This window comes from Nitrosococcus wardiae (assembly GCF_004421105.1).
Lineage (GTDB): Bacteria > Pseudomonadota > Gammaproteobacteria > Nitrosococcales > Nitrosococcaceae > Nitrosococcus > Nitrosococcus wardiae.
This window is the reverse complement of the sequence record NZ_CP038033.1, coordinates 3,327,359-3,385,029: the sequence shown is the minus strand read 5'-3', so window position 1 is coordinate 3,385,029 and position 57,671 is coordinate 3,327,359. Positions and strand designations below refer to the sequence as shown.

At 51.4% G+C, this 57,671-nt stretch carries 50 protein-coding genes (1 of these 50 cut by a window edge); 31 read left to right on the top strand and 19 right to left on the bottom strand.

The window, feature by feature from the left end:
- The first annotated feature begins 73 nt into the window (after positions 1–73).
- The 5 genes from E3U44_RS15990 to E3U44_RS15970 all read left to right on the top strand — a co-directional run bounded on the left by E3U44_RS15990 (position 74) and on the right by E3U44_RS15970 (position 4,513).
- Positions 74–559: a DUF5658 family protein gene (locus E3U44_RS15990; RefSeq protein ID WP_134359101.1), complete on the top strand. Its 486-nt coding sequence runs from the start codon at positions 74–76 to the stop codon at positions 557–559.
- A gap of 41 nt (positions 560–600) precedes the next feature.
- Positions 601–1,122, top strand: a complete 522-nt coding sequence (locus E3U44_RS15985; protein ID WP_134359100.1) for a Slp family lipoprotein — start codon at positions 601–603, stop codon at positions 1,120–1,122.
- A gap of 67 nt (positions 1,123–1,189) precedes the next feature.
- The gene (locus tag E3U44_RS15980; protein WP_134359099.1) at positions 1,190–1,765 is read left to right on the top strand and encodes a DUF1134 domain-containing protein; all 576 of its coding nucleotides are present in this window, start codon (positions 1,190–1,192) and stop codon (positions 1,763–1,765) included.
- Positions 1,766–1,872: 107 nt separating this feature from the next.
- Complete coding sequence (gene ettA / locus E3U44_RS15975) at positions 1,873–3,546, top strand: energy-dependent translational throttle protein EttA (RefSeq protein WP_134359098.1); 1,674 nt, start codon at positions 1,873–1,875, stop codon at positions 3,544–3,546.
- A gap of 148 nt (positions 3,547–3,694) precedes the next feature.
- Positions 3,695–4,513: a glycerophosphodiester phosphodiesterase family protein gene (locus E3U44_RS15970; protein WP_134359097.1), complete on the top strand. Its 819-nt coding sequence runs from the start codon at positions 3,695–3,697 to the stop codon at positions 4,511–4,513.
- A gap of 72 nt (positions 4,514–4,585) precedes the next feature.
- On the opposite strand, the gene E3U44_RS15965 is transcribed toward E3U44_RS15970, so the two are convergent.
- Positions 4,586–6,124, bottom strand: a complete 1,539-nt coding sequence (locus E3U44_RS15965; RefSeq protein ID WP_134359096.1) for a sensor histidine kinase — start codon at positions 6,122–6,124, stop codon at positions 4,586–4,588.
- Positions 6,125–6,270: 146 nt separating this feature from the next.
- Between E3U44_RS15965 and E3U44_RS15960 the strand changes: the two genes are divergently transcribed.
- The 11 genes from E3U44_RS15960 (at position 6,271) to E3U44_RS15910 (ending at position 19,254) form a co-directional block, all read left to right on the top strand.
- Positions 6,271–6,474: a hypothetical protein gene (locus E3U44_RS15960; protein WP_134359095.1), complete on the top strand. Its 204-nt coding sequence runs from the start codon at positions 6,271–6,273 to the stop codon at positions 6,472–6,474.
- Between the two features lie 12 nt (positions 6,475–6,486).
- Complete coding sequence (locus tag E3U44_RS15955; protein WP_134359094.1) at positions 6,487–6,741, top strand: DUF5395 domain-containing protein; 255 nt, start codon at positions 6,487–6,489, stop codon at positions 6,739–6,741.
- Between the two features lie 94 nt (positions 6,742–6,835).
- Positions 6,836–8,299 (top strand): putative sulfate exporter family transporter, encoded by a 1,464-nt coding sequence (locus tag E3U44_RS15950; RefSeq protein WP_134359093.1) that lies wholly within the window; start codon positions 6,836–6,838, stop codon positions 8,297–8,299.
- A 355-nt stretch (positions 8,300–8,654) separates the two neighbouring features.
- Positions 8,655–9,539, top strand: coding sequence for a hypothetical protein (locus E3U44_RS15945; protein WP_134359092.1), 885 nt, complete (start codon positions 8,655–8,657; stop codon positions 9,537–9,539).
- Positions 9,540–9,550: 11 nt separating this feature from the next.
- Entirely contained in the window at positions 9,551–11,617 is a 2,067-nt protein-coding gene (locus E3U44_RS15940) for an ATP-binding protein (protein ID WP_134359091.1), read from the top strand.
- Positions 11,610–13,421 (top strand): AAA family ATPase, encoded by a 1,812-nt coding sequence (locus tag E3U44_RS15935; RefSeq protein ID WP_134359090.1) that lies wholly within the window; start codon positions 11,610–11,612, stop codon positions 13,419–13,421. The genes E3U44_RS15940 and E3U44_RS15935 overlap by 8 nt, the downstream gene beginning before the upstream one ends.
- A gap of 92 nt (positions 13,422–13,513) precedes the next feature.
- Positions 13,514–13,921 (top strand): hypothetical protein, encoded by a 408-nt coding sequence (locus E3U44_RS15930; RefSeq protein WP_134359089.1) that lies wholly within the window; start codon positions 13,514–13,516, stop codon positions 13,919–13,921.
- An 80-nt stretch (positions 13,922–14,001) separates the two neighbouring features.
- On the top strand, positions 14,002–15,153 hold the full coding sequence (locus tag E3U44_RS15925; RefSeq protein WP_134359883.1) for an IS4 family transposase: 1,152 nt from the start codon (positions 14,002–14,004) through the stop codon (positions 15,151–15,153).
- Positions 15,150–15,356, top strand: a complete 207-nt coding sequence (locus E3U44_RS15920) for a hypothetical protein (protein ID WP_134359088.1) — start codon at positions 15,150–15,152, stop codon at positions 15,354–15,356. The genes E3U44_RS15925 and E3U44_RS15920 overlap by 4 nt, the downstream gene beginning before the upstream one ends.
- Before the next feature lie 256 nt (positions 15,357–15,612).
- The gene (locus E3U44_RS15915; protein ID WP_134359087.1) at positions 15,613–17,256 is read left to right on the top strand and encodes a trypsin-like peptidase domain-containing protein; all 1,644 of its coding nucleotides are present in this window, start codon (positions 15,613–15,615) and stop codon (positions 17,254–17,256) included.
- A 267-nt stretch (positions 17,257–17,523) separates the two neighbouring features.
- The gene (locus tag E3U44_RS15910) at positions 17,524–19,254 is read left to right on the top strand and encodes an ATP-dependent nuclease (RefSeq protein ID WP_134359086.1); all 1,731 of its coding nucleotides are present in this window, start codon (positions 17,524–17,526) and stop codon (positions 19,252–19,254) included.
- Between the two features lie 117 nt (positions 19,255–19,371).
- Here E3U44_RS15910 and E3U44_RS15905 read toward each other — a convergent pair whose 3' ends face one another.
- A complete protein-coding gene (locus tag E3U44_RS15905; RefSeq protein ID WP_134359085.1) occupies positions 19,372–20,079 on the bottom strand; it encodes a group II intron maturase-specific domain-containing protein in 708 nt (235 codons plus the stop codon).
- Between the two features lie 410 nt (positions 20,080–20,489).
- On the opposite strand from E3U44_RS15905, the gene arfB reads away from it, so the two are divergent.
- Positions 20,490–20,915, top strand: coding sequence for an alternative ribosome rescue aminoacyl-tRNA hydrolase ArfB (arfB, locus tag E3U44_RS15900; RefSeq protein WP_134359882.1), 426 nt, complete (start codon positions 20,490–20,492; stop codon positions 20,913–20,915).
- A complete protein-coding gene (locus E3U44_RS15895; RefSeq protein ID WP_134359084.1) occupies positions 20,915–21,673 on the top strand; it encodes an NRDE family protein in 759 nt (252 codons plus the stop codon). Before arfB ends, E3U44_RS15895 begins: the two co-directional genes overlap by 1 nt.
- 595 nt (positions 21,674–22,268) lie before the next feature.
- Here the strand turns inward: E3U44_RS15895 and E3U44_RS15890 are convergent.
- Positions 22,269–25,592 carry an ATP-binding protein gene (locus tag E3U44_RS15890; protein WP_134359083.1) on the bottom strand — a complete coding sequence of 1,108 codons (3,324 nt, stop codon included), beginning with the start codon at positions 25,590–25,592 and terminating at the stop codon, positions 22,269–22,271.
- A gap of 4 nt (positions 25,593–25,596) precedes the next feature.
- A complete protein-coding gene (locus E3U44_RS15885) occupies positions 25,597–26,226 on the bottom strand; it encodes a helix-turn-helix domain-containing protein (RefSeq protein ID WP_134359082.1) in 630 nt (209 codons plus the stop codon).
- A 388-nt stretch (positions 26,227–26,614) separates the two neighbouring features.
- On the opposite strand from E3U44_RS15885, the gene arcC reads away from it, so the two are divergent.
- The gene (arcC, locus tag E3U44_RS15880; RefSeq protein WP_134359081.1) at positions 26,615–27,523 is read left to right on the top strand and encodes a carbamate kinase; all 909 of its coding nucleotides are present in this window, start codon (positions 26,615–26,617) and stop codon (positions 27,521–27,523) included.
- On the opposite strand, the gene E3U44_RS15875 is transcribed toward arcC, so the two are convergent.
- Positions 27,520–28,875: a cyclic 2,3-diphosphoglycerate synthase gene (locus E3U44_RS15875; RefSeq protein ID WP_206054817.1), complete on the bottom strand. Its 1,356-nt coding sequence runs from the start codon at positions 28,873–28,875 to the stop codon at positions 27,520–27,522. The two genes, arcC and E3U44_RS15875, sit on opposite strands and share 4 nt — an antisense overlap.
- A 6-nt stretch (positions 28,876–28,881) precedes the next feature.
- Positions 28,882–30,816: an aconitate hydratase gene (locus tag E3U44_RS15870; RefSeq protein WP_134359080.1), complete on the bottom strand. Its 1,935-nt coding sequence runs from the start codon at positions 30,814–30,816 to the stop codon at positions 28,882–28,884.
- 64 nt (positions 30,817–30,880) lie between these two features.
- Between E3U44_RS15870 and E3U44_RS19425 the strand changes: the two genes are divergently transcribed.
- The 3 genes from E3U44_RS19425 (at position 30,881) to E3U44_RS15860 (ending at position 32,160) form a co-directional block, all read left to right on the top strand.
- Positions 30,881–31,054 carry a hypothetical protein gene (locus tag E3U44_RS19425; RefSeq protein WP_166805105.1) on the top strand — a complete coding sequence of 58 codons (174 nt, stop codon included), beginning with the start codon at positions 30,881–30,883 and terminating at the stop codon, positions 31,052–31,054.
- A complete protein-coding gene (locus tag E3U44_RS15865) occupies positions 31,038–31,337 on the top strand; it encodes a hypothetical protein (protein ID WP_134359079.1) in 300 nt (99 codons plus the stop codon). Before E3U44_RS19425 ends, E3U44_RS15865 begins: the two co-directional genes overlap by 17 nt.
- Positions 31,338–31,548: 211 nt before the next feature.
- Entirely contained in the window at positions 31,549–32,160 is a 612-nt protein-coding gene (locus E3U44_RS15860; protein WP_134359078.1) for a flavin reductase family protein, read from the top strand.
- A gap of 295 nt (positions 32,161–32,455) precedes the next feature.
- Here E3U44_RS15860 and E3U44_RS15855 read toward each other — a convergent pair whose 3' ends face one another.
- Positions 32,456–32,854, bottom strand: a complete 399-nt coding sequence (locus E3U44_RS15855; protein WP_134359077.1) for a hypothetical protein — start codon at positions 32,852–32,854, stop codon at positions 32,456–32,458.
- 200 nt (positions 32,855–33,054) lie between these two features.
- On the opposite strand from E3U44_RS15855, the gene E3U44_RS19420 reads away from it, so the two are divergent.
- Entirely contained in the window at positions 33,055–33,213 is a 159-nt protein-coding gene (locus tag E3U44_RS19420; protein WP_166805104.1) for a hypothetical protein, read from the top strand.
- A gap of 19 nt (positions 33,214–33,232) precedes the next feature.
- On the opposite strand, the gene E3U44_RS15850 is transcribed toward E3U44_RS19420, so the two are convergent.
- Complete coding sequence (locus E3U44_RS15850; RefSeq protein ID WP_206054815.1) at positions 33,233–34,102, bottom strand: EcsC family protein; 870 nt, start codon at positions 34,100–34,102, stop codon at positions 33,233–33,235.
- A 139-nt stretch (positions 34,103–34,241) separates the two neighbouring features.
- Here E3U44_RS15850 and E3U44_RS15845 point away from each other — a divergent pair, with 139 nt between their 5' ends.
- From E3U44_RS15845 to E3U44_RS15830, 4 genes are all read left to right on the top strand, one after another.
- A complete protein-coding gene (locus tag E3U44_RS15845) occupies positions 34,242–36,443 on the top strand; it encodes a tRNA(Met) cytidine acetyltransferase TmcA (RefSeq protein WP_240761577.1) in 2,202 nt (733 codons plus the stop codon).
- A 185-nt stretch (positions 36,444–36,628) separates the two neighbouring features.
- The gene (locus E3U44_RS15840; protein WP_134359075.1) at positions 36,629–37,897 is read left to right on the top strand and encodes a glucose-1-phosphate adenylyltransferase; all 1,269 of its coding nucleotides are present in this window, start codon (positions 36,629–36,631) and stop codon (positions 37,895–37,897) included.
- 104 nt (positions 37,898–38,001) lie between these two features.
- Positions 38,002–38,217: a hypothetical protein gene (locus E3U44_RS15835; RefSeq protein WP_134359074.1), complete on the top strand. Its 216-nt coding sequence runs from the start codon at positions 38,002–38,004 to the stop codon at positions 38,215–38,217.
- Between the two features lie 221 nt (positions 38,218–38,438).
- Positions 38,439–39,578: a CapA family protein gene (locus tag E3U44_RS15830; RefSeq protein ID WP_134359073.1), complete on the top strand. Its 1,140-nt coding sequence runs from the start codon at positions 38,439–38,441 to the stop codon at positions 39,576–39,578.
- A gap of 76 nt (positions 39,579–39,654) precedes the next feature.
- Here the strand turns inward: E3U44_RS15830 and E3U44_RS15825 are convergent, their stop codons facing one another.
- On the bottom strand, positions 39,655–40,053 hold the full coding sequence (locus E3U44_RS15825) for a hypothetical protein (protein ID WP_134359072.1): 399 nt from the start codon (positions 40,051–40,053) through the stop codon (positions 39,655–39,657).
- Positions 40,054–40,265: 212 nt separating this feature from the next.
- Here E3U44_RS15825 and E3U44_RS15820 point away from each other — a divergent pair, with 212 nt between their 5' ends.
- Genes E3U44_RS15820 through E3U44_RS15810 form a run of 3 tightly spaced genes read left to right on the top strand, consistent with a single transcriptional unit; the run spans position 40,266 to position 42,308 of the window.
- The gene (locus tag E3U44_RS15820; protein WP_134359071.1) at positions 40,266–40,595 is read left to right on the top strand and encodes a hypothetical protein; all 330 of its coding nucleotides are present in this window, start codon (positions 40,266–40,268) and stop codon (positions 40,593–40,595) included.
- Positions 40,596–40,626: 31 nt separating this feature from the next.
- A complete protein-coding gene (locus tag E3U44_RS15815; RefSeq protein ID WP_134359070.1) occupies positions 40,627–41,352 on the top strand; it encodes a tetratricopeptide repeat protein in 726 nt (241 codons plus the stop codon).
- 8 nt (positions 41,353–41,360) lie between these two features.
- Complete coding sequence (locus E3U44_RS15810; RefSeq protein ID WP_134359069.1) at positions 41,361–42,308, top strand: MBL fold metallo-hydrolase; 948 nt, start codon at positions 41,361–41,363, stop codon at positions 42,306–42,308.
- A 95-nt stretch (positions 42,309–42,403) separates the two neighbouring features.
- Here the strand turns inward: E3U44_RS15810 and E3U44_RS15805 are convergent, their stop codons facing one another.
- The 6 genes from E3U44_RS15805 to E3U44_RS15780 all read right to left on the bottom strand — a co-directional run bounded on the left by E3U44_RS15805 (position 42,404) and on the right by E3U44_RS15780 (position 51,742).
- Complete coding sequence (locus E3U44_RS15805; protein WP_134359068.1) at positions 42,404–43,183, bottom strand: PEP-CTERM sorting domain-containing protein; 780 nt, start codon at positions 43,181–43,183, stop codon at positions 42,404–42,406.
- Positions 43,184–43,493: 310 nt separating this feature from the next.
- A complete protein-coding gene (locus E3U44_RS15800; protein WP_134359067.1) occupies positions 43,494–47,543 on the bottom strand; it encodes a chemotaxis protein CheB in 4,050 nt (1,349 codons plus the stop codon).
- A 381-nt stretch (positions 47,544–47,924) separates the two neighbouring features.
- Positions 47,925–49,001: a homoserine O-succinyltransferase MetA gene (metA, locus tag E3U44_RS15795; RefSeq protein WP_134359066.1), complete on the bottom strand. Its 1,077-nt coding sequence runs from the start codon at positions 48,999–49,001 to the stop codon at positions 47,925–47,927.
- A gap of 37 nt (positions 49,002–49,038) precedes the next feature.
- Positions 49,039–49,884, bottom strand: a complete 846-nt coding sequence (locus E3U44_RS15790; RefSeq protein ID WP_134359065.1) for an ATPase — start codon at positions 49,882–49,884, stop codon at positions 49,039–49,041.
- A 438-nt stretch (positions 49,885–50,322) separates the two neighbouring features.
- Positions 50,323–50,793, bottom strand: coding sequence for a VOC family protein (locus E3U44_RS15785; RefSeq protein ID WP_134359064.1), 471 nt, complete (start codon positions 50,791–50,793; stop codon positions 50,323–50,325).
- 97 nt (positions 50,794–50,890) lie between these two features.
- A complete protein-coding gene (locus E3U44_RS15780; protein ID WP_240761575.1) occupies positions 50,891–51,742 on the bottom strand; it encodes an NAD-dependent protein deacetylase in 852 nt (283 codons plus the stop codon).
- Positions 51,743–51,830: 88 nt separating this feature from the next.
- Between E3U44_RS15780 and E3U44_RS15775 the strand changes: the two genes are divergently transcribed.
- Positions 51,831–53,231, top strand: a complete 1,401-nt coding sequence (locus tag E3U44_RS15775) for a high affinity choline transporter 1 (protein WP_206054813.1) — start codon at positions 51,831–51,833, stop codon at positions 53,229–53,231.
- 75 nt (positions 53,232–53,306) lie between these two features.
- Here E3U44_RS15775 and E3U44_RS15770 read toward each other — a convergent pair whose 3' ends face one another.
- The 4 genes from E3U44_RS15770 to E3U44_RS15755 form a co-directional block, all read right to left on the bottom strand.
- Positions 53,307–54,395: a glycosyltransferase family 2 protein gene (locus E3U44_RS15770; RefSeq protein WP_166805103.1), complete on the bottom strand. Its 1,089-nt coding sequence runs from the start codon at positions 54,393–54,395 to the stop codon at positions 53,307–53,309.
- 76 nt (positions 54,396–54,471) lie between these two features.
- Complete coding sequence (locus E3U44_RS15765) at positions 54,472–55,227, bottom strand: MlaA family lipoprotein (RefSeq protein WP_134359062.1); 756 nt, start codon at positions 55,225–55,227, stop codon at positions 54,472–54,474.
- A 16-nt stretch (positions 55,228–55,243) separates the two neighbouring features.
- Positions 55,244–56,521, bottom strand: a complete 1,278-nt coding sequence (locus E3U44_RS15760) for an alpha/beta fold hydrolase (RefSeq protein WP_134359061.1) — start codon at positions 56,519–56,521, stop codon at positions 55,244–55,246.
- 174 nt (positions 56,522–56,695) lie between these two features.
- Positions 56,696–57,671 carry the 3' portion of a hypothetical protein gene (locus E3U44_RS15755; RefSeq protein ID WP_134359060.1) on the bottom strand. Its footprint extends 695 nt past the window's final position, so only the last 976 of its 1,671 coding nucleotides appear in the window; its start codon lies off the right edge, out of view; the stop codon is at positions 56,696–56,698.

The window sequence follows — 57,671 nt, the reverse complement described above, 5'->3', positions numbered from 1 at the left end:
TTTCATATTTTGGCTTATTGTTTGCTATGAGCAGGATCTAGAGGCTTACTGATTGTCTACTGGAGCAAAGCCAATGAGTTATGTCATTGCTAAAAAAACTAATATCCATTTCAATCGCCGCAGTAGCCAGGAGCGTCGTTCCACTTCGCTCCCCCACTTTAATTACTGGGGATGCCGGGGGCGCCGTGGTCAGATTAGGCGGCAAGAGGATCTCATTGGGGTTTATCTGGACAAATATCCAGCCCAGCTGTTATGGCTCACCGTGGTGATCTTAGGCTTGTGTTTTATGGATGCGATTCTCACCTTATCTTTGCTCCAGCGAGGTGCGGTGGAGATCAATCCGTTTATGGCTATGTTGATGAACATGAGCACTCACCTCTTTGCGGGAGTGAAAATGGCGATTACCACGCTCAGTCTAGTATGGTTGGTAATACATCACAATTTTATGGTGTTAGGTCTCTTTCGCGTGCAATCGCTTATTTATGCTTTTCTGCTGCTCTATTTAGGGCTGGTGGCTTATGAAAGCTTTTTATTGCTGATCGAACCTTTATTTGGCTGATAAGTCCAAACAGGGAGGTTAAGTGCGGGAGAGGGACCACCATGCTGTGGAGAATAAGTCTTGCCTTTATTTTCCTAGCCCTTGGGGCTTGCGCTAGCCAAGTCCCTGTGATGATTCGGCAACCACCTCCGGAAAGCCCGAGCCTCAACGCAGTTCAAGAAGATATTGCCCATTACCAAGGAAGCATTGTACGCTGGGGGGGAACCATTGCCAGTATTCAGAACAAAGCAGAAACCACGATAATAGAAATTGTCGCCCGGGAATTGGGCAATGACGGGCGGCCAAAAGAGACAGATTTTAGCCCTGGACGGTTTTGGGCCCAGGTAGAGGGTTTCTTAGAACCGGTGATTTATCAGAAAGGGCGAGGGATGACAGTTTATGGTTCTGTGGAGAAGCTTGTCGAAGGTCAAATTGGAGAATACCCTTATTTGTTTCCCCTGGTGCAAGTGAGAACCTATCATTTGTGGGAGCCTAGAGAGGCGAGATATTATTATCCTTATCCTTATTATTATCCCTATTCTTACTATCCCTATCATTTTTATCCTTTCTGGTATTATTGGTAGTGATTTTCCCCTTACCCGAAGGGGCGAAGGTTTACGGCGCGTATCACGTATTCAATCACTAGAGAAAATGGTCAAATTTTGGCGTTTAATTTTATTAGCAGTATTTTTAGTGGCTTGCGGGACAGTGGGCGCAACTGAAAAGCAAGACGAGGCAGAGGATGAGACTTATTCAGAAGAGACAATTATTGATGCGGCCTCGGAATTTTTTGGTAAAACCACGAAGGCCCTTGCCCAAGCTATAGAGAAAGTATTCAAAGAACAGGGTCGTCCCAATGGCTATATTACGGGGACGGAGGGTAGCGGCGCTATTGGTATAGGGCTGCGTTATGGTGAAGGGATTTTGCATACCAAAAGAAAGGGGACAAAAAAAGTCTATTGGCAAGGTCCCTCGGTGGGGTTTGATTTTGGCGGCAACCTTTCCAAGGTTTTTACCTTGGTTTATCATCTCAAAGATACTGATGATCTTTTTCAACGGATTCCCGGGGTAGACGGAAGCCTTTATCTGGTGGGAGGGGTTAGCGTCAATTACCAACAAACCGGCGATCTTATTCTCGCCCCAATTCGTACGGGCTTAGGTTGGCGTGCCGGTGCTAGCATAGGTTATGTCCACTACACCCGCAAGAAGTCCTGGATTCCTTTTTAAGCACTAACCGTTATTTTCAGTTTCTATAAAAAATGCCGGCAAAATGCCGGCATTTTTTATAGAAACTGAAAACTCTCATTTGATTTAACCATTAACGAGGCAATTTGATGGCTCAGTATGTTTACAGTATGAAGCGAGTGGGCAAGGTAGTACCACCGAAGCGGGTTATTCTGCGTGATATCTCCCTGTCTTTTTTCCCGGGGGCGAAGATTGGGGTGTTAGGTCTCAATGGCGCAGGAAAATCCACCTTGCTTAAAATTATGGCGGGAATTGACAAGGATATCGAGGGTGAGGCAATTCCCCAAAAAGGTCTCAAGATTGGCTACCTTTCTCAAGAACCTCAATTGGATCCGGAGAAAAATGTCCGGGGTAATGTAGAAGAGGGCGTTGCCGAGATAAAAGCCGCGTTGGATCGTTTCAACGAGATCAGCATGCTATTTGCCGAGCCGATGAGCGAAGAGGAAATGAATTTTCTCCTTGAGGAACAGGCCCAACTCCAAGATACCATTGAGGCGGCGGATGCTTGGAAGCTCGAGCATAAGCTTGATGTCGCCGCTGAAGCGCTCCGTCTCCCGCCGTGGGAGGCAGAGGTGACCTATCTTTCGGGAGGGGAACAACGGCGTGTGGCCCTTTGTCGATTGCTTCTTTCGAAACCGGATATGCTGCTGCTAGACGAACCGACCAACCACCTGGATGCGGAATCGGTGGCTTGGTTGGAGCGCTATTTGGAGAACTATCCGGGGACGGTGGTGGCGGTGACTCACGATCGTTACTTTCTAGATAACGTGGCAGGTTGGATCTTAGAACTGGATCGTGGCCATGGCATACCCTGGGAAGGGAACTACTCCTCCTGGCTAGAGCAAAAGGAAAAACGCTTGGAACTGGAAGAAAAGCAGCAAGAAGCGCGGGTTAAAGCAATTAAGGCCGAGTTGGAGTGGGTTTCTGCGAATCCAAAGGGGCGGCATGCTAAAAGTAAAGCCCGCCTTGCCCGCTTTGAAGAGCTCACCTCCCAGGAATACCAGAAGCGTAATGAGACCAATGAGATCTATATCCCGCCCGGCCCCCGTCTTGGGGATGTGGTGGTGGAGGCCCAGGGGCTGCGCAAGGGCTTTGGGGATCGTTTACTCATTGATGATCTCAGTTTTAGCCTTCCCCCCGGGGGGATTGTGGGAATCATCGGCGCTAACGGCACAGGTAAAACCACCTTATTTAGAATGGTTGTGGGTCAAGAGCAGCCGGATGCCGGTGAAATCCGGCTGGGGGAGACGGTTGATTTGGCTTATGTGGATCAGAGCCGGGAAGCTTTGGATGCCAGTAAAACCGTGTGGGAAGAAATTTCGGAAGGTCAAGATATTATCAAAGTAGGGACCTATGAGACTCCCTCCCGTGCCTATGTAGGGCGATTTAACTTTAAGGGCTCGGATCAGCAAAAACGTATCGGAGATCTTTCCGGGGGGGAACGCAATCGCGTGCATCTAGCAAAACTGCTTCGCACCGGGGGGAATGTTCTCCTTCTCGATGAACCGACCAATGACTTGGATGTGGAAACCTTGCGAGCCCTGGAACAGGCCCTCTTAAACTTTCCTGGTTGTGCCGTTGTGATTTCCCATGATCGCTGGTTTCTCGATCGTACTGCCACCCATATGCTCGCCTTCGAAGGTGACAGCCGGGTGGTTTGGTTCGAGGGTAACTATGCCGATTATGAAGCGGACCGCCGTCGGCGTTTGGGGGAGGCCGCGGATCAGCCCCACCGTATCCGCTACAAGCCTTTGTCTTCATAGGGCTTGACGCGGAGGGTAAAGGAGGCCGCGAGCTAGTGTTAAATTTTAGGGGCCTAGCTCGAACATTTTTTCTGCTCTATTATCCATGGAGATAAAAGGGGAATATGAGTAGCAGGATGGTCCAGCCATCTCCAAAGGACGACTATTCATGAAAATACCTCAATTGATTGCCCATCGGGGTTATGCCAAAGCGTTTCCGGAGAATACCCTGCTAAGTCTAGATGCTGCTGTCAGTGCTGGCGCACGCTGGGTGGAGTTTGATGTGCAGTTGACTGCTGATGAGATCCCCGTGGTGCTCCACGACGATACCCTCCTGCGTACTGCAGGGCATGAAGGATCTATCTTCGAGATGAATTCGGCCGATCTTGAGCATATTTGTGTCAACGAAGCCGCCCGCTTTGGTCCCTCTTTTCCGGAGGTGCAGCTGTCCACCTTGGAAAATATTGTCCTTTGGCTAAAAGGGTTTCCCCAGGTGACTGCCTTTGTGGAGATTAAGACCCAGAGCCTACAACGTTTTGGAATTCAAAAGGCAGTATCCCAGGTGTTGAGTGTTTTGGAGCCTGTGAAGGCCCAATGCGTCCTGATCTCATTCGAAGCTCAGGCCATTTCCCTTGCCAGGGAAGGGGGAATGGCGGCTACTGGTTGGGTTCTCTCTTCCTGGGATCTGGCGGCCGCCCTTAGGCTTAACCCGGAATATGTATTTTGCAATTGGACCCGCATTCCTCCAGGATGGAAAGATTTTGCCCAATACCCCTGGAGCTGGGCTATTTATGAGATTACCGAGGCGGAGAAGGCATTGGAATATGCCGCTTGGGGGGTGGAGTTTATCGAGACCATGGCTATTGGGGAGATGTTGCAGCACCCCCTATTCCATACCACCAGTGGCCCACAGCCACAAACTTCGGTGACAACGCCTGCGGTAGAGCCGGGATTGGCGGGTGTGTTTAACCCCCAGCCCTGGGGATAGTTGGTCCCGCAAATCGGCAAAGTTGCTGATCGTCCAGATTATCTTCGACCAAAAATACAATTTTCTCCTTACTCATCGCCTCTTCTCTTTAAGGTTAAGGGGGCTTAGCGTAAAACAAAAGGAAGCACCTTGGCCTTCTTCTCCCTCAGCCCAAATGGTCCCCCCATGGCGGTGTACCACACGTTGTACTGTCGCTAGACCGATACCTAATCCTTCAAATTCGTGCTCATTATGTAGCCGCCGGAAAACGTGGAACAGCTTGGACTGGTAGTTCGGGTTGAAACCCGCCCCATTATCACTGATGGTAAATATTTGCTCCCCCTCCTTTTCCAGACAGGTAAATTTCACGTGGGGGTATTTTTGCTCTCGGGTGTATTTCCAAGCGTTTGAAAGCAAGTTTTCAAGGCAGATTCGGAGCAGTCCACTATCAGCCGCTGCGATCATGTTCGGTTGAATGTCAATGTTCACCTCCCGTTCAGGCTGCTCCTGACGGAGTTCGTTGACGATTTCAGCGGCTAAGACGGAGAGATTAAGTTTCGAACGGTCGAGTTCGTGGCGGTTGATGCGCGAGAGTTGGAGCAAGCCATCGAGCAGCAATCCCATCCGCTGGCTGGCTCCTTGAATCCGGCTGAGATAGTGTTTGCCATCTTCGTCCAGAACTTCTCCATAATCCTCCCAAAGAACCCTACTAAATCCTCTCATGGCTCGGAGGGGCGCGCGCAGATCATGGGAGACCGAGTAACTAAAAGCCTCGAGTTCTTGGTTTGCTCTCGCTAGCTCCTGGAGTTTATGTTGTAAGGAACGGTTCAGTCCTCTAATTTTCTCCTCGGCCCGCTTTCGCACCGTAATGTCACGAATAATGGCAATGGTTTGAGTGCCCCCTTGGGATACGAAAGGACTCAGGGCTACCTCAACAGGAAATTCAGTTCCGTCCGCTCTTAGGCCGTAAAGTTCTCTACCGATACCCATCTCCCGAGTTGACGGCGATTGCCGGTAAGTGGTTCGGTAATGCTTCTGTAGTCTACGGTAACGTTCGGGGATAAGTTTTTCGAGGGGTTGACCAAGCAGTGCTTCCCGGGGGTAGCCAAAGATCTTCTCGGTTTGGGTATTGACCAAGGAGATAGCGCCTTCTGGGTTGACTAGCACGATCCCATCAGGTGCCGCTTCGCAAAGGTTACGAAAGCGCTGCTGATTTTCTTGGGCTTGTTTTTCTGCTTCAATCAGTGGGGTAATATCACGCCCGGTGGCGACGACCATCTGAACAGTATTGGCGGTGTTCTTAACGGGACTGAGTAGGTATTCATAGTACCGACTACCCCCATCCCGGGAATAAATGATTAGGCTAATCTGGGGGTTTCCAGAAGTAATGACGGTTTGGAGATCATTCTCAAAGCGCTCCATAATGCCGGTGGGCAGCCCAAGTTCTCGCCAAGAGCGCCCAATCACGGCCTCCAAAGATAAGCCAAGTTCCTCTAGTCCGCTAGGGTTGGCGTAGAGATAACGCCCCTCCCCATCGTAGATATAAATACGATCGGCGCAGGCTTCTAATGCCGCTTTAAACAACCCAGAGAAGGGTATTGAAGGTTGCAGGTTTGGATGCTTATTTCCCATGATAATCCTCTTCTAAGGTGAGCAGACTAAACCGAGAAGCGTCAGGGGACAATACTGCGATCTAACTTTTTGAGTAGAATGGTAAAGGTTGCCACCGAGCATGGGGTTGGCTTATATATAGAAACCTTATCCAGGAGGAATAAACTATGGCGGAAATCAACGGGAAGAAAACCACCGAGGAGCAAATCGTCTCGAAGCTTAGTAGCAAAGGGGAATTCAGTGAACCAGTGCTTGGAGAATCTGAACCTTGGGCGGAGTGGGAAACCCAGTTATGTCTCTGGAGCATTGGTGTTGGGATTGTTGCTCTAGTAATACTCGGGTTTTTGATTAATCAATTTTTGCTTTCCTAAAGTGATGCCGTAATGAAAGCGGATTTGGAAGTTAGCCTGATCCATGACGGTACCTACTGGATTGTTCGCCACCCAACCCTGGAAGCCCGTGGTCGGACTTTATTTGAACTGGACCAAGACCTTATCCAGTGCCTGCGGGAAAGGGGGGATTTTCCAGCATCTAGTCAGGTGACGGTGTTCATGGGTTTTGATTACGACACCATACCCACGTGGATCCGGCAATATGCCTATCATTATTTCAACCGCTATGTTCTGCTGCGCCTGTAGCTTTCATAAAACTGCCGCAGGAAAACCTGAGATTCCAATCGCCGGATTATTGACGGGTGATTGCTGAGTAAGAAGAAAAAAGGGGGAAGTATCAATGGCTGGAGTTAATCGGAGATGGTACTCCGGTATGGCCACCACTGAAGATTGGTGGGCGGTCTGGCTAGGTTTGATTATGTTTCTGGCCGGTTTGACCTCTATTTGGGGTTGGGATTTAGTCGGTTGGATGGCAAAAACCGGGACCTGGGTGTGGGGAGATTTTTCTTGGGATAAAGCCTTGAAAGTGACCGGTTACCAAGAGTGGCACCCGCTCCTTTCCTTACTGGTCACTTATTTAGTGTTTACTGCTCTGACCTGTCTCGGGGCGGCCGCCATGAAACTCGATTTAAAACGCTTTTTTGCCGGTTGGAGCCTCCTTTTTGTCATGACCTGGGCGGTGTGGATTATGGGTCACGAAGCCCACTTTAAGGCCTCCGTTAACGAGTTCGATAAGTATGGTTTGTCCTGGGGACTTTCCTTGGGGGGAGGTTTCTCTTACATGCTGGCCTTGGTGGTCGGCCTGGTTATTGGGAATTTCTTCAAGGGTTTTGCCGAGTTTTTGAAGGAAGCGGCCAAACCGGAATGGTTCATTAAGACTGCGATCGTTTATCTGGGGATCAAGATTGGTCTCATGTCCATCGAAGCGGCGGGCTTTACCTTTGAACTGGCCCTTGCCGGTATTGCCGCCACCTTCGTGGCCTATTTATTATTTTGGCCTATCATCTATACTCTCAGCCGGCGAGTGTTTCGCCTCTCCCGTGAAGCTTCGGCAGTCCTTTCCTCAGGCATTTCCATTTGCGGGGTCTCGGCCGCTATTGCCACTGCTGGCGCCATCCGGGCCCGTCCCGTATTGCCAGTCATGGTCTCTATGCTGATCGTGATCTTTGCCATGATTGAGCTCATTGTGTTGCCCGGTTTTTATACCGCAGTGGCGCCTAATCAGCCTATTGTCAACGGGGCTGCCATGGGCATGACAGTCAAGACCGACGGGGCCGATGCGGCTGCTGGCGCTATTCTTGATGAACTCATGCGGGCCAATGCTGAAGCCAATTTGGGGGTGGTCTGGCAAGAGGGTTGGATTCTGACGGCCTCCATCGTGACCAAAATCTGGATTGACATGTTTATCGGTGTTTGGGCTTTTCTTTTGGCCCTAATTTGGGTTTACAAGGTGGAGCGCCAGCCAGGGCAGTCTAAGGTGGGAGTGATGGAAATTTGGCATCGTTTCCCCAAATTCGTCTTGGGTTATCTCTTGGCCTGGTTTGTCTATATGGCAATTGCCACCTTGGGTCCTGAATTGAGCGAGACGGCGACCCAGGGCGCTGAAGTGGTGGAAGGACCCATGCGGAAGATGATGTTTATGCTGACCTTTGTCAGCATCGGCGTGATCACCGACTTTAGCAAGCTCAAGGGGATGGGCAAATTGGCGCTGCTTTACGCCATTGCTCTGTTTGCGATTATTGCCCCCATTGCCTATGGCGTGGCTTGGATCTTTCACCATGGGATGGTGCCTCCCACGGTGTAATTGTTGTAGGAGCGGCCTTCAAGACGCGGTTTGGTATCCGCGGCCAGAAGGCCGCTCCTACCCATCATCAATTTGGGGCTGTGGCTAAAATACCCCTATTTTTCTTGGTTAATTATCTCGGCAAAAATTTTGAGCAGAATGCGCTGGGTTTCGTGCTGCCTTGCCTGCGCCCATAAGGAGCGCAACCGTCCCTAAGAGCCAACAAGTCGCGTGCGCTGTGGGCACGAAGAGGGGCTGAGTTTATGTTGCTCTATCTTTTGTCGATAAGAAGAGTTTAAAAGCCGATTTATTGCGGTAACCCTCTTATCAAAGGCAAACATGGAGATCATTCTAAAAAATATTTTAAGGAACCCATATGACTATGGATGAGCTGACCTTAGAATTCATTGCTCAGCACGTCAAAGCACTTCCCAAGCCTACGCCCCTATCCACCCTGGCAACCAAGCTTCGAAAGCTAGACATTAGAATCAAAAAACCAGAGTTGGAATCCGCTTTGGAGGAGTTGGTTCGTCGTCATCAAGTTTTTTGCCATCCGCCTCACCGAGGCGGACGCAATGCTACTCCCTGTTATTTTGGCAGCTCTGCGGTCGAGTATCTTAAAGATAAATTACTTCACCAGCAGTTTAACGCCAAACCCACCTGGACGGAGGCTTCCCTGCGGGGTAGTGTGCCTAAAGCTTATGTGAAATTCCTGGATGAGGCCGTTGGAGATTTGCTCCATGCCAAGGATTTATTCCAATGGCGAAAGCGCAACTCGGTCTATTTTTCAATCCAGCCGCCACAACCTACTGAGTTTATCACCCAAGCCCAAAAAGATTCCCTTCAGAGGCTCCTTGCTGGCATTAACTCATACCGCCAGAAGCCGTTGGATCTGACCACTCTGCTCGAATTTTTAGATGGGAAAGAAGGGATCTCTTCCCCGCCCCCGGCAAATTTGCTGGATCAGGATTTAACGGAAGAATTACTCGTTCGCTGGTATGGACAGGATCTTCCGCAAAGGGAGGGATTGCGGTCGATGCCCATTCCTTGGACCTGGCAACGATATAGGCAATGGTGCCAAGAGCGCGGCGTTTTGCCAAATCCTGATCGCTTCCATCAGCTATTGGAGGGGATGGCGGCCCGCAGCCATATTGCCTTGATTCCCCATGATAGCCCCCGGGATCTCTCTGCCGAAGAGACTTCTGTTTTGCGCCGGAACTTCGAGGGTCGGCTTAATTATTACTGGACCCTCTTGTCTTGATGGGAGCTGCCATGAATGAGCAATTCCGCTTTATTAATCCCTTCCTGAGCATCTCAGTCAATGAAGATGAAATTTGGGCTGAAGAGGAGAACGGTTTTCAAGATATTGAAACCATCAATCAAGGCCCTTTTAAGGCATTGACCGATGATATTGTTCAGGTCAAAAAGGATCCTCGACACAATACCCGGGTTCGTTTCTTGGTCGGCAACGGGGGTTCTGGCAAATCCCACCTGTTCTCTCGCTTGCGGCGGAGGATGGGGCATGAGGCCATTTTTACGTTTGCCTCTAACCCGCCCACCCGTGCCGAGGGGATCTTAAGTTGGGTATTGAGCAAGGTCATCGGCGGCTTAAAGCATCCTTGCCTAAATGGCGAAGTCAAACCTTACACCCAGCTCCATGGATTGTTATATGAACTGCTCAGGGATGGTTTTCGGTTTAACGGCACCCTAGATGAGTTCCATGAAGCCGCCCAGGCAGACCCGGAACTGTTTTTCTCTAAAGCCCAACACTACCTGGTCACCCAACAATTCCCCCAGGAGCCGGATCTGGCCCGTATTCTGGCCCATATTCTCCATCCCGAAAGAAGTGAATTGGCCTTTCGTTGGTTAGCCGGGTCCACGAATTTAATCGATCAGGAACTGGCCGCCATTGGGCAAAGGGAACCCCTGCCTGAAGAAATGAAATTACCAATTCTAAGCCGGCTGGGCCGGGCGACAGTCCCTAAGGGAACCCCCATCGTGCTGGTTCTCGACCAGCTTGATTTGATGACCCAACCCGCCCTTGTCGATGCCTTTCAACATTTGTTCTTTGCCCTCATTGACGAGAGCAAGCACTGGTATCTCGTGGTGAGTTTGATAGATGACAAATTCGATTTTTGGAAAAGCCAATTTAGCACGGCTCTCCGGGACCGACTGGAAGAGCCCCTTCCTGTGGTGGCCTTACAACCCTTGGGGGATCTTAAGGAAAAGGAGGCGCTGATAAAACTCAGGCTGGCAACACCTGAATTGGTGCGGTTGAGAATAGCACAGGGTATCAATAATCCCCTCTATCCTTTGGGGGAAACAGATATGAGGGAACTGGTAGAGGGCGCGCCACTTTACCCACGCCAACTTTTACGCCAGGCCAAGGCGAGGTACTCGGCAGTTACCCGTGGCCAAGTGGAAAAGCCCGTTAAGTTGGGAGGGGAAATTGAGACGGCCTTTGATAAGGCCCGGGCAAAGATTGATGAAAACGAGCTGGAAATCAACAAAGACATCCTGGCCGATAGATTCTGTGAAGTTCTGGAAGTGCTTTGCGCGGCAGAAGGGCGGGCATTTGAGTCCCACCTGGGACCCCTGGCCTCTGAAGCAAATTTTCGGGGAACAGATATCCTTTTAAAAATTGATGGCTGTGAAGTGCGCCTCCTGGGTCACCATATCCACCAAGGGGCGCAGTTTCCCAATTTTATGAAAAAGGTCATGCCTCTCCCTCGGGAAAGCGTACTTATTAGAGACGGTAAAGTCCCTATCTCTGGAAAAGTCACGAGCCAGCGGCTGACTGAATTTCAAAAAGATAAAATCTTTATCCATTTACCACGACCGGAAATCGGTGACGCCTATGCCTTGGGAGAAGTTCTAGCCAGCTTGCGGGAACAAGAATTCGCGGGCTTGAATACCGATCCGCCTCCAACTCCTGAAAATATCAAACAATGTCTGGGGGAAATCCCAACACTTGCCCAGAGCCAAGTGGCTAAAAAAATCTTGGCATTGGTTAATCCCCATTCTGCTTCTGTTTCCGCTTCAACTCTGCCCCTCCCTCCCATGCCAATGCCTACTCAAATTCAAGCCCAAATTCAAGTGCCGTCCCAGGACTTAGTGAGTGCGGTCAGAGCCCTCATGAAATCAGACCGCTGGCTGATTTTTGAGCGCCTCCGTCGCCGGTTAAAAACTATCCATAACTTGGAAGTGACGCCAGAAGAATTAAGGAAGGCCATTGCCTCGGAGCCTCTCTGCCACGATTTATTGCGCTATCCGGAAGATGTTGACACCGTGGAGGAGAATCAGATCCTGATCTGGTCTGTGGAGGAGGTCTATGCTTAAGTCCCAGCTTTTATCCCTGGAACTGGGTCCGGAGCTTCGGGCTCACATTGAACCGCCTATTTTCGATGCGCTCTTTTCCCATGTGGCCAAACATCCTCCTGCTAAGAATAAACGGGGAGTTCCTTCCCTGACGGTCAGCCGTGCCAAGCAAATTCTGGAAATTGTTTTGCCTTGCTATCGAGAGCGAGTTGCCGCCTCTCTTGATGGGATAAATCGAAGCAATTTCGTCTCCTTTAAAGAAGCCGGCCTTCTGACTCACCAGTGGATTCACGAGTCGGTTAAATTTTTCCGTCGCGAGGGCGCCCCGATTTTACGGGAAGCCTTGGTCAAGGATAACGAAGAACAGCGAGTAGATTATCTTTGGAGCATTCTTTTCTCAAGGCGATTGCTTCCCCTTATTCAAGGATCGGGGTTGTTGAGAGATCCCCAGAAATTTGAATGTTCCGATTTGGCCGTGGAGTGCATCAAGCTCTGGTTGGGGGATATCGCCAAGAAACTTGGGAGTGTGGATGCGGATCATTTTTCCCCCAGCGCCTTTTTTCTAGACACGGAAAGTTATATGGAAGGAGAGATTGAATGGAAAGGCCAGCGGTTACATCTTCGAGGCAAGCCGGATGCGGTCATGTTGAATGGGGAGACGGGGCGCCCGGAGGTATGGGAATACAAGTTTGGCTTGCAAGGACAGATTGAACTGCAAATTGCCCAGGTGTTATTTTACTTGCACCTGCTCAATGCCGTTAAAGGGCCGGCTTTCGAGACGGGAAGACTGGAGATTTTTCGCGTTACCCCTGATTTAGAAAAGGAAAGTTCCGGGACGCAATCGGAGTTCGCCGAGAAAATCGAGGCGGCGTTTGCCGGCTACATAGGTAATTACGCTGCGGTGCGGCGATTAAAAATTGAGTGCACCTTGGCATTGAAACAAAGCAATCCCCCAACAATGCCGATCAACTTAATGTTTTCTGGACCAGGCGGTTTGGGTAAAACCGAACTGGCTCGGCGGGTGGCAAAAGCCTTGGGATTACCTCTAGTAGATGTTCCTGCAACGACAGTGCGGGATGTGGACAGTCTTCTGGAGAGAATTAATCAAACCCTGCAAAAAAATGGGCAAGAGCCTATTGAAGTGGGCACCGAATCCGGGCTCAAAAAGCTGGAATATCCTCCCCTGGTGATCTTTCTCGATGAAGTGCATGAATTGCGCCGCAATGCGGATGCCTTTTTGAATATGTTTGAGCCCAAGGAGAAGCGGGCGGTTGGCAAAAAAGTAGTGGGCGATTTTAAAAATGCCACCTTGCTGGCGGCAACGACCACTCCAGGATTGCTTCCCAGCCCCTTTCTCAGCCGATTTCGAATCATCGACCTCGTACCCTATACGGCGGAGGAGGTGGCCGCCATCATTAAGCCGGTTTTTCAAAAATCCGGTAAAACCGTGGAAGAATCCTTCCTGGTGGGGCTGGCTAAACGGGGCCGGTTAAATCCTCGGGTTGCCATTCAACGGGCCGAGGAAATGCTAAGTCACCATCTGTTTGATGAAAAGCAATACCCCCTCAATGAAATGGGACTGGAACGGATATCCACGGAGAGCTGGCGGGTGGATACCCATGGGCTACGGCAACTTGATCATACTTATCTAAAAGCTCTACAAAGCGGGCCTAGAGGATTAAGCGCACTAGTCTCGCTCCTTCCGGTTGAACGGGAAGAAATCACCCAGATGATTGAACCCTACCTGCTCCAATTGGAAGCGATTTCCCTGACAACAAAAGGGCGGGAACTCACCGAGCGGGGACGTTTGATTTTGGAGAAATAATAGCGATATTTTTTCTTTAATCTACCTATTATCACGATAACACTGAGATTGTCTATTAGTAAGATGCCGTATCTGCATAGGAAGATATTTAAATGGCAAAAACTAAAGTGAGGCCAGAATATGTTTTTAAGCGTCATATAAACATTGGTGCGGCGGATGCAGAGGAAGATCAGAAATATCTAAGGAGTTGTTTTGTCGATACTGGTGATTTGCATATTTTGCGGGACTGCGATGACCCAAAGCGGGTTATCACTGGCAGAACAGGAGTGGGAAAGAGTGCGCTGCTTAGGCAATTATCTGATTTAGAAGATCATATTATCGAGTTGCCACCGGAGACATTGTCCTTGAATTATATTTCTAATTCTAACATTTTGAATTTTTTCGAGAATGCTGGGGTCAAGCTTGACGTCTTTTACCAACTACTTTGGCGGCACGTGTTCACAGTTGAGTTGTTGCGGCATAAATATGGAATAAATCACTACTGTCCCACTAAGAATTAACGAAAAAGGCCTGAAAACCCACTTGTTTTGATACAATGAAATCACGACAAGTCATTGAAGAACAAGAAGGAGTTCAGGCCTTGGCGCATCATAATACCGTATTTTCTCAGCTACTCAAACTAGTTCCGAGACATGAATTCGAGGTGCTGGCAAATCGACACCACGAGGGCCGGAAACTACGCAAGATGACCCGTTGGTCACAATTTGTTTCCATGGCCCTGGCACAGCTATCAGGACGCACGAGTTTGCGTGATGTAGTCAGTAATCTGTCTGCCCAGGCCAGAAAACTCTACCCTTTAGGTGCCGTGCCGGTGAGCCGCTCCTCTCTGGCCCGGGTCAATGAGAAACAACCCTATGCCCTGTACGAAGCGTTATTCACCAAACTGTTTTCCCGCTGTCAAGGGCTCGCTCCCCGCCACGGTTTCCGGTTCAAAAACAAACTCTACTCACTTGACGCTTCTACTCTCGATCTGTGTCTGAGCGTCTTTCCTTGGGCCAGGTTTCGCACCACCAAAGGCGCTGTCAAACTCCACCTTGGCTTGGATCATGACGGGCTGCTCCCTGCATTGATGACCGTCACTGACGGCAAAGTCCATGATATCACCGTGGCCCGTACTTTGGCATTACCCAAAGGCAGTATCGTGGTCTTCGATCGGGGCTATACTGATTATGCCTGGTATCATCAACTCCATACCCAGGGCATCTTTTTTGTCACGCGCCAACGTAAAAAGGCCCGCTATCGCGTGGTTGACCGCCGTAAAGTCGATAAATCCAAGGGCCTGACGAGCGATCAGACCCTCGAACTGACCGGTGCCAAGGCCCAAAACTGCCCCATCGCTCTACGCCGCATCGGATTCAAAGATACCGAAACCCACATCCAGTATTACTTTCTCACCAATCACTTTCATCTTGCCGCCAGCACTATCGCGGCAATCTATAAATCTCGCTGGCAGATCGAATTGTTTTTTAAGTGGATCAAACAAAATCTAAAAATCAAGCGTTTCTTGGGGACCTCAAAAAACGCGGTCATGACCCAACTCTGGATCGCCCTTTGTGCCTATTTGTTGCTCGCTTATCTCAAGTTCGTCAGCAAAATAAACTGCTCTCTTCAGCAGATGATTCGATTGCTCCAGCTCAATCTGTTTGAGCGGCGCGACCTTCAAGCACTGCTGCGAGGCGATCCGCCAGAACCGGAAGTTCTATCTCTTCAGGCATCAGTGCAGTTTTCATGAAAGTTTATGGGACAGTAGTGCTAATAAGCCTTCTTAAATCTAAAAACCTGGAGCATTACGTTCTTGAAAAAGAAGATGGTAGCTGGGTTAAATGGTACCCAAAAGACGAAGATCATCAACAAAGAATTATGCTACAAGTTGTTGAGTACAATTTTTCCAAGCAAATGAATGAAAAAAGAAATTGTGCAACACCTAGTAAATAAAAAGCTTCTAACAAGGCAGTCAAGCACGCGCAAAAAGCGCGCTTGGACCGGACAAACAGCGGCCGGCCACTTACTTAGGCGTTAGATTTAAAAAAGAGTTATGGAAGGAGGTTTGGAGGAATTAATTTCCGCTGACTATCTGCGGCGGTCAAATAAAGGTGTCTCTTATACGCTTACCGTGAGCCCATGGTTACTGTGACTCTCTGGATGCGCTCAGTTTTAGAAGAGAAATTACCAGACCTCCTTCCACCCTATTATGAATAAAGAAGATTTTCTAAAAATAACTACACATAATGAGCTGGCCAGTATGTTTGGCATGTCTTATGCCAAATTAACTAAAATAATATATAAAACTGACGGCGTATATAAATACCATCAGTTCCAAATACCTAAAAAGAATGGCGGGCATAGGGAAATTGCCTCTCCTTCAAAAAAATTAAAGAAAATTCAAAGTGAATTAAAAGAGCTGTTTTACGAAATATATCCATCAAAACCATCTGCACATGGATTTGCCAAGAATAAAAGTATCGTCACAAACGCGGAACGGCATTTAGATAAAAGATTCATATTCAATATTGATTTGTCAAACTTTTTTGGTTCAATACATTTCGGAAGAATAAGAAACCTGTTTAAGTCATCGCCTTTCAACTTTAATAACAGTATTGCGACCATCCTCGCTCAAATCTGTTGTTTTGATAATTCACTTCCACAAGGTGCGCCAACCTCACCAATCCTTTCAAACATGATCGCGTGGAAGCTTGATACGCAGTTGCAAAGTTTGGCGAAGATGACAAATGGGACGTATACGAGATATGCAGATGATATTAGCTTTTCATTTACCACCACTAAAGGCAGGCTGCCAGAAGAAATAGTTATATTAAGAGGTGGCGAAGCAGCCCCTGGTCATGCCTTAACGCATATTATCGAAGAAAATGGATTTTTTATAAATTATGACAAAGTTCGCTTGTGCAGCAGGCTTTCTAGAATGGAAGTCACAGGCCTTACGGTAAATGAACTCACAAATGTAAGACGAAAATATGTTAGGCAATTGTCTTCAATGTTACATGCGTGGAGAAAGCATGGATATGAATTAGCAGAAAAGGATTTTAATGAAAAATATGATACAAGATATAGAGCTTCCGGGAAACCAAAGTCATTTTTGCATGTTGTGAAAGGCAAGCTCGCCTTTCTAAGAAGTGTCAAAACGGAACGAGATCCAATATACATAAAATTGGCTACTCAATTCAATGACCTAGTAACGGATGAGCACAAATTCAAAATTAAAGTACCTAGCGACCCAGAGAAAAATGCAATAAATGCATTATGGGTAATTGAAGCTTGTTATGACAATGAGGAAGGCGAAGCTATGGTTCCACAAGGGAGTGGATTCCAATTAGAAGATATTGGAATTGTAACTTGTGCTCACGTAGTATCGGAAAAAGGCAAGATATTTGAAGACCTTGAGGCATTCAAGCATGACGACTCAACAGTAAAATATAAGTTGAGGGTTGAAAGGATATGCTCGCATAGAGATATTGCGATATGTTCATTGCTGGTTGAAGAAGGAAAAGAACCACCTAAACACAGTGTTTCGAGGTCTGCAAATAATGTAGAAATGGGTCAGGATGTTAAGCTTCTGGGTTTTCCGGCATATGCACCTGGACACAGTTATTTTATGGTCGATACCAAGGTTGCGAAAATTTACACACAAAGTTTGGTTAGAAAATTCGAAATTAATGCACTTATTCGCGAAGGAAATAGTGGCGGTCCAATCATTGATTCGAAGTCTAGCGTAGTAGGAATTGCTCTGGAAGGAGCGAGAAAAGAGGCTGGTAATAACGGTTGCCTAACAATCCCTGAGCTTGAAGATGTGTTGAGTGATGACAAATATAAAATCTAACAATGGGCTACACCGGACAGCCAAAAGCTACGCGGCTTTCCGCTTCGCTACAAGCCACTCCGCTTTTGGTTGCCGGTGAGCCCAAGCGTTCGCGCCGCGAATCGGGGAGTTGACTGTGCCAAACGGTTGCCTGCGCCGCTTCGCGTCGCGAACAACCGTTCGACTGGCAGAACCTCCCGCATAATCAGACGCTGTGCCTCTATGTATGCAGGAGAACCCGCCAGTCAACTCCCCGATTAGCACTCAATAAAAACAATAGGAGGGAGAATGAAGCTCACAAAAGCCCGCATACACAACTATCGATCAATCATCGACGGGGAGCTTCGGGGCCATGACTACATGCTCCTAGTTGGTGCAAACAACGCAGGTAAAAGTACAGTTCTAAACGCCCTTAGGGCTTTCTATGATGAGAAATGGTCGTCCCATGACTTTCCAAAGATTGGAGCCAAAGACGCAGAGTCTTGGGTGCAATTGCAGTTTGAACTGACAGATGATGAGTGGGACGGGTTGGCAGATGAGTACAAATCAGCTACCGGCGGAAAATTTCTCACGGTTAGACGGTATTTCAAATCTAATGAAAAAGACCGAGTAAAGGCTAACCAGAGCAACATTTACGGCGTGGTTGACGGAAAGATTCTCGACAATCTTTTCTATGGCGCAAAGAACGTAAGCTCCGCAAAGGTTGGAGAAGTTCTTTATGTTCCGGCTCTGAGTACTCCTGCCGAGAACACAAAGATGAGTGGCCCGTCGCCATTGCGCAACATGCTCAACTTTCTACTGAAGAAGGTTGTTGCTAAGAGCCCGGCATTTGCGAAGATTACAGATGCGTTCGAGGAATTGAACATCGAGGCAAATCAGAAGAATGGCTTTTTGAACGAAGTTTCCCGCCCGCTCAACTCTGCCATCGAGCCCTGGAAGATCAAGATTGACTTATCCGTAAACCCCGTCGCCCCAGAAGACATTACAAAGTCTCTGGTGAAATTTGCATTCCTGGATACTACGTTGGGTAATGCCGCATTCGATCTGGATAAGTATGGCCATGGATTCCAGCGGTCGGTGATATACGAGCTGATCCGACTTGCTCCAACGTTTAGGGAAGAAAAAAAGCCTAAAGAAAAGGAGTTCAACCCCGATTTTCATTTGGTGCTTTTCGAGGAGCCAGAAGCGTTCCTTCATCCTAGCCAGCAGGAATGTATGGCGTTTCACTTGCGAAGGTTGAGTTCGGAGCTTGGCCAGCAAGTAATCGTCACGTCCCATTCTCCGATCTTTGCGGGTAAAGCCGGTGAAAGCATTGGGCAAATAGCTCGGGTTGACAGAAGCAACGGCACTACGCAGATCTACCAGCCCTCCAAGGATCAAGTTGATCAGGTGTTCCAGCGCGGTGGGGAGTTGCTCGCTGCGCTCACCGCGTTTGAGGCTGATCCAGCCATCGCGGACAACAAGAAAGCTAGGGCGAGGCGCATGATTGCCGATCCACCACAAGCCGATATAGCCGTCCAAGAAGAGCGTTTTCGGTTCCAGTTGTGGCTGGATGGCGAGCGGTCGTCGATGTTTTTTGCAGATAAGGTCCTCCTGGTGGAGGGGGCGTCAGAGCGTGCTTTGTTTAACTACTTGCTTGCCAATGATTGGCATGACTTGAGCACGCACAAAATCTGCGTGATAGATGTCCTCGGCAAGTTCAATTTCCATAGATATTTGGCTTTACTCGACGTGTTCGGCATTCCCCATGGCGTTATGCTCGACGACGACAACAATGCGGGGCCTCATGTTGAGTTTTATGGCGCCGTGAACGACCTAGTTGAAAACAGTTCCAACGCTTTTTCGCTAGCGCCACCAGTCAAGTTTCAGAACTGTCTTGAGGCATTCCTCGGCCTCCCGGTTCCACGAGACGATAAGAAGCCTATTGAAATTATGAAGGCGCTGACGTCCAACGCTATTGCAGAAGACCGATTGACGGAGTTGAGAACGAACTTTTGCGCTTCATTGGCGATTCAGTGAGGGTGTGCCGTTGAGTGCTAATCGGGTAACCGGGAGCTTCTAACTCCCGGTCCCCACACCACCCTGCATGCGGGTCCGCACAGGGCGGTTCATGAGAAGGGAAGCACACCAGAATAATCAAACATAGCCATGTGCCTTCATCCACAGATCACGCACAGATATCAGCCCTTGGTCTTTCAGCCATTGGTTGGTCATCCCGGTTTGTGTGGCCAGCGTTTTGGAGAGGCGCCAGTAACTTTTGCTACTGATCGCCGTCAAGATCGCATGACGTTTGCTCGTTCCCAATGCCAAAAGATGACGCACTTTCGTTCGTGCATAGCGCCACTGTTTCCAATAGCACATGCGCACACGCCGGCGTATCCACTGATCAAGTTCGGGAACAGGCCGGTAGTAGTCCGAGATGCCGAAGTAACCCATCCAGCCTCTGATGTATTGGGCGAGCCTGTGAAGCCGAAAGGCCATCAAGACGCCCCAGCTACGACCGGTCAATTTTCGGACGTTGTGCCGGAAATCCTCGAAGGCTTGGTTCGACCAACGCAGCTTGCTCCCGTAGAAAGTAAATCCGAGGAAGGTACAGTCGTTGGTTTTCACCACGCGGCTTTTGCGCTCGTTGACCGTCAGCTTGAGCGTGCCGGTCAGGTACGCCGTGATGCTGGCCTTGACCCGTTCACCGGCGCGTTGGCTTCTGACCAGGATCACCAGGTCATCGGCGTAGCGCGCAAAGCGGTGACCGCGCCGTTCCAGTTCCCGGTCGAGGTCATCCAACAGGATATTGGCGAGCAACGGCGAGAGCAGCCCGCCTTGCTGCGTGCCGATCGCGCACATAAGGGGTCAGCATAAGGGGTCAGGTCTTGTATATTGCTATTTATAGATTTGTGGTAATATTCAATTCGTGGTCTAAGCTTTACGAAATGAAATCACTGCATACTCTGCATACTTTGTCATCTAAGTTGGGCATAGTCTGTTCTATGCCTGTAAAATATAAGATCACTGGAGGGGAGTAATGCTCAGCATAAAACCCTCATAGATTAGAGAGCGGAAGATCAGGCATATTTGGCTGAAATTCCAGGGCTTCCAGAATGTATGTTCATGGAGGTAACTAAGAAGCCGTGAGAATTAACGCTAAGGAGCCTGGCCGGCTCTGGATAGAATTGCCCAAGAGTTCAATGATCCAGCGCCTGAGCCCAAGGGTCCTCGCATTATGTCCGCAGAGTAGCACAACAACTTTTTCGATGATGATTAGCGTCACCCCTCAAATTCAGCTTAAGGAGGATGAACTGCATTTCCAATTCATCCTTGCTTCCGGTCCTGGTGGCCAAAATGTAAACAAGGTGGCGACCGCAGTCCAGTTGCGCTTTGACGCGGTTCATTCCCGTTCTTTGCCAGAGGATGTCCGGAGTCGACTGCTGAAGTTAGCTGGAAATCGGCTGACTAAGGAAGGCGAATTGCTGATCACCGCCAAGCGCTTTCGCACTCAGGAACGCAATCGTCAGGATGCTATTGAGCGCTTAGTTGCACTCCTGCAGAAGGCAGCAGAAAAGCCTAAACGCCGACGGATAACAAAGCCTTCCCGGGCGGCTAAACAACGGCGCCTGGATAAGAAACGGCGTCGCGGGGAGCAGAAGCGAGCACGGCGCCCGGTAACCCCCTTGTCAGACTGATGTGCACGCTGGTTATTCTCCGACGGCCGAATCATGAATGGCCTTTGCTGGTGGCAGGCAACCGGGATGAGATGCGGGATCGGCCTTGGGCGCCTCCAGGCCGGCACTGGGAAGATCGGTCTGAAGTGGTGGCGGGTCTGGATTGGCAGGCCGGCGGCAGTTGGCTGGGGATCAACGACCATGGAGTGGTGGCGGCGGTCATGAACCGGGAGGGGACCTTGGGTCCGGCGACAGACAAGCGCAGCCGCGGGGAGTTGGTGTTGGAAGCTTTAGATCATGCCGAAGCCGGGGAAGCGGCAAAGGCGCTTGCCGATTTGGCGCCAGGGGCCTATCGGGGTTTCAATCTATTTATTGGGGATCCGGTCTCTGGTTTCTGGCTTCGCAACCTGGGCGGCGAGCGGCAGGAACAGGTAGAAGTCTTTGAGATTCCACCGGGACTGCATATGCTGACCGCCCGTGAGCTGGATGATCCCTCGGTCCCCCGCATCCGGGTTTATCTGCCCCGTTTCCGAAGCGCTCAGGTGCCGGACCCTGTACAGGGGACCTGGAGTGCTTGGCAATCCTTGCTGGCAAGTCGCTTGTACCCAGAGGAGGATGGACCCTATGCCGCCATGAATCTAGATTTCCCCCATGGTTTTGGTACCGTTTGCAGTCATCTCCTGGCTGTGCCCCGTTACCCAGGTTTTGGATATAAGCCCGTGTTTTTATTTACGGAAGGGCCACCAGACCGAGCTGGTTTCATGCCGGTAGCCGTTTGATGGGGAAAAAAAAGCCTCGAGAGATGATCTCGAGGCTAAAGGCCAAAGAAAATACTCTTTGGGCCAGCTTGATGCTATCGAAGGGAACCTCTCGTAAACAACCTCTGAACAAACCCAGAGGCTTTATGGCCGTGGTGTCCAACATACCATGCCACATCAGCGCCGTTTACGGGACGCCATACCGTGCCAAAAGGCTCGGTATCCCCCGTGCTTATTTGGTGAGCCCTCAGGGGGTAGCAGGCTCGGAGGGCGATTTCGGTTTGACCCAATACTAGGACCCGAAGGCCGTTGGACAGAACACATTTCCAGGTATTTTGGCAGAGAGCACTCTTTTCCTTACTCCATTGGAAGGCTTTCGCGTCCCCACTCATGGAAGCTTTTAAAGCTGAATCGGTAACCCGCAATACCATGCCTCATGCTCCTTTTTCAGGTCTCTGTCCTCAAACCTGTATTCTTAATTCTTATTAAAGAATAAAAGTATTTACTTTGCAAGTTTTCTCGAAAAAAAAATCAAATTTTTTCACAGGGTCCTCGGTGAATGTGTAAACGAGTTCTCAAAAACACCCAGCCCCAGAGGAATATCCGGGAACGGGTCTTATGGATCTTTAGCATGGGGACGGGAAGCCGCCGCCCGTTGGAGAATTTCAGTCTTCTCTAGAGGATTGGGCGGATGATAGGAAAGGCACCAGGGGACGGCGATTTTTTCTGGTGCCGGCATTCCTTCCGTATAGAAATAAAAATGGCCGGCTTCTAGAGTGGGAATATCGTCACCCTTTCCGCCGCGTGCCTTGAGCTGTTCCTGCACCGCTTCGATAGTAGCCGGTGAACTGGCTTTTCCAAAAAATTGGGTGAAGCAGTTGGCCATCATTGGTTGGTAGATATTTTGGGGTGCCTGGGTGGCGAAAATCAATCCAAGGCCGCAGGTAGGGGCATGGTCTGCCACTCGCAGCAGATTTTCTTTGCAGGGCACGGATTTTTCATCAGGGATAAACTCTTTGGCCTCGTCCATCACCAAAAATCCCTGCACCGGCATAGAGGGGGGCGCTGGATGTTGTTTTATCCAGCTCAAGAGGGTCATGGCCAGCTGATTGAGAAACTGCTGCTGGATTCTGAGGCTAGGTAAGCCAGCCAGGTTGATGACGGAAACCCTCGGTTGTTTCAGGGCAGCGTCCCCGAAGAGAAAGCTGGGATCGAGGGCCGGGCCTTCCTGGTGGAATAAAGGATTACTCTCTATCTCCGCTTGCAGGCGCTGGGCCATCTCGCTACCGAAACGAGAGGCGCTGGAGATACCCTGACTCACTTCCGCCGGTAAGTTAGAGAGGATAGCGATAAGGTCTGGCAGGGTTTTACCTCCCTGGAGAGCAAAAAATTTCAAGGCCGAAGTGAGAACCCCCATTTTATAATGGGAACTGGCGGATTCTCCTGGGGCAACGATGTCTTTCAGGGTCGCTTGGGCCATCTCAAGGGCTTGATCCAACGCTTCTGGATGCTCTACCAGAGAGGCAAGATCAGGCAGTGGTTCCAGTTTCAGGGGGTTGCCGGCGGCTTGTCCGGGAGTCCAGATGATGACTTCGGCTTTGGCATGATAGCGCTCAGCTTTTTCCTTATCTTCCTGAGTCCAAGAGTCGGGATATTGTGGCCAGCTATCCCCGAGAGAGGCGAGCCCATTGGTATGGTCTATTACAATGGAGGAGATTCCCAGCAATGCCGCCTCTTCCACCAGTCGTTTGAGAAGCACGGTTTTGCCTGCTCCGCTGCCAGCCAGAACCCCAGTATATTGGGTGAGCATTGGCAAGGAGATGGCTACTGATTCGGCGGGGTTGGATAAGGTTCGCCCCACCGGGAGGGCGGATGGGTAGAGGGGCGTGGGGGCTTTGGGACTTTCATGCCGAGAAGGCAGATATTCTGTCCAGACTTCTGTGTTTGCCCCTGGGTCTAACGGAGTGTCTTGGGGGGCCGATTTTTCAGGGAAATCCTGGGGTAATTGGGTTTCTTGCACCCATTGGAGGTGGGTGGCCGGGCGGTGTTTGCAAAGCCAGGCCTCAAAGTCAGGCAGATTTTGCTGCTCAAGCTGGTAGAGTGCCCACATAGCCCGCAGATCTTGTTCATTAGGCGCAACGAATTGGCCCTTCGCCTGGAGAAATTTGTCGGTGATTTCCTGGGTAACCTTGCCCGGGGGCAGTGGCGTGGTGCGGAGTATGACTAGTTTTCTGAAAGGTAGCTGGGGATCGATCCCGGAAGCAGTGAGAGCCGCATTGAGACGACTTTGATAGGCGACGGCATGAGTCTTCTGTAAGGCCCGAAAACAATAATGTTGCTCCCGATCCCCCTGGCTAGCATCCATGAGCCGAACCCGGGCATGAAGGGAACGGTAGTTTTTATCTCCTGGAAATTCAGTGTCTACCGCGGCCTCCCTGTCATCTGGTAGAGGATTTTCCCGCAGCAAACAACGGCAGACTGTCTGTAGCAACTCGCACAGGGCTTGGTCTTCCGCTTCCTCGGCCAGCAGTTCCTGTAGGGGGGCTTGGCGGCAGAACTCTTCATAGGACTGATCAAGCCCGGACTCCGTGGAAAGGTTGTCTGAATTTTCAAAGGAGTTTGGTGGGGATTCGAAATCGGTCAACTCGATGACTTTTCCCTTTTTCAGGCATTGAACCCGGTGTTCCTCGCAACGCTTTAGTAATTCCCGGGGCAGGAGCGTGGCGGCACAGGCAAAGACCTGGGGCTGGAAAGGCCAACTCGCATAGGGAGGGGTAAAACCTTGAGCGCGGTAGGCCTCAGCCAAGCGGAGAGTGACGATTTCCTCAGCCAGGGTGGCATTGTTGATGGGTGCCAGGGTGTGGGGGGAGTCGAACCGATCGGTGGCCGAAGCCAGGCTCCCCTGTCGCAGTATTTCCCAGCTAGCCTCCAGGCAGGCCAGGACCGTAAGGGTGCGGTAAACCCTATCCCGGATGGCCATGAAGCCGTCCGCAATCCCTTCGATGATGGCTTGGGAAGCTCCCTGTTCCGCTGTCATCGGGGTGGTGGGTTCAGCCCCGGCGGTAAGATGGTGCTGGGCCACAATGGCATCGAGTTGATCAAAGGCGAGCAGGGTGGGCCGATAGAGACTCATGAGCCAGGACAAGGATTTTACGATTTCGGAAGCCTCTCTCTGGGGCCATAAAAAGCCGAAGAGTTGCCGGTCCGTCTGGTCGATAGGCATTCCCTGAAGCCAGCTATAGCCCACGTTGGACCGCTCCAGATCGTTAGAATTAAGGAGCATCAAGGCGCGGAGAGCGTCTTGGTGCTCTCTGATCTCCTCGGGATAGCGTTTACTTAGACGGTTGAGGGTGTGCCTTATCACTTTGGCCAGGTCTTCATCCCCATATTCTGCGATTTGCCGAGGAGTTAGGGGGGTATCTGCCGCTTCTCGGTGCTGAGGTTTGCTCCCCCGCAGGAAAGCGAGCAGTCGTTGCACAAGGCCGGGGGAGGGTGCCGGTTGAGATCCGGCTCGATGGAGAGCGCGGCGGAGGTTTGGGGCCTTAATCTCAGGGGTGAGGAGATGTTCCAGGAGGTCATGGAATTGGGGGCGATTCCCTGATGTCGCCTGCTGCAGGGAGTTGGTATATCCCAGCAATACTGTTTCCCAAAAATCCTTGACATCGGTCATATCCACCAACACGAACCAGGCCGGGAGGGTGGCGACTTCCTGGCGCAGGGTACCGAGGAAATGGGTTTTTCCGGCCCCTGCCGGACCGGTAATGACTTGTCCGAGGGGATTCTGACCATTGCCCCCCGCTCTGTTGTGCAAAATTTCAATCAGTTCAGTTCGCAAGTTTTGATGGAGTCCAGGCGTGTGAAACGTCGAGTCATCCCATACACTTTTCAACTGCATGGTCCAATCAAAATTAACCGCCTTCAGTGCCTTACATTGATCCATTAGTTCACTTCTGCATGTAGACAATATGTCGTTTAAATCCAGCCACGCTAAGGGCTGCCTCCTGGTCCGCTGCTGAAATTTCCCGGGAGTCATCGAGAGGTGACAGCACCAATTTTCCTTCCTCTTGTAGCTTCAGCAGCAACCCATCCAGTTGAGAGCGGGGAATCGTCTCTAAATTTTGTCGGAGTTGGGCCAGGCGGACCCGAACATTTCCTTTACCGCCAGAGAGATGGAAATAGGCTTCCTGTAACTGCTGCTCTGGAGCTTCCCTAGGGGGAAGTTCTTGGGTTGAACTGAAGATCTCTGCCAGGGTGATTTGACGGCGCTTCAAGATTGGTTGTAATCGGGTAAGAAAGGCCTGAAAAATAGGGCCGGCAGCGGGAGACTGGTGGGAGAGTTTAGCATCCATATGGTCTCCTGCCCAGGCCCAGGCCTTATCGGTCAACTGCACATAGATCGCCCGGCCACCGCGGGGTTTGCGGCGCCATTCTTCTTCGATAAATCCAGCCTCTAGCAGGGCTTTTCGGTCGCGCCGCTTAGGCTTGGGCCGGATATCGGCCAGGTAGGCTTGCCCTTCGCTGGTCAGTAATCGCCACAGAATTAAAGCTTGTAGGGGGCTGAGTTGAAAATTCATAGAGTTTCTTGACGAGTTTTATTCCGTATCCAAAGTTATTTTTGCGGAATCTTACAACATCCCGGATTTTTCGAGTGGGAGGTGGTGGCGAGAATCTTGTCCTGTTCGATTCTTTCGAAAAAATCAGGTAGAGAAATAGCCGGGGGAGGTCTATAAAACCATTTGAGCTATCAGCGTAAGACCAGGAAATCTTAAATAAATATGAATGCATATTTAAGGAGACGGGCATGGGAATTCTAGGCGAGAAAGCGATTGGTTTACCGGCCTACAGGGGTGGGCTTTTGCCGTTTTTGATGCTTTGAATTGGAGGCGAATCCTCATGTGGAATATGCCCAGCCCAATTGGCTCCTTCAGCCTTTTTTCTCCCCTTGATTTTCAGTAAATAACGGTGCGTGTCGTTATTGCCCTGGGAGGTAACGCCCTACTTCGCCGCGGCGAGCCTTTGACGGCGGAGAATCAGCGTCGCAATGTGAGGATTGCGGCCGACGCCCTGGCACCCATTGCTGGCCAGCATCTATTAGTCATTACCCATGGCAACGGTCCCCAGGTAGGATTGCTGGCCCTCCAAGGCGCCGCCTATCAGCCCGATGAAATTTATCCCTTGGATATCCTGGATGCAGAAACTGAAGGTCAAATAGGCTATCTGATTGAGCAGGAATTGAGCAATGCACTCCCTTCTGGCCGCCACTGCGCGACCCTGCTGACTCAGATTCAGGTCGACCCCAGTGATCCGGCATTTCAAAACCCCACCAAGCCCATTGGTCCGGTCTACCAGGAAGCTGAGGCCCAAAGGCTGGCTCAGGAACAGGGGTGGCATATCGTCCGGGAGGGCAAGGGATATCGCCGGGTAGTTCCGTCCCCGCGCCCTCAGCGAATCCTGGAATTGAGCGTGATTGAGCTATTGGTGAGCCGAGGCGTGGTTGTGATCTGCGCCGGCGGTGGTGGAATCCCCACCGTGCGTCAAGAAGAGGGCCGTCTGGTGGGCATAGAGGCGGTGATTGATAAGGATTTAGCCAGTTCCCTTTTGGCGCGGGAATTGAGAGCGGATGCCTTCCTGATGTTGACTGATGTGGAGGCCGTGTGGCAGGACTGGGGACAGCCCCAGGCCCGACCTATTCGGCGTATTTCACCATCGACCCTGCATCAATTTTCCTTTGCCCCTGGCTCCATGGGACCCAAAGTCCAAGCGGCTTGTGAATTTGTGGAAGAGACGGGGGGCATTGCCGGCATTGGCCGGCTCCAGGACGCCCAAGCCATCCTGGCCGGCGAGGCGGGAACGGTAATTGCTTGGGATTAATCCCTGGGTCTTAACTTTTGCTCCTGGAGGAATATTTCTATCCAGTGGCCCAGCCCCGCTTCCCCGGCTTCTGCGAATTCATAACGCACCCGAACGATAGGTTTGTTAAGGTCAATTAGGGCGTCTAGGTCACAGGGGGTTGCTGAGACCACTACATCCACCTGGGCGGCATTGAGGGTTTCCCTCAGGGCTTGGAGTTGTTCTGGATAGTAACCTAGGGCGGGGAGTACCGGCCCGATATGGGGGTATTGGGCATAAACCGCAGCGATTTTCTCTACCGCCACCTGGCGGGGATCAACAATCTCTGCCGCTTGGGCTTGGGTGGCGGCCACATAGCCGGCGCCATGGGGCATTCCCCCATGGGTAATCGTGGGGCCGTCCTCCACCACCAGGACTCGCTTTCCCCGCACTCTTTCGGGATCATCCAGTTGCACCTGGGAGGTGCCGTGGATCAGGGTGGCGGTGGAATTAATTTGGCGGGCCATAGCTGTAACCTGCCCTATATCTTCTTCGGCGGCTGAATTAACTTTGGCGATGATAATGATATCCGCCATCCGCAGTACGGCCTCCCCTGGATGATGGCTGGTTTCGCTTCCGGGACGTAAGGGGTCCACCAGCACGATGTGCAAGTTAGGGCGGATGAAGGGAAAATCATTATTGCCCCCCTCCCAGAGGATTAAATCGGCTTCCCTTTCGGCCAGAGCCAGGATTTGGGCATAATCGATACCTGCATAGACCACATTGCCCGCCGCCAGGTGGGGCTCATATTCTTCCCGTTCTTCAATGGTACAGTGGGCTGATTCCAGATCCGCAGGAGTGGCAAAGCGCTGTACCGCCTGTTGCGCCAGGTTTCCATAGGGCATGGGATGGCGGATGACTGCTACCTGCAATCCTTTTTTTCTCAGTAGTTGGGAAAGCCAGCGGCTGGTCTGGGATTTGCCGCAGCCGGTTCTCACCGCCGAGATGGCGATGACCGGCACGTCCGTCTGTAACATGGTGCGTTCGGGACCCAGGAGCAGAAAATCTGCCCCTGCGCCCAGGGCGATGGAGGCTTGGTGCATGACATGGGCATAGTCCACATCGCTGTAGGCAAAAACCACTTGATCGATACATTCTTGACGGCAGAGGGTGGCCAAGGTGGCTTCCTCTACAATGGGAATGCCCTCCCGATAGCAGGGGCCAGCCAGGGAAGGGGGATAACGGCGTCCGGCGATTTCCGGGATTTGAGTGGCCGTGAAGGCAACGACCTGGCTGCCGGGATCATCCCGATAGACTACATTGAAGTTATGGAAATCACGGCCGGCGGCCCCCATGATGACCAGGCGATTGGTAAAATTATTTCCTTTGTCCACTGGCGGCTATTGTTTCTTACGAATTAGGTTAATAAGGCTGCCTTCCAGGATCATCTCCACCTGCCGAGGGCTCATTGAATGCCTGAGTTCGTAGTCTTCTTGTTTGGTCTTATTGCTGATTGTCAGTTTTTCTCCCCTTTGGATGGCATTGCGGACATCGGCAAGGTAGAGGACGTCGCTGTGCTCAATGCGTTCCCAGTCATCCGGTTTGACGAAGGTGAGCGGTAAGATGCCGAAATTGACCAGATTCTGCCAGTGAATCCGGGCAAAACTCTTGGCAAGCACCGCCTTCAGACCCAGGTATCGGGGGGCCAGGGCCGCATGCTCCCGGCTCGACCCCTGGCCGTAATTCTCCCCACCCACGACCCAGGAGCCCTGCTGTTGATGTTCCATGGCCCGCTGGTAGTAATTTTCGTCAATGGGTTCAAATACAAATTTGCTGATCTCCGGGATATTGCTGCGAAAGGGCAGTACCCTGGCCCCAGCCGGCATGATTTCATCCGTGGAGATATCGTCACCGACCTTTAACAGCACCGGGCCTTCCAAATCATCAGGGAGTGGCTCGAATGGGGGCAGTGGTTGGATGTTGGGGCCTTTTTCCAGCGCGATTTCTTCTCCTTTCTCAGCCGGGGGGGACAGCATGCTGATATTAATGCGGATGGACTTCGGTTCCCGGAAGGGGGGATAGTCCATGGCCAGGCTGCGCGGATCGGTAATTTCTCCGGTCAAGGCCGAGGCGGCAGCCGTCTCCGGGCTGCATAGATAGACTTGATCTTCCTTGGTGCCCGAGCGTCCAGGAAAATTTCTAGGGACGGTGCGCAGACTGATGCGTCCGGTGGCCGGTGCCTGCCCCATGCCAATGCAGCCATTGCAGCCGGCTTGATGGAGGCGGGCTCCCGCGTGGATGAGCTTTCCTAACAGTTCCAGGGAGATCAGGTTTTCCAGGATTTGCCGCGAGGTGGGATTAATGTCGAAGGATACCCGGTCGTGGACTTGTTTGCCATCCACAATCAGGGCCGCGATGGCAAAGTCTCGTAGGCCTGGATTAGCGGATGAGCCGATATAGGTCTGATAAATCTCCCGGCCGGCCACTTCCCGTACGGGAACCACCTTGCCCGGACTGCTGGGGAGGGCAATCAGGGGTTCTAGTTCGGAGAGATTGATTTCCTCGTGCTCGTCGTAGTCGGCATTCGGGTCAGCCACCAGTTCCGCCCAGGCCTCCTCCCGATCTTGAGTTTCGAGAAACTCTTTTACCGCCCCATCGGCGGGAAAGACGGTAGTGGTGGCGCCAAGTTCGGCCCCCATATTGGCGATGACGTGACGATCCATGGGGGTCAGGTTGGCCAAGCCCGGCCCGTAGTATTCGATGATTTTGCCTCTTCCCCCATCGACATCGTGCCGGCGCAGCATTTCCAGGATGACGTCCTTGGCGCTCACCCAATCGGGAAGCCGACCCGTCAGTTTGACGCCCCACACCTTGGGCATTTTCATATAAAACGGCTCCCCGGCCATGGCCATGGCCACTTCCAGTCCCCCTGCGCCTATGGCCAGCATCCCCAGGGAGCCCGCGGCGGGGGTATGGCTGTCCGAGCCCAGCAAGGTTTTGCCTGGGACGCCGAAGCGCTCCATATGCACGGGGTGGCTGACCCCATTACCCGGACGGCTGTACCAGAGGCCGAACTTTTTGCAGGCACTGCGCAGAAACAGGTGGTCATCCGGATTTTTAAAGTCTTCCTGGATGAGATTATGGTCGACGTATTGGACAGAGAGTTCGGTTTTGACCCGGGGAATTCCCATGGCTTCGAATTCCAGCATCACGAGTGTGCCGGTGGCATCCTGGGTCAAGGTTTGATCAATGCGCAAAGCGATTTCCGCGCCGGGTTCCATCTCGCCGGAAATCAAGTGATTAGCAATCAACTTTTGGGTGACATTTTGGACCATGGTTTTTTGGCCTATCGGTCTAATCTTAATTCTTAGAAAGCTTAGCATAAGAGGAATAAAAACAATGGACGCTAGAGACTATGTTTTTGACCCTACCGAAACGCCGTTCCAACCCCGTGCCGAAAGCTATCATGCCCACAATGCCCTGGGCCTTGCGTGTGCCTCCAACTTGGCTTACGAAGATTCGGCGATAATCGAGCCGATGGTGAGACAGTGGGGGTTTGACCACTATCGCTGATCAGGCATTTGAAGGGCGGGGGATCCGGTTTATCAATAATAATGATATCGTGCCCCACGTGCCTCTACCCGGCCCTCGATTACGCTATTGGCATACCGAGCGCTTGATCTATATTGATGCGGAGGGGAAGCTCAGCCCGGATCTGCCGCTTTGGAAGCGTTTGCGGAATAGTTTCCAAGGTGCTACCCGAGATCTAGATAAGCTGGGGCAGGAAGCTTTTAGGGATCACGCGATGAATAGTTATGTTCACCGCATCAGGGAGGCTATAAAAAGCGGGCGTTAGCCTGGGGGAGTCCACTATCTTGGCAAGGCCGAGATTGCGGCCTAGTACCGGTATCGTGTAGTTTTCCATGGTCAGTATAGTATCTCGGCAAAAATTTTAATAAATTTAAAAATCTACTTCGTCACCGATTCGCCGGGAGCGAATCGGGACACCCGAAGGATGCCCTCAGGGGGCGCGCATCAAAATGTATTGCCCATAGCGTCAAAAAATCATGCATATCGAATTGGATAATCTGAGCCCGAAAGAAGTTTATTTCAATCTCATCCAGACCTTAATTCCTCGCCCCATTGCCTGGGTGTTATCGGAAAGCGCCGGCGGGAGTTATAATCTGGCCCCTTTTTCCTATTTCACCGCGGTCTGTAGCAAGCCGCCCCTGATTCTCATTTCAGTGGGAAAAAAAACCGATGGAACCCGTAAGGATAGTTGGGTGAATATCGAGGAGCGCCGGGATTTTGTGGTCCACATTGCCCATTTGGAAATGTTGGAGGCACTAAACGCCAGTTCTGTGACCTTGCCCGCTGAGGCCTCGGAAGTGGAGCAGCTTGGCCTGGCGGTGACTCCCTTTCCAGGGTCGCGGTTGCCACGGCTTCAAGAAGCGCGAGTGGCTTATGGCTGCGAGTGTTATGAGATTCAGGAAATCGGCAGTGGCCCCCAAGCTTTGATTTTCGGCCGTGTCCGTACCCTCTATGTCGATGATGCAATTTGCAGCAGCAAGGAAGGCAGGGTCAAGGTCCATGCCGATGGGCTCAATCCCATCGGCCGTCTGGGGGCCAATGAATACATGAAATTCGGTGAAATCATTGCACTTAATCGGCCGAAATAATCAGGGGAGCATCCCTTATGTCATGAGTACCCGGTGGGCCAGGGCGCCACGGAAAAATATAACTGATGCAAGGGGGGAACGCGCCTCTTAACCCTTTCCCGCATAGTAATACCAATTTAACAAAAGAATGCAATTTATTAAGGCTGTAAGTGTTTGTTTGTATTAGACTTATACAATGCAAATTTTCATGAAATTGGTATAAGGGGTAGGTAAAGGCCATTAACTCCTTATTCTTTGTTTTCTATTTCCTCCCCCTTGGTGAAAAAGTGGCGGTAACTGTGGATGATGAACAAGTTTAATTACCCCCATCCCCGCCTTCCCCCGCAAGGGGGGAAGGGGTAAAGCTGCCATTGCAGATTAAGGTTAGGCTAGACGAGCGAGCGCTTAAGGGGCCGCTCCAGGAGATGCCGCCGTAATCTCCAGGTATCGGCGTACGCACATGATTAATCCATCCTTGGACACTGGCATCGAATTCAGCAAAGCTGATTTTGTTGGCGCAATAGTCCCGCCACCGTATCTGGAGGCGGCGGGTGAAATTGCGCACATTGCGGGCTTTGATCCGGCGGTGGGTTGGGCATAGGTGGGATTCTCTACTTTTGGGGCCACAATTTAAGAGCAAATCTAATGCTTTTTTCCACACCGGGACCCTGAGCCAGAGTTCGCCCTGATCGCTTTTTAGCCGGTTTCGGGTCATCCAGCTTCAGCCCAGGGGAAATTAGGCTTGATCCAGAAGTACTAGGGTATTGGTCCGTAGCCCCTTGTAGAAAAAGCCTGGCCAAGGAAGGAAGATTGGCTGGTGGGTGGTAATGATCATCCCAGAGAATTCGGCGCTCAACAGGGCTAGTGAGTAAAATTAATATAATTCAATTCCCTAAGTTTGCGAGTGGCAGAGCAATGACTAAACCCCTGGAAGAAAAAAAGGCGCAGAAAAAGCGGTTTTCGGACCGCTTGTTAGAGAATATGAGTCGATTTATCGTTTCCCTAACCTGGGCAATTTTGTTAGCGGTGGTGATATTTGTGGTTTATTTAGCCACTCAGTTTGCCCAGGGGTAATCCCTGAACCTTGTGGGTACTAGGTACCAGGAGGGGAAGCCTTTAGGTCCCGCAGCCGCACTTTAGCTTCTTCTTGAGTTAATTGTTGGTACGCAACTCGCACCGTCTCAGGATCATATTTTCTCTCCAGCCGACGGACGATGAAATGGCCCCGGGCCATGTCCTGGAAATGCTGCATAAAGATCAAGTTCAATAGGGCGCCACTTACTGCCCCGGCGGCAGGGATCATCTGGGCAGCCGCCTTATCGGGAATGACCACGCCGAAACGTGCCGCGGTAGCTCGGATAAGATTAATGGCGGCAGGTAGCTTGGTCGCCGTACTGGGGTAGTCCAGCAAGCCAGAAAAGTGGAAGGCGAGGGTCGCGCGAATGCCATAGTAGCCCGTATCCGCAGCATCGTCCTCTTTGGTACGGCCACCCAGGGCAAAGACCTCCATGCAGGCAAGCCTTGCTTCCAGGGTGTTTAAGTCTTCGCCCTGGCTATGAGCGATATCGGCGATAGACCGCAGCATGAGGGCTGTGGTGATGGGCAATTCGGCTAGAAGAGTAAGCGGGCCAAAGAGGCCGCCTATGGCGCCACTGCCCATTGCCATAAATTTGTGCAGGTGGTCATGAGCAGCGGAGGGAGGAATGCCCCCCATGGAGCTAATTGTCATATCCAAAGCGCGACGAATACTAAACTCCACTGCCTCATGGAGATGTTGGTGCCAGCTTTTGGGTAAGAGTTTGAGCCCCTGCTCAATAGGCGTGCCCACGACATTGCTCAAGCGTGCGGCAAACGAAGGGTGTTCCAGGTGTCGGTGCGCCCATCGAAGATCTATAAGATCCTGGGGGGATAGGGAAGGCGTTGATTGGTGCATGTCTTGTGCTGCCTGCCGAACTTTGGCCATTGCTCAATACTAAAATGTTAAAGGGTTTGTGAATAATTAACAGGGATCGTAGCCCGGATAATTCATGAGATCACCACAAAGGCACGAAGGGCACAAAGAAAGCAAATTTTCCCCTCGAGTCGTGAATAATATCAGGAAAATGACTGCTTCCCTGGTAACGGCGGCCAAGGCGAGCGGTCATCGGCGCGCTTTGGTATTATCTGGGGACTGGGCGTGGTGTTTGCAAGCCGCGCAAGCCAGTCTGGCTAACACTTCCCTGGAATCGGTTCTGTGGATCTCTGCCCAGGCTGCCGAAAACGCCTGGAGGATGGAGGCAGCCAAGGCGCACCGGTCGCTGGGGCAAGAAGTCGATGCCATCGTCTTTGATGCCTACAGCGGTTTTGACTTGGATGCCTTCGGCATCATCACCGGTGCCATCCGGGGCGGCGGGCTGCTGCTGTTGCTCACCCCGCCCCTGGCGGCATGGCCAAGCTTCAATGATCCCGAGCATGCCCGCATTGTGACGGCGCCCTATCAGGTCACAGAGGTCACGGGGCGTTTTCTGGAACGCTTGGTGGGTATTCTCCGCAAAGCCGAAGGGGTGATCGTCATCGAGCAAGGAAAAGTGTTCCCCAGTATCCCGTTGGTTGCCTCAGGGACTAGGGAAACTAACGACCAAAACCTCTCGGATAGGCCAGCGGATTCGGCGTGCCGCACCGAGGATCAACGGCGGGCGGTGGAGGCGATTGTCAAGGTGGTGACTGGACAGCGGCGGCGGCCTGTGGTGTTAACCTCGGACCGGGGCCGGGGCAAATCGGCGGCCCTAGGGATTGCGGCGGCGCGGCTATTGCAGCGGGGGCTCAAGCACATCATCGTCACGGGACCGCGGTTGGATGCGGTAGAGCCGGTGTTCCGCCATGCCCAACGGCTATTGCCCCAAGCCATAGCTTCCCGAGCAGCGCTCCATCTCCCGGAGGCAGTCATGGCATTCGCCCCCCCGGATGATCTTATCCGGACTTCCCGACCTGCGGATTTGCTGTTAGTGGATGAGGCGGCAACCATCCCTACCCCTTTGTTGGAACGCTTGCTCCAACGTTACTCTCGAATTGCTTTTGCCACTACCGTTCATGGTTATGAGGGAACTGGGCGGGGCTTCGCCCTTCGCTTTCACAAACTGCTGGATGAACGGACCCGGGGATGGAAAGGGCTGCGGCTGGAGACGCCCATCCGCTGGAAATCCGGAGATCCCTTGGAGCATTTCGTCTTTCGGGCCTTGCTGCTAGATGCTACGGCGGTGCCAGATTCGGCAGTCGCGTCGGTAAGCCCCGGAAATGTTGCGGTTGAACGGTTGGATCGAGATGCCCTGGTAAGAGATGAAACCACCCTTTCTGAACTTTTCGGCTTGCTGGTGCTGGCCCACTACCAGACCCGGCCCTACGATCTCCGCCATTTGCTCGATGGTCCCAATCTTTCCGTGTATGTAGCGCGCTACCGGGGGCATGTAGTGGCTACCGCCTTGCTTGCCGCAGAGGGCGGCTTCGATAAGGAAACAGCTAGAGGGGTTTGGGAAGGGCGCATTCGACCCCATGGGCATTTACTCCCGGAATCCCTGGCAGCCCACTTGGGATTGGAGCAGGCACCCAGGCTGCGCTGTGCCCGGATCATGCGTATTGCGGTTCATCCCGCGGTTCAGGGCCAAGGTCTGGGGACTCACCTGGTGGATAGGATCATCAAGGAGATAAGCGCTGAAGGCTGGGATTATCTGGGGAGTAGTTTCGGCGCGACTGGCGAATTGCTTCGCTTTTGGGAACGATTGGATTTTCAGTCGGTGCGCCTCAGCGTGAAGCGGGGAGCCACCAGCGGGGCCCACTCTGCCATTGTTCTGTACCCTTTATCCAGTTCAGGTCGGGCGCTAGTCAAAAGGGCCCGGGAGCGTTTCCTGGTGCATCTGCCACATCAACTTGCCGATCCGCTACGGGAGTTGGAACCCCATCTTGCCGCCCTCCTCTTGCGCCGTGGGGCCCAAACGAGTCCACTCCCCTTGGACCCTCAGGACTGGTCTGATGTGTTGGCTTTTGCCTTTGGTCGGCGTGTCTATGAGGTCTGTATCGCCCCCATTTGGGAGCTCACTTGGAGGGCACTTGCAGACCCTGAGAGCGAGGCACTTCTGGGGGAAGCGGAGAGAAACGCCTTAGTCGTCAAAGTATTGCAGAAGAGAAGCTGGCAAGAAGCGGCCTCGGCCTTGGGCCTCTCAGGCCGGGTTCAGGTAATTGAAGTCCTGCGCCGGGCCCTGTGTTCCTTGGTACTGCACTTTGGCAATGAGGTTGTGCATCGTGAGGCTGAACGACTTGCCAGGCGCTAGCTATTTTCAGCGCTCTCTAGCCCTATCATCTATAGTTTTAAATAAATATGGGCGTTTATTGGTGTGCATTGGTGATTAAAGTACAGCAATAGATGGTTGTGCCCATTGCCTAGGGGTGTGAATGGGCGGTGGATGCAGACCCTGTTTTTTCGCACGAGCCCCGATAGAAACCAAGGAGTTGAGGGATGAGGAAGAAAAGATACGGGGGACGAATCATTGCCTTTGTGATGGCGGGGGGGGAAGGTAAGCGTCTTTATCCTTTGACTGCGGAACGCTGCAAACCCGCTGTCCCTTTTGGCTCGCGTTACCGGCTCGTGGATTTTGTTCTGAGTAACTTGATTAACTCTGAAATCCGCTCTATTTACCTCTTGGTGCAATACAAACCCCAGTCCCTGATCGAGCATATTCGTAGGGCGTGGGTGATTTCCCCCTTGCTCCCCGATCAGTTCGTCACAGCAGTGCCTCCCCAGATGCACAAGGATACACTCACTTTTAAAGGCACGGCAGATGCGGTTTATCAGAGTCTCCGATTACTTGAACCCCATAGGCCGGATTTGGTGGCCGTATTTGGCGCCGATCATGTGTACAGAATGGATGTACGGCAGATGGCTTGGTTTCATTGGAAGCAAAAAGCCGATGTCACTATTGCCGCCCTGCCGGTACCGATGGAGCAAGCACCCAATTTTGGAATTCTCGCCACAGATGAGGATGGTCGAATACACCAATTTCAGGAGAAGCCTCAGCAGCCTAAATCGATGCCTTCTGATTCCAACCGGGCCTATGCTTCCATGGGGAACTACTTGTTCAATACCCGGGTGTTGGTAGAGGCGCTGATGGAAAGCCACCGCTTAGGTGAAACGGACTTTGGGCATCATGTTCTGCCCCGGTTGCTGAAGACCCACCGTCTCTTTGCCTATGACTTTTCCCGCAATGAAGTTCCAGGGATTAAGCCCTATGAGGAAGTAGGTTACTGGCGTGATGTGGGAACCATTGACGCCTATTTTGAGGCCCATAAAGATGTGCTAGGGGAGGAGCCTCGTTTCAATGCTTTTGATCCCCAATGGCCTATATTCTCCAGTAACTACCAGGGGCCGGTAACTCGGATTCTCGGAGGTGAAATTGAGAATAGCGTGTTTGGTGCTGCCAGTGTGGTTCATAAAGGCGCTCGGATACATAACAGTATCATCCGCCGGGAAGCCGTGGTGGAAGCAGGAGCAGAGTTAGAGGAGTGCATCATTATGGATTATTCTAAAATCAAGCGCGGCGCCCGGCTGCGACGGGTTATCGTTGACCGTCATAACATTATTGAACCGGATACCCAGATTGGTTATGATGTTGAAGAAGATACCCGCCGATATCATGTCTCCCCCTCAGGAATAGTGGTTGTTCCTAGAGGCGAACTCAGTTTTTATGCCCGTAATTCGCGCGGCAAAGGCCTGGGTTATGCTGAATAGCACTGGAAAGCAGTGCCGTACCTTATGTCCATCTATTGTCAGGGGGAGTCCTAAAGGTGTTTCGTTTTTTCCTGTTGACCCCTGCAAATTTGGAGTAGGATTTCATGCGTTATCGAGAAGATGCTATAACTGGTGAAATAGGTGCCCCCATGGTCAATGAGGGGATGCTGGTAGGAACGGCCCTGTATGCGCTTTTGGCGGGTATCGGAATTTGCATTGTGGGAATCCGCACCGGGTTAATTTGGGCCATCCTTATGGGGGGAAGTCTAGCAGGGGTGAGTGCCGTTTATTTGGGCGCGGTTGTGCTCGGTTATGCCTGAACGGTAGCGACCAAGTGCAAATTTTATAGCTTGACTTGTTTGTTGGAATGGGAGCTAGCCACAGGGAATAAACAGCCTATCTTACGCTTTTCCCCGGGGGGAAAGCGGAGAGGGAAGAGATTAAAAATAGATCGCTTTACAAAGCATTCTGTTTTTTGTGTGTCGACCCCCAAAGGATAAACGCCTCGCCTATTTTGCCACAAACGCTGTCTTTCAAGATCATGGAACCTGCTGCACCTGGACCGCCAGGGAATTCCAACCTTATTACTCTGTTTCTTTGCGGTGATGTGATGACGGGGAGAGGGATTGATCAGATATTGCCTTACTCCAATCCTCCCGCTATCCATGAGCCCTATATGGAGACGGCGACGGATTATGTCAGATTTGCGGAAAAGGTCAATGGTCCGATCCCAAAACCCGTAGATTTTGCCTACATTTGGGGCGATGCTCTTGAGGAGTTGGTGCTGGCCTCCCCTGATGTACGAATCATCAATTTGGAGACCAGCATCACCACCAGTGAAGATTGGCTTCCCAAGGGTATCAATTACAGAATGCATCCCAAGAATGTCCCTTGCATTACGGCGGCAAAGATAGACTGTTGTGTGCTAGCCAATAATCATGTGTTGGATTGGGGGTATGCAGGACTAGCAGAGACCTTGGAAACACTGAAGAAGGCGGGGGTAAGCACTGCCGGTGCAGGCGATAACCTTGATCAGGCGGAAGCGGCAGCAATCATGGAGGTGGCTGGGAAGGGCAGGATGTTGGTATTTTCCTTGGGGTCGGTGACCAGCGGTATACCGCCAGATTGGGCTGCCTCGGAGAACAAAGCCGGCGTGAATCTACTAGAGGGCTTTTCAGAGAAAACGGTCCGCGCTATTGCGGAAAGTGTCCGAGAGGTAAAGCAGCCGGGAGATATTGTCATCGCCTCTATTCACTGGGGCAGTAACTGGGGCTATTACATCCCGCCGGAGCAAAGAGCATTTGCCCACCAACTGATTGAAAAAGCGGGCGTGAATATTATTCATGGTCATTCCTCTCATCATCCCAAAGGGATCGAAATCTATCAAGAGAGCCCCATTCTGTATGGGTGTGGTGATTTTTTGAATGATTATGAAGGTATTCGCGGTTACGAAAAGTATCGGGGTGAGTTGACCTTAATGTATTTTGTTAGCATGGAGGCAGGGACGGGAAAGGTGTGCCATTTGGAGATGGTGCCTCTTCAGATCAAACACTTTCGCCTCAACCGGGCCTCTAGGGAGGACCGGCAATGGCTGCAAGAGACCCTCACCAGGGAAGGGAAAAAGCTAGGTACCCAGGTCAAAGAGGGAAGCCATCATACCTTAATACTTAAATGGGAATAAGGCGCTGTCTTAGTGTATAGACCCAAAGGGGGCCACCAGGCTGCTAACAACGCCTTAACGCTCAAGTCAGTGAAGGCTATGAGTTTTCGTCGAACCAATCCTCGGTTTCGGTAAACTCCTCGTTATTGCTTCCTATAAATTCGGTCAACTCTTCTAGCGTTTCTTGCTCCTTGGTCTCTTTAGTCGATGAGCCACGTACCGGAAATTGGACTACCCGACTATCGTGAGGCTTAAAATTACGCCGGGCTTGGGTATAAGCCGTTTTAAGCTGCTTGGTAGCTGTTGCCTGTTCGGAATTTAATTCCCGCAGCTTTGGTTCGACAATCTGGCGTTGATACTCCAAAATTTTTCCCCGCGCAAGGTTGAATAAATAGACCGTTTGTTCATTGCCTGTTTGGAGGCTAGGATCAAGTACGACCAATGTACTCTTCTGGCCCGCATCAAGGTAACCATACCAAAGTCTTTTTTCTTTCATATTCGTACTCGTTTTAGCGATCTCCTGGATAATTTATGTATTAATACTTCGGATAGTTTTTAGCAAACTTGTTATCAACACGCAAAAGCTTACTGATTGTGGGAGTACCTTCTTCAAGTCCTGTTTTAGCTCACTCCAGCTTAATCTGCAGCTTAAAGATTAATCTAATATTGCAAGAGGTTGGCTGCTCCTGAGCAAAATTTGGAGGTTAAATGGAACTCTGCGGCCGAATAATGCTCTCATTTGCTGTTTTTTCCACAATTCTAGGCCCCTTTAGCCTGATGTTCGCTGATTCCCATGACAGTTATAAGCAGGAACGTGATAAAAAGCATAAAAGGGAATATAAATATCGTGCCGGGAGAGGGGAGTACAAGTACAAAGCAAAGAGCCCGGGGGCAAATGAGGTTATACCGGTGATACCCAGCCGGGCGAAGAAGGCCGCTACTGCCGCGAATATTACGCTACGGCCAGCGTTGGAGAGAAAGCACAGCAGGTTTATGGAATGGCTTGACGACAACAGGATGGTTCATGGCAAATCATGAATACACGACGATAGGGTTAGAGGAGTCACCAATGAATCAAGACACTAGAGTTCATTATCGAAATGCCACCGGGGTATGGAAATTCGTCGGGGCGGTATTACTTTTAGGTTTATTTCAAGGGGCCCAGGCGGATGTGGATGCCGGAAGGGAGGCTTATGATAACCAAGATTATGAGACCGCGCTGAGGGAATTCATGCCCCTTGCCGAAGAGGGAAATATGAATGCTCAGTTCTATATGGGCCTGATGTACGCCAATGGATATGGTTTGCCCCAAGATCCGGAAGAAGCCCAAAGATGGTTTGAAAAGTTTAGTGAACAGCTGGATGTGAGTGCTAAGTTCAACCTGGCTGTGATGTACTATCAAGGAAAATCGGTGCCCCAAGATGTCCCCAAAGCTGTTTATTGGTTTAAAAGGGCAGCGGAAGAAGGAGATCCCGAAGCTCAGTTCAATCTAGGTTTTATCTACGATAATGGCTATGGGGTTGCCCAGGATCGAAAAGAGGCAATTAAATGGTATGAGGAGGCTGCCAATCAAGGAATTGTGGAGGCACAAAATAACCTTGGGGTGATGTATAGCGAAGGGCAAGGGGTACCAAAGGACTATGTACAAGCTTACTTCTGGTTCAACGTAGCAGCGAAACAAGGAGATAAAAACGCAGCCAAGTTTAGAGACACCCTGGCTAAGGATATGAATACGTCGCAAGTTGCCAAGGCCATAAAGCTGACCCACGAGTGGCAATTGACCTCGGGACACTAGGAACTCCGGTGAAAGCGTACCTTACTCCTTTTCCTGACGGCATCACCGCTATTGATACGGGTTTTGTGCGCCCCAAGCTGGATGCCAGTCATGTTATTCTCCGGGGAGGGCGGGCTGCTTTTGTAGATACCGGGCCAGCGCCCTCGATTCCCCGCCTCATGGAGGCGTTGGCGGCTTTGCAAATTGCCCCCCAGCAGGTCGATTATGTGCTGCTGACTCATATTCATCTGGACCATGCGGGGGGTGCGGGTGGACTAGTGCAGCAATTGCCCCAGGCTCAAGTAGTCGTTCATCCCAGGGGGGCGTCCCACCTTGCTGATCCTGAGAAACTTATCGCAGGGACCCGGGCCGTTTATGGGGACAAGGTATTTAGGCGCTTATACGGAGAGGTTGTCCCCATCCCCCCTGACCGCATTATTGCGATAGCAGAGGGAGAATGTCTGGAATTGGGGGAAAGTCGTTTGGAGTTTATCCATACTCCGGGGCATGCTTTACACCATTACTGCGTCATTGATGGGGATAGCCACAGCATATTCGCCGGTGATACCTTTGGTATTTCCTACCGGGATTTGGATACTCCCCAGGGAGCGTTTATTTTTCCCGCTACCACCCCCATCCATTTTGATCCGGACGCCGCCCATGCTTCCATTGATCGTCTCATGGGATATGAGCCAGAAGCCATTTATCTGACCCATTACAGTCAGGTGACCGATCTTAAGCGGCTAGCCGAAGATTTACACCGGGATCTTGAGGCCTTCGTCACCCTGACAAGGGATTGTGTGGAAGAAGACGATCGGCTAACAGCCATTAAGGATAGACTGCGCGCTTATCTGTGGGATCGTTTGGATGCCCATGGTTTTCCCCAAGATGACAGTCAACGTGATGCTTTACTTGGAATGGATATTAACTTAAATGCAAAGGGATTGGCGGTTTGGCTTGAGAGGCAAACAAGCTAAATAAAAAAAGAACAATAATTCGTACCGCTTTTTCGGTGTTGAGGATCGTCCAAACGCCGCCTCTGAGTGGCTTTTTAGTTGGTGAATACGCCATCTTATGCAGTTAGGTTTCGTCGCCAGCCGAGTAGACTAAGCACACCAATACTGAAGAGCGCAAGGGTGGCAGGTTCGGTGACTGGAGTAAAGGTAAATTGCGTTACTAATCCGAGTGAATTTGAAAAATCATTGGGATTTCCGCTTCCAAAAAAGGCAGTGTCTGAATTCACATCACTATCATTCCATACGCGTGACAGAGAATCGCCGACAAGGTTATGAGCATCAAAAGCGGCTACAGAGAAGTTATTTGCAAAGTTCTTTACATCGAGCAGGAGGTTGCCATCATCGGGGTTATATAGGAATGAGTTTTGTAGATTAACAGATACATCAAAATCCTTGGGTCCAGCTGCTGGTCCAGTAAATGCACTCGATAGGAACAGCGATCCACTAAAAACAAGCCTGTTATCAGACCCGGTATTATTGGAAAAAATTGGATTTAACTCATCAGGTACTGCACTTGTGGTAGAAAAGCTGATCTGAATATTGGGGATTGTCGCTGAGAAAGCTTGGCCAAAGACCGCATCAGGACGGAAAGAGATTTTAGTAATGAGTGCTAGTCCAGAGAGGGAAGAAAACTCGGAAGCCTCAAAAACTTGCTGATACCGTGATGAAAATGTAAATGGTGCCGCGTTATTTGCGTTGCCCTCTTCTGTTGCCAAAGCATTGGGGGCTATTAACACAGTGGCCTGTGTTTCGTTAACTGTACCTAATGCGATGAGCGTTGCGCCCAGCATCATTGCCAATATCATCCTCAGCCAGCGCAAAAAATTAGTTGGCATCGTCTGCCCCTCCTAAAAAGTGAACCGCTTCTCATACTGCAAAAGGAGCGGCTTGTTTGATCTACCGGCTTGATCTAGAGCCCATGGTGGCTAAGCCATGTTCCAACATTAGGTTACGTTTACCATCAGCTCGAGTAAAGGTGTACCTATTAGTCGCATGAAAGATGTTCTCTGGCGGTTTGGTTCTGACCTCGCTTCCGTCCTTATTGAAGACCCCTTTAGGGGGTATGCATCGTCGTCAATTCAAGGCCACCACCCAAGCCCCTCCCACGGGTCGGTTGAGTTCTCTTCAGAACGATAAGCGTGAAGTTTAAAGATCTTGCAGGAGCGCCTGCAGCGTTTCCAGGCTCACGGGCTTGAGCAAATGGCCATCGAAACCGGCCGCTTGGGCCTGCTGCCGATCCTTTTCCCGACCATAGCCGGTCAGGGCCACCAGGGGGAGTGTTTCCAAACCGGGTTCCTGACGCAGTCGCTGAGCCACATCATAACCGCTCATATCGGGCAAGCCGATGTCCAGCAACACCACCTGCGGATGGAATGTCCGCACGGCCTCGACCGTCTGGCTGCCCCGGGAAGCAATCTGCACCGCATGGCCCTGGGCTTGAAGCAACGTGGCCAGCGACTCGGCCGCGTCTTGGTTATCCTCGACCAGCAGGATGCGCCGGACTGGGACTTCAGTCTGGGGGTCTGGCGGTGGCGGAACCGGCTCGACGGACGGCCCCTCGGGCAAGACCGGCAGGCGCACCGTGAATTCACTGCCCTCGCCGTGTCCGGCGCTGAAGGCCTCCAGGCGGCCGCCGTGGAGTTCGGTCAGTTGCCGGGCCAGGGCCAGACCTAGGCCCAGGCCACCCCGGTAGTGTTCTGTGCTGGTTTCCAGGCGGTGGAAGGGTTCGAAGAGGTGCGGCAAGTCTTCCAGGGCAATGCCGATGCCATTATCCCGCACGCGAAGGAGAGCCTCCCCATTGGCCCGCGCGAGCTTCAGGGTGATTTCTCCCCCGTCCGGAGTGTAGTGAGCGGCATTGCTCAACAGGTTGGCGACGATTTGAGTGAGGCGCTCCTGGTCCGCCTCCATCCGGATCGGCCGCTCTGGCAGATTGAGTGTTAACCGATGGTGGTGTGCCTCGATTTGGGGGCGGACCTGATCCACGGCCTCCAGGATGCTGTCGATCCAGTTCAGCGGGGCTTTCTTCAGGTGGATTTGGCCGCGGCTGATGCGGGTGATGTTTAAAAGATCATCCACCAAGCGCAGTAGATGCTTTACCTGAAGCTTGATGCGATCGATCCGCTGATGATACTCATCCGGTGGGACGGTGGTGCGCTGCAACAGTTCAAGGGTGGTGCTGATGATCGCCAGAGGATTGCGCAGTTCGTGTCCGAGCAGGCCAAGAAATTCGTTTTTGTGGCGATCTTCTTCTTGGAGCTGCGCGGTTTGGCGGCGAAGTTGCGCGGAGGTCTCTTGCAGCGCGGCCTCGGCCCGTTTGCGGTCACTCACATCAATACAGTATTCGATGACCGTGCCATCGCCCAGGCTGGCGCCGACAAACAGCATCCATGAGCGCGAGCCGTCCTTGCACAGATACTCCTTCTCATAAGGTCCGATGCGGCCAGTCTGCGCCAGCTCCTGAAGCTGCTGCTCACTGCGAGCAATATACGCTACCGGAGTCAGGGTGCGCCCGGTCAGGGCCTTGGCTTCGACTTCGGCCCGGCTATAGCCGAACATGTGCAGAAAGGTCTCGTTGGCATCCATGATGGTGCCCTTTTGGTCGAAAATCATCACCCCGAGGCCTTCGATATTGATCATCCGCCGTAACCGCTCCTCGCTTTTACGGATTGCCTGCTCCGCGTGCTTGTGGTTCGTGATATCGACAAAAGTGATCACCACCCCCTCAATGCGCTCTGCTGTGCTCCAGTAGGGCAGTACGCGTGTCAGATACCAGTGGCCGGCTTTATCTTCGAGCTCGCGCTCGACCTGCGTTCGCTGCTGTAGCACCGCCACGGCGTCATCAATGAGATCGCCGCTGCCCAGGCGGTGAGTCAGGTCCGAGAGCGGGCGGCCGCGATCCGTCAGGCGCACGTTGAAAAGGTCGCTCACCTTGGGGGTGAACCGGAGAATCCGCAGGTCCCGGTCCAGGAAGAGCGTGGCGATGTCGGTCGCGGCCATGAGATTCTGGAGGTCGCCTGAGAGCTGGCCCAGCTCTTCGACTTTATGCCGGTTCTCCTGGTTGACGGTCTGAAGCTCCTCATTCATCGACTGGAGTTCCTCTTTGCTCGTCTCCAGTTCCTCAAGCGTCGAGCGCAGCTCCTCATTGGCGCTTTGCAGCTCCTCGTTCGCGGCCTTCATCTCCTCCTGGCTGGTCTCATGCTCCTCAATGATGGCCTGCAAGCGCTGCCTCGTCAGGTCGAGTTCCGCCTCAAGCGCGCCCGTGCGGGCGTCGCTCGCCTCGCCTTCCCCGGACGGCGTCTGGCTGGGGCCGAACGTCGGCGCGCGCTCATCGAAAAGGATGAGGACGAATCCTTCCTGGGCTAACTCCAGCGCCGGATGGACGTGGAGGACGACGGGGTGGGGGGTGTCGTCGCCCAGCGCAACCGGGACGGGCTTCGTGTGCGTGACCTGCCGTTTCTCCCGCGCTCTATGGAGCGCCGCCCGCAGCTCGAGTTGAAGCTCCTCGCGGAGGTACTTGAACACATTCAGCGTGGGCTCCCCACCGGGCTGAGCGAGGTAGCGGCTCGCCGGTGCGGAGAGTTGGACCACTTGGTCGTCCGGGCTCACCAACAGGCTCGGTGGACCGTAGCGCTCCACCATGTGCTGGTAGACGGCGCTGTAATTGACAGGTGCCTCGGCCCCGTGTCGAGGCGGCGCCACCAGCTTCTGGGCGCGCGCTAAGGGGAAGACCGGCAGGTGCGGTTCGGGCGTGGGCACATTGCGCTTGCGGTAAAGACAATGCCGCTTGTTCTTAAGGCGGAAAAGGTCGGCACGGTCGACCGTCTCGTTCATGCCCAGCACCAGGTAGCCCCCCGGCTTGAGGGCGTAGTGGAACAGCTCGAACACGTCCCTTTGCATCTCCCGCTGCAGGTAAATCAGCATATTGCGGCACGCAATCAGATCGAGCCGGGAAAACGGCGGGTCCCCGAGCAGGTTATGCGGTGCGAAGATGACCCGCTCGCGCACCTCCTTTTTTACGCGAAAGCCCCCGTTCTCCCGATGGAAGAACCGTCGCAGCCGCTCTGGGCTGACGTCTGCGGCGATATCGCCCGGGTAGAACCCATCGCGGGCTTTCTCGAGCGAGTGCTCGTGCAGGTCCGAGGCAAAGACCTGCAGGCGGGGCCGCACGCCCTGCTGCGCCTCATAGCGGGCCGCCGCCTCCTCCAGCAGGATCGCCAGCGAGTAGGCCTCCTCGCCCGTGGCGCAGCCCACCGACCAGAGGCGAATATCGCCATCGGGGCCCTTGCCCTCAAAGAGCCGGGGGATGACTTCCTCCTCCAGCGTCTCGAACACCTCCGGGTCGCGGAAGAAGTTGGTCACGGTGATAAGGAGGTCGTCGGCCAGGGTCCGCACCTCATTAGGCTGGGTCTGCAGGCAGTCTATATAAGCGGCGAGCTCCTCGATATGGGCCAGCTGCATGCGCCGCTTGATGCGCCGCAGGATCGTGGAGCGTTTATAGTAGGTGAAGTCGCGGCCGGTGCGGGCGCGGATCTGGGCGAAGATCTTCTGGAGGAGCTGACGCTGCTCGGCCTTGACCTCTTCCCCCTCTTCGGACATCGCCACGTGCGGCTTAGTGTGGGCAAAGCGCAGGATGGCCTCGGGGATCTTCCGGAGAGGGAGGATAAGGTCAATCAGGCCAGTGGCAATGGCGCTTTGGGGCATGCCGTCGAACTCGGCCTCAAGGGGGTCCTGTACGAGGGTGAGGCCGCCCATTTCCTTGAGCTCCTTGACACCGAGGGTCCCGTCAGCACCCGTGCCGGTCAGGATAACGCCAATGGCGTGGCCGTTGTGGGTGCGGGCGAGAGTACGGAAGAAGTGGTCGATAGGCATCCGCTCGCGCCGTTTTTCTTCCAGCTGCGTAAGGCGCAGATGGGTGTCGATGGTGCTGAGGTTGCGCCCGGGCGGGATGACGTAGACGTGATTAGCTTCCAGTGGCACGGTCTCGGTCACCTGCTCGACGGGCATCTGGATGTGGGGTTGCAGGAGTTCGGCAAGGTGGCTTTTATGCTCAGGCGAGAGGTGAATCACCACCACAAAGGCAAGCCCACTGTCCTCGGGGACGCTTGCAAAGAACGCTTTTAGCGCCGCCAATCCGCCCGCCGAGGCGCCAATGCCGACAATGGTTAACGAGGGTGGATCGAGTGTTCGGTCAGTCATCGGGAGTCTCCCCGTTCAGATGCAGTTTAAAGCTGTAAAATCAGTTTTTGGATCAGGGCCACTATCCGTTGCGATAAACAATCCACTCGGGCTTGATGCCAGGACAAAAATGGCTAAGTTCTCGGGCGAGGACATACGTTGTGTTCATCGAAGGAGTGCATGGACGCACGACGACCGACCCCCTAGCGAGGGTGCGCAGCTTGTGGAGCATCAAGCGCGAGGGCTGCCTTACTTGCGTTTCGCCATGAAAACGCTCTTGACCCAGCGTTCTTTGGCAATAAGCCTATAATCACAGCGGCATGGCTCACGTGCTCGATCCCTTAAGCACTTGACCAAACTTATAATGTTTCGGTTTTGTACCGTATTTTAAGATAATTTACCCTAAACCGGCCGCCGCAATCCTAGTGGATCATTGGGGTCAACGTCTTCCATAAAGGGCAGTCGACGGTCATTATTGGTAATCTGATAGACATTTCCCATCCAATTGTTGATCACTGCCTCGGCGGTATCATGCCAAGTGTTATCTAAGTAATTGATAATGAGCGGCTCTGGCAATTCTGGGAGGGGTAAGCCTTTATTCTGGGCTTCAATCATTTGATCTTTATACTCCTCCAATATGGCCTGGATTTTCAGGGAAAAGTAGTTTTCGGGGAAAGGAGGGTAGTGAGTCCGCTGTCCTTGGGCAAAGCGCAGGACTTCCCGCTTATATTCTTTCAACAGACTGATGCTATCATATTCCGGATGCCCCTGGCAGAACACAATACGGAACAAGTCCTCACTGACGGCCAAATGGACTCCTCCCCGTTCACTTTCCACCAGAACATGAAGGCCAGCTGCTTCAAATTGATTGCGGCTAATCTCGTTGAAGCGGGAGTGGGGGACATCAAAGCGGGTATTAACTCCCCGCACTAAGGGATGGGAGCGATCGACTACCCGGTGAGAATACACGCCCCAGCGTTTAGCAGGCAACCGTTGTCGCTTTTGACCATAGCGGAACTCAAGGACAGCATGGGTCGCAAGACAGGAGCAAAGGGTAGAGGTCACATTCTCGTAGGCCCAGCCAATGACTTCAATGAGCGGTTCCCAGAACGGCTCTAGTGAAAGGCAGGGTTGGGTGACATTGGCGCCCGTGATAATTAGGGCATCGAGCCCTTCTGTCTGAAGCTGCTCAAAGGTTTCGTAGTATCGTTCCACATAGGCTGTAGCTTCGGGACTCCGTTTGATTTCCTTCAGGGTAAAGGGGTGGAGGTAAAATTGAGCAATCTGGTTGCTCTCGCCAATCAGCCGAAAGAATTGGCGCTCGGTCGCAGCCAGGGCGGCATCAGGCATCATATTAAGTAGGCCAATATGCATCTCGCGAATGTCTTGATGGAGTGCGACATCCCTCGGGATGACGGTTTCACCCTCCTGCTTCAGCCGCTCAAAGGCCGGTAAGTCAGAATTGGCAACCAACGGCATGGGTAAATTATCCGCTTTCTATGGTGGTATGAAAATACTAAGGCTTTCTGCCGACTACCGTTTCTAGCAAATCTAGAAAATCAGCTTCGTCCTGAACCTGGGAGAGTTCATCGGTGGTAATAGTATACCCGTACTTATCGGCAATGGCCTGGTAACGGGGAAGTCGGGAGTAAAAGAGCCGAGGGAACATCCACCGGACGAATTCATCGGGATCGATCAAGGCCACATAGGACAGGTTTTTTTCTTTCTGATAGAGGATAAGTTGTTCATCCAAGAAAGCCTCTCGGTAATAGAGGGGCTTTGGGCCTTTTTCTGCCCGCTGAATAAGTGCCTGTTCGTCTTTTTCGGTGGCCTTGATATAGAGGATGAGGGTGTGTTGATCGAGGATCTGAAGTACCTCGGGATCATCGAGCTCAGAAATACTCCCGCCCGCATCGTTGACAAAGTGCTGGTAGCCGTAGATTTCTCGGGCTTTGCGAATGAACTCCGGCACATCCTTCATGGCCGCAATTTCTGCCTGCCGATGCAGCTCCTGTCGGCGTTTGAATTCCTTTAGACCTAATCCTCCTTGTTCTGGATTGCCAAGTTTGCCGAGAAAGCTGGATACCGGCTTTAGGTTATCGACATTAATGTTGTTGCAAATGTAAATAGAATCAGAGCGTAGCAGATCGCGTAGAAAGGGAATCTGCATGGCCTGTTGCTTGATATTGTCCAGAATGGCCTCATCCAGGTAGCGGGTACCAATACGGTAATCCCCAGAGTAGTGAAACCAATTATGCTTACGCAGTATATAAGCCAGGCGTGTCTTGCCCACGCCTGACATTCCGAGAAGGGTAATGCATTTATTTTCCCAGGCTTGGAATTCTTTAACGCTAAGTTTCATATTAAATTTTGGGCTGCTAATGGAGTAGGTGTATTGTACTCTATGGAGTATGAAAATCGATTGTCTCTCCAGCAAACCCCGCCCGCCGGAAACGGTCCTAAGGCCTTATTCCGGCCTATCTTCTGGCCCCAAGATTATGGGTAGCCCCCTTGGGTTTTTTGAGCCTTTTGCAGTTCTCCAGTAGGCCGGAATAAGTGTGAGCGTTTCCGGCAAACCCCTAATCTGGATAATTCATGAGATCACCACAAAGGCACTAAGAGCACAAAGAAATCAAAAAGTTAAATAGATTAAAATAATTTGCTTCGTTAGCAATGAGCTATCCATCAATTCTCCCGACTGGCTGAGATTCCCTGCCAAGTAATATCGACAGTATATTCAGCCATAGTCTGGGCCTCCAAGATTTACTTGCAGATTGATCTTGAGTATTGAATTATTGGCCTAAATTTTTTCTGGGGCCATTCCTTTGTCAGCAAGGGCTTGTACTGCTTCGTCAGATTTGTCAAGCTGTTTGAAGCCCATACCACGTAATACATGGGGAGCTTTGGTAAACTGAATATCACTGTACTGGACGATTTGTACCCGATTGCCCCAGGGGTCGATGAAATCGAGAAATTCACCGGGTAAGAGCTTAACATTAAGTGCTTCAAGGGTTTTTTTGACCGTGTTTTTGTCATCGACAACCAAACCAAAGTGTCGGTGTTTATCTGGGCTTTGAGTACGTTTTTCCATTAGTGCAATAAATTGATCGCCTAAGTCGATGAAAGCCATGCTTTCGTGTCGCCCACGCAAGCTAAACTCGACGATCTGGCTGTAAAAATCCAAGGCAGCATTGACGTCATCTACTTCCAAGGCCACATGGTTGATTCCTAAAGCGCGTGCTTTGGTTTCTGGGGGGCTTTGCGTTGGCATGGCTACTTTACCTCCTCTGACTTAATGGCTCATTGTTTAGATACACCTACCCTTAATTATATGTCCTCTGGCTCAGGCCGTTAATTTTTGGAGAGTGCTAAATACCTAGCTGGGTAACGAGGGCGGGTAATACTTGGCTACAAGGGGCGGCTATTTTGAGAAAGAATTTATCATCAGCGCGGGTGCGGCCTAGGTTGATTGCTGTGATGGGTTTGCGTTGTTCCCAGGCGGCGCGGCAAAAACGATAGCCGGAGTACACCATCAAAGAGGAGCCCACGACCAGTAGCCCATCGGCATCCTCTAGATAAGCATAGGCCTGTTTGACCTTTTGGGGGGGAACGCCTTCTCCAAAGAAAGTCACACTAGGCTTTAGGATGCCAGCACACTGCTCACAGGGAGGGATCTGGAATTGGCTAAAGTCAATGTCTTCCAAGAGGGCATCCCCATCGGGGGCAGTTGCCGCTGAAAAGTTTTTAAAATCTGGATTTCTCTCCTCAAGTCTCTGTTGGAAAGTCTCTCGGGGCCACTGCCATGGGCAATCGAGACATTCCACGGTATCGAGCCGGCCATGGAGATCCAGGACTCGCCGGTTGCCCGCCTTCTGATGCAAACCATCCACATTTTGAGTGACGAGTTGGTCGATCCAACCCGCCCTTTCCAGGCAAGCGAGCGCAATGTGGGCCGGGTTGGGTTGGGCCAGGGCAATGCGTTGCCAGCCCAATAAACTGCGTGCCCAGTAACGCTTTCGGACATTTTTACTGCGGATAAAATCCTGATATTGCAGCGGCCGCTTATGCTTCCATTCCCCCTCGGCATCCCGATAATCGGGAATCCCTGATTCGGTACTGCAACCTGCTCCAGTGAGAACGAATAGGCGTTTACGCTGGGCAACAAAATTGACCAGCTCATCCATTGGTGGAGGGGGAATGATAGGGGAAAAAGTTAACATACGAGAATTTTACTTTATTTGCTATTATTTTGTAGCTTTTGGTGGCCTTTGGACTGGCTAAACCAAGATGTTTTAGGAGAGAGCTTTGGTGGATGTGGTACTGCTCGGCGTCATGGCTTATATGGTCATTCAATTTGCAATTGGCGTGTGGGTGTCACGGAGAAATAAGAGTGAGGATGATTATTTGCTCGCTGGGCGGCGTTTGGGCGTGGGACTCACTGCCTTTACCGTATTTGCAACTTGGTTTGGCGCGGAGACGGTAGTCGGTGCCGCCGGTAATATTTATGAGAATGGACTGTCAGGCGGTTCGGGCGATCCTTTTGGGTACGCCATTTGCCTAATTCTGTTGGGCTTGGTGTTTGCTGTTCCCCTCTGGCGGCGGCGCTATACTACTTTTGGGGATTTTTTTCGGCAGCGCTATTCATCGGGAGTAGAGAAATTTTTTGTATTATTGGTGGTGCCAAGCTCTACGCTTTGGGCCGCCGCACAAATCCGTGCCTTCGGGCAGGTGGTGAGCACTATCTCTGATCTTGATGTGACGGTGGCCATTACTGCAGCAGCGGCATTCGTGATTATTTATACCGTAGCCGGTGGGCTATTAGCCACTGCAGTCACCGATCTGGTCCAGGGGCTAGCACTCATGCTGGGTTTGGGGCTTCTCTTTTTTGCTGTTTTGAATGCTGCCGGTGGGGTAGAACCTGCACTTGCCCTAGTTGAGCCAGAAAGGCTGCAGCTCTTCGGTGCTTTGGAAAAGTCTTTCCTTGAGGTGGTGGAGGCATGGGCCATACCCATCTGCGGTGCCACCTTAGCGGCAGAAGTCATCGCCCGTATTCTAGCCGCCCACTCCGCCGAGACTGCTCGCTTGGCTTCGGTACTGGGTGGGACCCTCTACTTAGCCATAGGTTGTATTCCCGTATTCATTGGACTTATTGGGCCAGGGCTGCTTCCCGGTCTAGAAGATGCCGAGCAGATCATTCCTCAACTTGCTCAACAGTATCTTCCTACCCTTTTTTACGTGCTGTTCGCGGGGGCACTGATATCCGCTATCCTTTCCACAGTGGATAGCGCGCTGCTTGCGGCGGCATCGCTGATTTCTCACAATGTTGTGGTCCCCTTAAGAGGGAGCATGAGTGAACGGGCCAAAATCCGTTCTGCTCGTCTCTGTGTGGTACTGCTGGGGATACTGGCTTATGTGTTGGCAATACGGGCCAATGGGGTCTACGAACTTATCGAGACCGCCGTAGCTTTCGGTACCGCTGGGGTATTTGTAGTAGGCGTATTGGGTCTATTTACCCGAATTGGAGGCACCCCCAGTGCCTTGGCAGCCCTTATTGCTGGCTCTGTCTTGTGGTTTGTGGGCGAGTATTTTGCGGGTTGGACGACGCCTTATTTGCTCTCCCTAGCAGGGGCGGCTTTGGCTTATCTGGGAGTCGCTGCTCTGGAAAAGATTCCAATTGGCAAATGGCAAGCTACCCGTCAGGAGACTTAATATCTTGACCGGTTTTACCTAGCCATGCTTGACCAATTTGCAGGTATTGATTTGAGATGTCCTGGCAATAGCCGTTCAAACCTTATTCTTTCGCAACAGGCTAAGCGGATAGAAAGTATCGCGCCAGTAAATGCCGCCGCGAACAAGAGTGAGAAATGCTGACCGTGCCAGTGTAAAAACATAGAGCAAGAGGATTACCGGTTCAAACAGGACCTGATAGAAAGGGCAACTGGCGGCCCTAAAGAAGAGGCCAAACCCCCACATGGAAGCTCCGATCGTGGCCAGTGCAATACATTTTGCAATCGAATCCCCTACAAGCAAAATGCCCCAAGGCAACAAGCCCAGGGTGGTAATAAATAATAAACCCAAAAATAGCTTTCCTGCTTGATAATCTACGCCAGCTAGAATATTTTTCTCCAGGCCTTGCATAAAGGCCTTGAACGATGGATACCAAGCCAGGCGCAAATCATCAAAGGCAGACCAACAATCCTGCCGATAGCCGCTTTGTTTAATGAGCTTTCCGAACATCATGTCGTCATCAGGGCGGAGTGGAATTTTACTGTGCCCTCCGATCTGCTCATAAACGGAACGACGTACCAAGTTGAAGGCTCCAAATCCAATAAAATGGGAGGAATTGGGATTACGGGCGAGCCACGGTTTGGCATGTAAAGAAAGGCTTTTAGCAAAAAGAGCGACTAGCAGATTTACCAAAGAACTGGGCGAATAGACTCTAGGAGCTAAAGTTAAATGATCAAGGTTGTGTTTTTCCAATACGCCTACCGCTTTCTTCAGCGCAGAGGTGGAAAAATGAATATCGGCATCCGTAAATAACAAAAGCTCGCCGCTGGCTATTGCGGCGCCAGTATGTAATGCATAATTTTTCCCTAGCCATTGATCTGGCAATTGCTCAATTGTGACGATTTGTAATAGGGGATATCGTTCTTTAATTTGGTTCAGAATAATACCAGTGCGATCTCGTGAGCGATCATTGACCACAATAATTTCAAAATTTGGATAGTCCATTTCTAAAACTGACTGCAGAGCCTGCTCGATTTCTGCTTCTTCATCTCTTGCGGAGATAATAACGGATACTTTAGGCCAACCCTGGTGAGGGGCTTGGGGCTCAGGGGGAAGTTGATATAACTGGCGTTGTCCACTGAGCAAGGTAAAGAGCTGCCAGAGGTAAAAAGCAAATAACAGTACAGCGAGGTATAGCACTTTAGTAACGATCTACTTTTAATTACTTGGAAATCTCAGCTTCCCTTACTTTTAGATATAAAAGGCGGATGAGATCATATTCAAACGGTGAACCCGTCTCGTAGTAGCGGAAGCTGGCGCGATGACGTTGATCGATTGTCCGTACAAAATAAAAGGGTGGTTGAAATTCACTAATCTCCCAAAGGTCAAAAGCAATGGTATTAAAAACCAGCGAATCGGCGAATAAGCCGGTGGTATCGCGTAAATTAGAAGGCCCGACAATAGGAAGTACGAGGTATGGTCCTGATCCTAAACCATAATAACCGAGCGTTTGGCCGAAATCTTCTCGGTGCTGAAAAAATCCCAGGCGAGTGGCAGGATCCCAGATGCCGGCGATACCTACAGTGGAGTTCACTACAAAACGAGTTGCGGTCTTTAAAGCTCTTAAGAATTTTAACTGCAGTAGCGTATTGGTAAAATTGCTGATTTCTCCAATATTGGAAAAGAAATTTGAAATACCCTTTTCAATAAGATCCGGTGTTATAAACTCATAAGTGTTGACCACAGGCAGGAAAATATACTTGTCAAATTGGTAATTGAATAAGTATACCGCCCGGTTAAAAGGCTCTAGGGGATCGTAAATATCGAGTATGGGAAGTTCTTTTGATTCTGGGATTTCGCTTAGTGAATATTCAGGAGGTATAATCTTTTCTTGGCGGGGTTGAGATGCACATCCCTGAAAAATGATACCCAGCAGCAGAACAAATACTATTTTTATTAGTGTAGAGCGCCGCATCATTGAGATTTATCCTTGGTTAGTTTAAAAAGAAATTCACCATATAAGCCACATTATCCTTATAAGCCATATTTCCCAGATGGCCCCCTCGGGGATAGATCTTGGCCCGGGATTGGAATACTTCTCGCAGATACTCGAGTTCACCTGGAGCAAGAATGGGATCGTCTTCGTTGGTGACCATAGCAATTGTGTCGCTTTCTCTGAGATATTCTTCAATGCTCTTAAGGCTGAGGCTATGGGTAAGTTGTTTTCGTGTTAGGTCGGGATAACGTGCTTCAAAGAAAGGGAAAAGATATTCATTGAAATAATCAAGGAAACCGATGCGGAGACTGACCTTGAAATAATTAGTGAGAGAGTCGGTGAGTGAAAGTTTTAAGTTTTTGGGTTTGACATAGCCAGAATTGGTGATGACGTCAGAGACAAATATCATGTTGGCCGCCGCCCAGCGAAAAGACAACCCAATGACAGCGGCTAAGGTTTCTTTGCTAGGTTGGTACTTCTGATAAGCTTTATAGAGAAATTCATCATTGAATTCTACTTGCTGCTCAGTCCTATAGATTTCAGTAAACCGATCTATCACTCTGTTGATAAAATCATTCAGGTTGTCCATTCCTCCAGGAATATTATTGGCCAGTAGCTTATCTAGAATAGAGACAGAATTATATAAGTTGACTGGAGGGTTAATCATTAGGACCTTTTTAAAATTAAAAATCTGCTTTTTATCATCTAATCGAGACACAAATGCGGCCTGAGCCCCTCCTAAGCTATAGCCTGTGAGATAAAAATCGGTGACTTCAATATCGTCTCTTACCTGATTCCAGGCAAGTTGCATGACCCGGTACAAATCTGCGGAGTCTTTAACAATATGGCCAGGTACCGCGTTGGTCGAAGCTGAGGTAACAAAATCGGGATGGGTAGGAGAGGGTAATGAGAGCACATGAAAACCAGCTTGGAATAAAGCTTTCTGTAAAATTTGCATGCCGGGAGCATTGGCGCTAGAGCCGGTCCCGGAGATAGCAAAAACGAGGGGAGCTGGCTGTTCTTGAGAGGCCAGTGAGTACTCTAACCCTTTGGTGTACCAAAGAATCTCTGGAATTTCCCGATCCTCGAAAACGATGAGTTCTAAGGGCTGGATATTGATTTTATCCGGGAGATCTGCTTGTAATGGACCAGGCGTGCCAATTATAGTGGCCTCATAAGGGTTGCTGATTGGATAGCCATAGGTTTCTGTATCGGCATAGGGAATGGAGTAGGGAGCAAAAAGAAAAATTAGAAGGGTAATAATCCAGTCTCTCATATATCTCATAGGTGTTTGGTCTGTGCAGATAGTTAATAAGTAAAGAATAACGGTAGCTCGAAAGGGTGTCAGTATAGCGTCATTTTCAAACCATAACGGGGTCGGAGCGTCGCTGCAACTTTTTTTACCTGTTCATTAGCGTGCTTGCGCTAGCTGTAGGCTATTACAATAAACTTAATGTCTGCTATGTTGAATATGCCAAAGTCTTATTCCTTTCCATTCTACGCGCCGGCCACTTTCTGCGGTTAAAGCTTCTAGGCGTTCTAGCCAGGAAGAAGGGGAGAGGCGGCTAAGCCACTGGTTTTTGCACAGTCCCAACTGGTTGGCAACAAGGCTGGCATATTGGCGCGACTCATGAAGGGATTTCTTTTCCACCATTGGCCTGACATGAATCCATTGATCATCCAGTCGCTTACCACTGGTCTGCTCTGCGATCGCAATGGCATAAATCCAACTCTGTCCTGTCATCTTGGCAAGTTCTAAAAACTGTATTTTTTCTATAGGCAGGGGGGAGCGATACATTTCCCCTCTTTTTAGGCGGACACCAACGGGATGGAGGGCTTTGCAAGGAGGGGGAATCATCCACCTTAATTGCCCTCGGCTATTTTGCCCGACCAGTAAAAGACGAGCAGGATGATTGACCGCTACTTCCACCAGGAGGCAAGGCGTTTTAGCAAAAACGTCTCCGAGCAGCCCTACCCATCTTTTCCCGAACCAGCGGCTTTGGGTCACACACTCAACCCAGTTTGGAATAGAGCTAAGATGAATCCTGTCAATCAAAGCCCCAGACCTTTGAAGTGTTGCTTGCTGGGGTTGAGGTTTTATGGCTCGAGTTTCTGCCTCTGAGGGAGGTAAAGGTTGAATAGGTGGCGGGGAAGGGAAGGTCGATGGCGGTGGGGGCGGGGCCGTTTGCTTTTGGGTAATAGAGGGTTGTGAGAGGTGCACATAAGCTTTGGTCTGGGTGCCGGGGAGATACCGCCGGTCTTGGGCATGGCGTAGCGTTACCCAGACTTGGTAAAGGTTATGGTGGAGAGAATAGACTTGGCTTTCTAAAATAACCGTCGCTTGTTGGGGCTCGCTGACTACCTGTACCTTGTGGAAGCGGCCGAGGTAATGGCCGACCAAGTCTAGGGCAGTCCGAAAATAAGGC

Bases quoted from the DNA above. Each gene is read 5' to 3' on its own strand.
- E3U44_RS15805 (WP_134359068.1), bottom strand. From the start codon at position 43,183: ATGCCAACTAATTTTTTGCGCTGGCTGAGGATGATATTGGCAATGATG.
- metA (WP_134359066.1), bottom strand. From the start codon at position 49,001: ATGCCGTTGGTTGCCAATTCTGACTTACCGGCCTTTGAGCGGCTGAAG.
- E3U44_RS15945 (WP_134359092.1), top strand. From the start codon at position 8,655: ATGACTATGGATGAGCTGACCTTAGAATTCATTGCTCAGCACGTCAAA.
- E3U44_RS15990 (WP_134359101.1), top strand. From the start codon at position 74: ATGAGTTATGTCATTGCTAAAAAAACTAATATCCATTTCAATCGCCGC.
- E3U44_RS15790 (WP_134359065.1), bottom strand. From the start codon at position 49,884: ATGAAACTTAGCGTTAAAGAATTCCAAGCCTGGGAAAATAAATGCATT.
- E3U44_RS15905 (WP_134359085.1), bottom strand. From the start codon at position 20,079: ATGTGCGCGATCGGCACGCAGCAAGGCGGGCTGCTCTCGCCGTTGCTC.
- E3U44_RS15765 (WP_134359062.1), bottom strand. From the start codon at position 55,227: ATGATGCGGCGCTCTACACTAATAAAAATAGTATTTGTTCTGCTGCTG.
- E3U44_RS15985 (WP_134359100.1), top strand. From the start codon at position 601: ATGCTGTGGAGAATAAGTCTTGCCTTTATTTTCCTAGCCCTTGGGGCT.
- E3U44_RS15980 (WP_134359099.1), top strand. From the start codon at position 1,190: ATGGTCAAATTTTGGCGTTTAATTTTATTAGCAGTATTTTTAGTGGCT.
- E3U44_RS15935 (WP_134359090.1), top strand. From the start codon at position 11,610: ATGCTTAAGTCCCAGCTTTTATCCCTGGAACTGGGTCCGGAGCTTCGG.
- E3U44_RS15910 (WP_134359086.1), top strand. From the start codon at position 17,524: ATGAAGCTCACAAAAGCCCGCATACACAACTATCGATCAATCATCGAC.
- E3U44_RS15890 (WP_134359083.1), bottom strand. From the start codon at position 25,592: ATGGATCAATGTAAGGCACTGAAGGCGGTTAATTTTGATTGGACCATG.
- E3U44_RS15955 (WP_134359094.1), top strand. From the start codon at position 6,487: ATGAAAGCGGATTTGGAAGTTAGCCTGATCCATGACGGTACCTACTGG.
- E3U44_RS19425 (WP_166805105.1), top strand. From the start codon at position 30,881: ATGGACGCTAGAGACTATGTTTTTGACCCTACCGAAACGCCGTTCCAA.
- E3U44_RS15830 (WP_134359073.1), top strand. From the start codon at position 38,439: ATGGAACCTGCTGCACCTGGACCGCCAGGGAATTCCAACCTTATTACT.
- E3U44_RS15940 (WP_134359091.1), top strand. From the start codon at position 9,551: ATGAATGAGCAATTCCGCTTTATTAATCCCTTCCTGAGCATCTCAGTC.
- arfB (WP_134359882.1), top strand. From the start codon at position 20,490: ATGATTAGCGTCACCCCTCAAATTCAGCTTAAGGAGGATGAACTGCAT.
- E3U44_RS15950 (WP_134359093.1), top strand. From the start codon at position 6,836: ATGGCTGGAGTTAATCGGAGATGGTACTCCGGTATGGCCACCACTGAA.
- E3U44_RS15845 (WP_240761577.1), top strand. From the start codon at position 34,242: ATGACTGCTTCCCTGGTAACGGCGGCCAAGGCGAGCGGTCATCGGCGC.
- E3U44_RS15835 (WP_134359074.1), top strand. From the start codon at position 38,002: ATGCGTTATCGAGAAGATGCTATAACTGGTGAAATAGGTGCCCCCATG.
- E3U44_RS19420 (WP_166805104.1), top strand. From the start codon at position 33,055: ATGACTAAACCCCTGGAAGAAAAAAAGGCGCAGAAAAAGCGGTTTTCG.
- E3U44_RS15855 (WP_134359077.1), bottom strand. From the start codon at position 32,854: ATGACCCGAAACCGGCTAAAAAGCGATCAGGGCGAACTCTGGCTCAGG.
- E3U44_RS15760 (WP_134359061.1), bottom strand. From the start codon at position 56,521: ATGAGAGACTGGATTATTACCCTTCTAATTTTTCTTTTTGCTCCCTAC.
- E3U44_RS15930 (WP_134359089.1), top strand. From the start codon at position 13,514: ATGGCAAAAACTAAAGTGAGGCCAGAATATGTTTTTAAGCGTCATATA.
- E3U44_RS15965 (WP_134359096.1), bottom strand. From the start codon at position 6,124: ATGGGAAATAAGCATCCAAACCTGCAACCTTCAATACCCTTCTCTGGG.
- E3U44_RS15785 (WP_134359064.1), bottom strand. From the start codon at position 50,793: ATGCCAACGCAAAGCCCCCCAGAAACCAAAGCACGCGCTTTAGGAATC.
- E3U44_RS15815 (WP_134359070.1), top strand. From the start codon at position 40,627: ATGAATCAAGACACTAGAGTTCATTATCGAAATGCCACCGGGGTATGG.
- E3U44_RS15860 (WP_134359078.1), top strand. From the start codon at position 31,549: ATGCATATCGAATTGGATAATCTGAGCCCGAAAGAAGTTTATTTCAAT.
- E3U44_RS15820 (WP_134359071.1), top strand. From the start codon at position 40,266: ATGGAACTCTGCGGCCGAATAATGCTCTCATTTGCTGTTTTTTCCACA.
- E3U44_RS15915 (WP_134359087.1), top strand. From the start codon at position 15,613: ATGAATAAAGAAGATTTTCTAAAAATAACTACACATAATGAGCTGGCC.
- E3U44_RS15840 (WP_134359075.1), top strand. From the start codon at position 36,629: ATGAGGAAGAAAAGATACGGGGGACGAATCATTGCCTTTGTGATGGCG.
- E3U44_RS15970 (WP_134359097.1), top strand. From the start codon at position 3,695: ATGAAAATACCTCAATTGATTGCCCATCGGGGTTATGCCAAAGCGTTT.
- E3U44_RS15895 (WP_134359084.1), top strand. From the start codon at position 20,915: ATGTGCACGCTGGTTATTCTCCGACGGCCGAATCATGAATGGCCTTTG.
- E3U44_RS15920 (WP_134359088.1), top strand. From the start codon at position 15,150: ATGAAAGTTTATGGGACAGTAGTGCTAATAAGCCTTCTTAAATCTAAA.
- E3U44_RS15800 (WP_134359067.1), bottom strand. From the start codon at position 47,543: ATGACTGACCGAACACTCGATCCACCCTCGTTAACCATTGTCGGCATT.
- E3U44_RS15780 (WP_240761575.1), bottom strand. From the start codon at position 51,742: ATGTTAACTTTTTCCCCTATCATTCCCCCTCCACCAATGGATGAGCTG.
- ettA (WP_134359098.1), top strand. From the start codon at position 1,873: ATGGCTCAGTATGTTTACAGTATGAAGCGAGTGGGCAAGGTAGTACCA.
- E3U44_RS15870 (WP_134359080.1), bottom strand. From the start codon at position 30,816: ATGGTCCAAAATGTCACCCAAAAGTTGATTGCTAATCACTTGATTTCC.
- E3U44_RS15960 (WP_134359095.1), top strand. From the start codon at position 6,271: ATGGCGGAAATCAACGGGAAGAAAACCACCGAGGAGCAAATCGTCTCG.
- E3U44_RS15825 (WP_134359072.1), bottom strand. From the start codon at position 40,053: ATGAAAGAAAAAAGACTTTGGTATGGTTACCTTGATGCGGGCCAGAAG.
- E3U44_RS15850 (WP_206054815.1), bottom strand. From the start codon at position 34,102: ATGGCCAAAGTTCGGCAGGCAGCACAAGACATGCACCAATCAACGCCT.
- E3U44_RS15885 (WP_134359082.1), bottom strand. From the start codon at position 26,226: ATGAATTTTCAACTCAGCCCCCTACAAGCTTTAATTCTGTGGCGATTA.